General features: G+C 58.1%; 57 protein-coding genes (2 of these 57 only partly in view). 27 read left to right on the top strand and 30 right to left on the bottom strand.

Annotated features, from left to right (window positions below):
- From AC2FLO_RS16145 to coxB, 4 genes are all read right to left on the bottom strand, one after another.
- Positions 1-128, bottom strand: partial view of a cytochrome c oxidase assembly protein gene (locus tag AC2FLO_RS16145; protein ID WP_267363056.1) — the beginning only. 448 nt of this gene lie to the left of the window's left edge; 128 of the gene's 576 nt are visible here — the first part of the coding sequence; the start codon lies at positions 126-128; the stop codon falls past the left edge of the window.
- Positions 128-289, bottom strand: a complete 162-nt coding sequence (locus AC2FLO_RS16140) for a cytochrome c oxidase system small membrane protein (RefSeq protein WP_267363054.1) — start codon at positions 287-289, stop codon at positions 128-130. Before AC2FLO_RS16140 ends, AC2FLO_RS16145 begins: the two co-directional genes overlap by 1 nt.
- Positions 286-1236, bottom strand: coding sequence for a heme o synthase (gene cyoE / locus AC2FLO_RS16135; RefSeq protein ID WP_496753038.1), 951 nt, complete (start codon positions 1234-1236; stop codon positions 286-288). The genes AC2FLO_RS16140 and cyoE overlap by 4 nt, the downstream gene beginning before the upstream one ends.
- 88 nt (positions 1237-1324) lie before the next feature.
- The gene (gene coxB / locus AC2FLO_RS16130; protein WP_267363050.1) at positions 1325-2236 is read right to left on the bottom strand and encodes a cytochrome c oxidase subunit II; all 912 of its coding nucleotides are present in this window, start codon (positions 2234-2236) and stop codon (positions 1325-1327) included.
- A 176-nt stretch (positions 2237-2412) separates the two neighbouring features.
- On the opposite strand from coxB, the gene tldD reads away from it, so the two are divergent.
- From tldD to AC2FLO_RS16100, 6 genes are all read left to right on the top strand, one after another.
- Positions 2413-3834, top strand: coding sequence for a metalloprotease TldD (gene tldD / locus AC2FLO_RS16125; RefSeq protein WP_496753039.1), 1422 nt, complete (start codon positions 2413-2415; stop codon positions 3832-3834).
- Between the two features lie 239 nt (positions 3835-4073).
- Entirely contained in the window at positions 4074-5201 is a 1128-nt protein-coding gene (gene dprA, locus AC2FLO_RS16120) for a DNA-processing protein DprA (protein WP_496753040.1), read from the top strand.
- A gap of 180 nt (positions 5202-5381) precedes the next feature.
- Entirely contained in the window at positions 5382-8009 is a 2628-nt protein-coding gene (topA, locus tag AC2FLO_RS16115) for a type I DNA topoisomerase (protein WP_496753041.1), read from the top strand.
- A gap of 123 nt (positions 8010-8132) precedes the next feature.
- Positions 8133-8660 carry a superoxide dismutase family protein gene (locus AC2FLO_RS16110; protein ID WP_267363042.1) on the top strand — a complete coding sequence of 176 codons (528 nt, stop codon included), beginning with the start codon at positions 8133-8135 and terminating at the stop codon, positions 8658-8660.
- 112 nt (positions 8661-8772) lie between these two features.
- Positions 8773-9477: a CoA transferase subunit A gene (locus AC2FLO_RS16105; RefSeq protein ID WP_267363040.1), complete on the top strand. Its 705-nt coding sequence runs from the start codon at positions 8773-8775 to the stop codon at positions 9475-9477.
- Positions 9477-10103, top strand: a complete 627-nt coding sequence (locus AC2FLO_RS16100) for a CoA transferase subunit B (RefSeq protein ID WP_267363038.1) — start codon at positions 9477-9479, stop codon at positions 10101-10103. The genes AC2FLO_RS16105 and AC2FLO_RS16100 overlap by 1 nt, the downstream gene beginning before the upstream one ends.
- A 38-nt stretch (positions 10104-10141) precedes the next feature.
- Here the strand turns inward: AC2FLO_RS16100 and AC2FLO_RS16095 are convergent, their stop codons facing one another.
- Positions 10142-11008 carry a lytic transglycosylase domain-containing protein gene (locus AC2FLO_RS16095; protein ID WP_480488501.1) on the bottom strand — a complete coding sequence of 289 codons (867 nt, stop codon included), beginning with the start codon at positions 11006-11008 and terminating at the stop codon, positions 10142-10144.
- 353 nt (positions 11009-11361) lie between these two features.
- Between AC2FLO_RS16095 and AC2FLO_RS16090 the strand changes: the two genes are divergently transcribed.
- The 15 genes from AC2FLO_RS16090 to pdeM all read left to right on the top strand — a co-directional run bounded on the left by AC2FLO_RS16090 (position 11362) and on the right by pdeM (position 27021).
- The gene (locus AC2FLO_RS16090) at positions 11362-11589 is read left to right on the top strand and encodes a Flp family type IVb pilin (RefSeq protein WP_496753042.1); all 228 of its coding nucleotides are present in this window, start codon (positions 11362-11364) and stop codon (positions 11587-11589) included.
- Positions 11590-11893: 304 nt separating this feature from the next.
- On the top strand, positions 11894-12121 hold the full coding sequence (locus AC2FLO_RS16085) for a hypothetical protein (protein WP_496716141.1): 228 nt from the start codon (positions 11894-11896) through the stop codon (positions 12119-12121).
- A gap of 292 nt (positions 12122-12413) precedes the next feature.
- Positions 12414-13292, top strand: a complete 879-nt coding sequence (gene cpaB, locus AC2FLO_RS16080; RefSeq protein WP_496753043.1) for a Flp pilus assembly protein CpaB — start codon at positions 12414-12416, stop codon at positions 13290-13292.
- Positions 13293-13485: 193 nt separating this feature from the next.
- Complete coding sequence (locus tag AC2FLO_RS16075) at positions 13486-14892, top strand: type II and III secretion system protein family protein (protein ID WP_496716139.1); 1407 nt, start codon at positions 13486-13488, stop codon at positions 14890-14892.
- Positions 14893-14909: 17 nt separating this feature from the next.
- A complete protein-coding gene (locus AC2FLO_RS16070) occupies positions 14910-15542 on the top strand; it encodes an OmpA family protein (protein WP_480518846.1) in 633 nt (210 codons plus the stop codon).
- A 199-nt stretch (positions 15543-15741) separates the two neighbouring features.
- Positions 15742-16977, top strand: a complete 1236-nt coding sequence (locus AC2FLO_RS16065) for a CpaE/TadZ family protein (RefSeq protein WP_480586144.1) — start codon at positions 15742-15744, stop codon at positions 16975-16977.
- A gap of 23 nt (positions 16978-17000) precedes the next feature.
- On the top strand, positions 17001-18446 hold the full coding sequence (locus AC2FLO_RS16060; protein ID WP_480586141.1) for a TadA family conjugal transfer-associated ATPase: 1446 nt from the start codon (positions 17001-17003) through the stop codon (positions 18444-18446).
- Between the two features lie 11 nt (positions 18447-18457).
- Entirely contained in the window at positions 18458-19426 is a 969-nt protein-coding gene (locus AC2FLO_RS16055) for a type II secretion system F family protein (protein ID WP_267363023.1), read from the top strand.
- Positions 19427-19436: 10 nt separating this feature from the next.
- The gene (locus AC2FLO_RS16050) at positions 19437-20417 is read left to right on the top strand and encodes a type II secretion system F family protein (RefSeq protein ID WP_496753044.1); all 981 of its coding nucleotides are present in this window, start codon (positions 19437-19439) and stop codon (positions 20415-20417) included.
- 9 nt (positions 20418-20426) lie between these two features.
- Entirely contained in the window at positions 20427-21011 is a 585-nt protein-coding gene (locus tag AC2FLO_RS16045; protein ID WP_480586136.1) for a tetratricopeptide repeat protein, read from the top strand.
- A 29-nt stretch (positions 21012-21040) separates the two neighbouring features.
- Entirely contained in the window at positions 21041-21892 is an 852-nt protein-coding gene (locus AC2FLO_RS16040) for a tetratricopeptide repeat protein (RefSeq protein ID WP_496753045.1), read from the top strand.
- Between the two features lie 3 nt (positions 21893-21895).
- On the top strand, positions 21896-22441 hold the full coding sequence (locus AC2FLO_RS16035) for a prepilin peptidase (RefSeq protein ID WP_480586133.1): 546 nt from the start codon (positions 21896-21898) through the stop codon (positions 22439-22441).
- 117 nt (positions 22442-22558) lie between these two features.
- Positions 22559-23866, top strand: coding sequence for a DUF8689 domain-containing protein (locus AC2FLO_RS16030; protein WP_209505546.1), 1308 nt, complete (start codon positions 22559-22561; stop codon positions 23864-23866).
- A gap of 40 nt (positions 23867-23906) precedes the next feature.
- Positions 23907-26318 carry a ligase-associated DNA damage response DEXH box helicase gene (locus tag AC2FLO_RS16025; RefSeq protein ID WP_496753046.1) on the top strand — a complete coding sequence of 804 codons (2412 nt, stop codon included), beginning with the start codon at positions 23907-23909 and terminating at the stop codon, positions 26316-26318.
- Positions 26319-26358: 40 nt separating this feature from the next.
- Positions 26359-27021 carry a ligase-associated DNA damage response endonuclease PdeM gene (pdeM, locus tag AC2FLO_RS16020; RefSeq protein WP_496753047.1) on the top strand — a complete coding sequence of 221 codons (663 nt, stop codon included), beginning with the start codon at positions 26359-26361 and terminating at the stop codon, positions 27019-27021.
- Positions 27022-27023: 2 nt separating this feature from the next.
- Here pdeM and AC2FLO_RS16015 read toward each other — a convergent pair whose 3' ends face one another.
- From AC2FLO_RS16015 to ruvC, 18 genes are all read right to left on the bottom strand, one after another.
- Positions 27024-27617, bottom strand: a complete 594-nt coding sequence (locus AC2FLO_RS16015; RefSeq protein ID WP_496753048.1) for a LytTR family DNA-binding domain-containing protein — start codon at positions 27615-27617, stop codon at positions 27024-27026.
- 385 nt (positions 27618-28002) lie between these two features.
- Entirely contained in the window at positions 28003-28893 is an 891-nt protein-coding gene (gene folD, locus AC2FLO_RS16010) for a bifunctional methylenetetrahydrofolate dehydrogenase/methenyltetrahydrofolate cyclohydrolase FolD (RefSeq protein ID WP_496753049.1), read from the bottom strand.
- A gap of 51 nt (positions 28894-28944) precedes the next feature.
- Complete coding sequence (locus tag AC2FLO_RS16005; RefSeq protein WP_480473724.1) at positions 28945-29250, bottom strand: chorismate mutase; 306 nt, start codon at positions 29248-29250, stop codon at positions 28945-28947.
- Between the two features lie 55 nt (positions 29251-29305).
- Positions 29306-30982, bottom strand: coding sequence for a formate--tetrahydrofolate ligase (locus AC2FLO_RS16000; protein ID WP_480586122.1), 1677 nt, complete (start codon positions 30980-30982; stop codon positions 29306-29308).
- Positions 30983-31126: 144 nt separating this feature from the next.
- Positions 31127-31723, bottom strand: a complete 597-nt coding sequence (locus AC2FLO_RS15995) for an MOSC domain-containing protein (protein ID WP_496753050.1) — start codon at positions 31721-31723, stop codon at positions 31127-31129.
- 101 nt (positions 31724-31824) lie between these two features.
- Complete coding sequence (ftsH, locus tag AC2FLO_RS15990) at positions 31825-33741, bottom strand: ATP-dependent zinc metalloprotease FtsH (RefSeq protein WP_267367030.1); 1917 nt, start codon at positions 33739-33741, stop codon at positions 31825-31827.
- Between the two features lie 75 nt (positions 33742-33816).
- Positions 33817-35076: a tRNA lysidine(34) synthetase TilS gene (gene tilS, locus AC2FLO_RS15985; protein ID WP_496753051.1), complete on the bottom strand. Its 1260-nt coding sequence runs from the start codon at positions 35074-35076 to the stop codon at positions 33817-33819.
- Positions 35067-35891 carry a tol-pal system protein YbgF gene (gene ybgF, locus AC2FLO_RS15980; protein WP_496753137.1) on the bottom strand — a complete coding sequence of 275 codons (825 nt, stop codon included), beginning with the start codon at positions 35889-35891 and terminating at the stop codon, positions 35067-35069. Before ybgF ends, tilS begins: the two co-directional genes overlap by 10 nt.
- A gap of 4 nt (positions 35892-35895) precedes the next feature.
- Positions 35896-36405 carry a peptidoglycan-associated lipoprotein Pal gene (pal, locus tag AC2FLO_RS15975; RefSeq protein ID WP_267364104.1) on the bottom strand — a complete coding sequence of 170 codons (510 nt, stop codon included), beginning with the start codon at positions 36403-36405 and terminating at the stop codon, positions 35896-35898.
- A 72-nt stretch (positions 36406-36477) separates the two neighbouring features.
- The gene (gene tolB, locus AC2FLO_RS15970) at positions 36478-37797 is read right to left on the bottom strand and encodes a Tol-Pal system beta propeller repeat protein TolB (RefSeq protein ID WP_480911065.1); all 1320 of its coding nucleotides are present in this window, start codon (positions 37795-37797) and stop codon (positions 36478-36480) included.
- Positions 37794-38897, bottom strand: a complete 1104-nt coding sequence (gene tolA / locus AC2FLO_RS15965; RefSeq protein WP_496753052.1) for a cell envelope integrity protein TolA — start codon at positions 38895-38897, stop codon at positions 37794-37796. Before tolA ends, tolB begins: the two co-directional genes overlap by 4 nt.
- Before the next feature lie 9 nt (positions 38898-38906).
- Complete coding sequence (tolR, locus tag AC2FLO_RS15960; RefSeq protein ID WP_480483970.1) at positions 38907-39383, bottom strand: protein TolR; 477 nt, start codon at positions 39381-39383, stop codon at positions 38907-38909.
- A gap of 2 nt (positions 39384-39385) precedes the next feature.
- Positions 39386-40081, bottom strand: a complete 696-nt coding sequence (gene tolQ, locus AC2FLO_RS15955; protein WP_496753053.1) for a protein TolQ — start codon at positions 40079-40081, stop codon at positions 39386-39388.
- Between the two features lie 109 nt (positions 40082-40190).
- Positions 40191-40574 (bottom strand): tol-pal system-associated acyl-CoA thioesterase, encoded by a 384-nt coding sequence (ybgC, locus tag AC2FLO_RS15950; RefSeq protein ID WP_496753054.1) that lies wholly within the window; start codon positions 40572-40574, stop codon positions 40191-40193.
- Positions 40571-41194: a hypothetical protein gene (locus tag AC2FLO_RS15945; RefSeq protein ID WP_496753055.1), complete on the bottom strand. Its 624-nt coding sequence runs from the start codon at positions 41192-41194 to the stop codon at positions 40571-40573. Before AC2FLO_RS15945 ends, ybgC begins: the two co-directional genes overlap by 4 nt.
- 64 nt (positions 41195-41258) lie before the next feature.
- Positions 41259-42278 carry a Holliday junction branch migration DNA helicase RuvB gene (ruvB, locus tag AC2FLO_RS15940; RefSeq protein ID WP_496753056.1) on the bottom strand — a complete coding sequence of 340 codons (1020 nt, stop codon included), beginning with the start codon at positions 42276-42278 and terminating at the stop codon, positions 41259-41261.
- Between the two features lie 4 nt (positions 42279-42282).
- Positions 42283-42960, bottom strand: coding sequence for a Holliday junction branch migration protein RuvA (gene ruvA / locus AC2FLO_RS15935; RefSeq protein ID WP_496753057.1), 678 nt, complete (start codon positions 42958-42960; stop codon positions 42283-42285).
- Positions 42957-43454, bottom strand: coding sequence for a crossover junction endodeoxyribonuclease RuvC (gene ruvC, locus AC2FLO_RS15930; RefSeq protein ID WP_209598197.1), 498 nt, complete (start codon positions 43452-43454; stop codon positions 42957-42959). The genes ruvA and ruvC overlap by 4 nt, the downstream gene beginning before the upstream one ends.
- Before the next feature lie 333 nt (positions 43455-43787).
- Here ruvC and AC2FLO_RS15925 point away from each other — a divergent pair, with 333 nt between their 5' ends.
- Positions 43788-44003 (top strand): DUF1127 domain-containing protein, encoded by a 216-nt coding sequence (locus tag AC2FLO_RS15925; protein ID WP_209505505.1) that lies wholly within the window; start codon positions 43788-43790, stop codon positions 44001-44003.
- A gap of 106 nt (positions 44004-44109) precedes the next feature.
- On the opposite strand, the gene AC2FLO_RS15920 is transcribed toward AC2FLO_RS15925, so the two are convergent.
- The 4 genes from AC2FLO_RS15920 to AC2FLO_RS15905 form a co-directional block, all read right to left on the bottom strand.
- Entirely contained in the window at positions 44110-44454 is a 345-nt protein-coding gene (locus AC2FLO_RS15920) for a hypothetical protein (RefSeq protein WP_496753058.1), read from the bottom strand.
- 101 nt (positions 44455-44555) lie between these two features.
- Positions 44556-45434 carry a 50S ribosomal protein L11 methyltransferase gene (locus AC2FLO_RS15915; protein ID WP_496753059.1) on the bottom strand — a complete coding sequence of 293 codons (879 nt, stop codon included), beginning with the start codon at positions 45432-45434 and terminating at the stop codon, positions 44556-44558.
- A gap of 66 nt (positions 45435-45500) precedes the next feature.
- Positions 45501-46733 (bottom strand): MFS transporter, encoded by a 1233-nt coding sequence (locus tag AC2FLO_RS15910; protein WP_496753060.1) that lies wholly within the window; start codon positions 46731-46733, stop codon positions 45501-45503.
- A gap of 79 nt (positions 46734-46812) precedes the next feature.
- Positions 46813-49008 carry a primosomal protein N' gene (locus AC2FLO_RS15905; RefSeq protein ID WP_496753061.1) on the bottom strand — a complete coding sequence of 732 codons (2196 nt, stop codon included), beginning with the start codon at positions 49006-49008 and terminating at the stop codon, positions 46813-46815.
- Positions 49009-49096: 88 nt separating this feature from the next.
- On the opposite strand from AC2FLO_RS15905, the gene fsa reads away from it, so the two are divergent.
- The 4 genes from fsa (at position 49097) to AC2FLO_RS15885 (ending at position 52337) form a co-directional block, all read left to right on the top strand.
- The gene (fsa, locus tag AC2FLO_RS15900) at positions 49097-49750 is read left to right on the top strand and encodes a fructose-6-phosphate aldolase (RefSeq protein ID WP_209505487.1); all 654 of its coding nucleotides are present in this window, start codon (positions 49097-49099) and stop codon (positions 49748-49750) included.
- A 197-nt stretch (positions 49751-49947) separates the two neighbouring features.
- Positions 49948-50655: a DUF484 family protein gene (locus AC2FLO_RS15895; protein ID WP_496753062.1), complete on the top strand. Its 708-nt coding sequence runs from the start codon at positions 49948-49950 to the stop codon at positions 50653-50655.
- Positions 50652-51572, top strand: a complete 921-nt coding sequence (locus tag AC2FLO_RS15890) for a tyrosine recombinase XerC (protein WP_496753063.1) — start codon at positions 50652-50654, stop codon at positions 51570-51572. Before AC2FLO_RS15895 ends, AC2FLO_RS15890 begins: the two co-directional genes overlap by 4 nt.
- A gap of 69 nt (positions 51573-51641) precedes the next feature.
- Entirely contained in the window at positions 51642-52337 is a 696-nt protein-coding gene (locus AC2FLO_RS15885; RefSeq protein WP_480483981.1) for a CDP-alcohol phosphatidyltransferase family protein, read from the top strand.
- Positions 52338-52359: 22 nt separating this feature from the next.
- Here the strand turns inward: AC2FLO_RS15885 and AC2FLO_RS15880 are convergent, their stop codons facing one another.
- Both AC2FLO_RS15880 and AC2FLO_RS15875 read right to left on the bottom strand, forming a co-directional pair.
- Positions 52360-52827: a hypothetical protein gene (locus tag AC2FLO_RS15880; RefSeq protein WP_480507053.1), complete on the bottom strand. Its 468-nt coding sequence runs from the start codon at positions 52825-52827 to the stop codon at positions 52360-52362.
- A gap of 76 nt (positions 52828-52903) precedes the next feature.
- The gene (locus AC2FLO_RS15875; protein WP_480507054.1) at positions 52904-53359 is read right to left on the bottom strand and encodes a methylated-DNA--[protein]-cysteine S-methyltransferase; all 456 of its coding nucleotides are present in this window, start codon (positions 53357-53359) and stop codon (positions 52904-52906) included.
- 132 nt (positions 53360-53491) lie between these two features.
- Here AC2FLO_RS15875 and AC2FLO_RS15870 point away from each other — a divergent pair, with 132 nt between their 5' ends.
- Complete coding sequence (locus tag AC2FLO_RS15870; RefSeq protein ID WP_496753064.1) at positions 53492-55462, top strand: hypothetical protein; 1971 nt, start codon at positions 53492-53494, stop codon at positions 55460-55462.
- 42 nt (positions 55463-55504) lie between these two features.
- Here AC2FLO_RS15870 and ileS read toward each other — a convergent pair whose 3' ends face one another.
- Positions 55505-57671 carry the 3' portion of an isoleucine--tRNA ligase gene (ileS, locus tag AC2FLO_RS15865; protein ID WP_496753065.1) on the bottom strand. Its footprint extends 746 nt past the window's final position, so 2167 of the gene's 2913 nt are visible here — the last part of the coding sequence; its start codon lies off the right edge, out of view — the gene reads right to left on this strand; its stop codon occupies positions 55505-55507.

The following is a 57671-nucleotide window of genomic DNA, read 5'->3' as shown; positions in this document are numbered from 1 at the left end:
GTGCCGCCAAATCCGGTCACCCGGCAGAACCAGTTGTAGAACGGCACCGACGCCCAGGCCAGACTGCCCATCAGGACAACCACGCCAACGGTCTGGAAAACCGTTTTCTGAGGACCGGACAACGCCATCAGTTCTGAACCTCTTGCGTCGCCCTGTTGAAATCAGTGCCCGAGACCTTGACGATGGTCAGGCCAAAGATGATCACGATAAAGGCGGCCAGCGTCAGGCCGACACCCAGATTGCGGCTGAACCGGCGCTGATGCAGCTCGTGGTCCTTGCGAAGGCTCATGACCATCCCCCCAGACCATAGGGTTTCAGCAGGGCTTCGGCCAGAACGGCACCGAAATGCAGGAACAGATACAGCAGCGACAGCTTGAAGAAACCGCGCTCGACCTTGAAGTTATCTGCCTCGGAATCATCCTCGGTCCGGCGCGAGATTTTCCACGCGCCCCGCAGGAACAGGATGTTCAGAACCAGTGCAACAGTCAGATAGATCGGGCCGCCAATACCCGAAAACGCAGTTCCAACGGCCAGCAGAGCCAGCAGAGCTGTATAGACCAGGATATGGATACGTGTCGCGCGGCGACCGTGGGTGACGGTCAGCATCGGCACGCCCGCGTCGTCATAGTCCGAGCGCATGAACAGGGCCAGCGCCCAGAAATGCGGCGGCGTCCACATGAAAGTCAGGGCAAACATCAGCCAGGGCTCGACCGACATCGATCCCGTGGCCGCCACCCAGCCGATCACCGGAGGGAACGCGCCCGCTGCGCCACCGATCACGATGTTCTGCGGCGTCGAACGCTTCAGCCACATCGTGTAGACGACAACGTAGAAGAAGATGGTGAAGGCCAGAAACGCGCCTGCAAACCAGTTGGTCGCAAGGCCCAGCATGATCACCGACAGACCCGACAGAGCCAGACCAACGGCCAGCGCCTCGCCTTCCTCGACCTTGCCCGAAGGGATCGGGCGGGATTTGGTGCGTTTCATGACACGGTCGATATCCGCGTCCCACCACATGTTCAGCGCACCTGATGCTCCGCCGCCGATGGCGATGAACAGGATGGCGCAGAATCCGACGAAGGGATGGACAGGAACAGGGGCCGCCAACAGGCCGACCAATGCCGTGAACACGACCAGCGACATCACGCGCGGCTTCAGCAGGGCGAAGTAATCGCCAAAGCCGGCCTCGTCCGCCTGGGCGGTCGCAGTGCTGGCATTGATGCTTGCGTCGGTCATTTCCGGTCCTTCTGGGGCGAAAACTGCGCGGATCGCCCGCGCAGCCTGCATCTTGTGTCAGGCGGGGTTCCACCCGCCCCTATCGTACTCAGTTCGAGGCGACCTGATAGCTTTGCGGCAGGCCCGCGTATTCTTCGATCGCGCCCTGCAGCCATTCGTCATAGACTTCCTGGCTTACGACCTTGACGGTAATCGGCATATAGGCGTGGTCCTTGCCACACAGTTCCGAACACTGACCAAAATAGATGCCTTCCTTGTCGGCCTGGAACCACAGCTCGGCCAGACGTCCGGGCACACCGTCCTGCTTTACGCCAAAGGCCGGGATGGTCCACGAGTGAATCACGTCGGATGCAGTCACCTGCATCACGATGACCTTGCCGACCGGAACGACAACAGCGGTGTCGGTGGCCAGCAGCCATTCATCATCGCTGTAGCCTGCATCGATCAGCTTGGCGCGCATTGCGTCATCCAGAACAAACGGCGTTACATCCGCATCTGCGGGGCGTGCGCCCTCGTCCAGGGTCGCCGGGTGGCCCAGCAGATAGCTGTCGAATGCGAAATCGTGATCAACATACTCGTAGGTCCAGTACCACTGGTTGCCGACGACTTTGATGGTGATGTCACCTTCCGGGATTTCCTGCTGTTTGAAAAGAACCGGCAACGAGAACGCGCCAATAAACACCAGAATCAAGATCGGTCCCAGGGTCCAGGCGATTTCAACCGGAGTATAGTGTGAGAAACGCGCCGGAGTTGGGTTTACGCGCTGGTTGTAGCGCACAATGCAATAGATCAACAAAGCTGCAACCAACAGACAGACTGCGGTGATGATCACGAGAATCATGCTGTCCAGATCCCGGATACCCTGGGCAAGGCTGGTGGCCGCGGGCTGGAAGCCCATGCCGCCGTCTACCGGCTTGCCAATAATCTCAAGCTCCTGAGCCATGGCGGGTAGGCTGGAGAGGGCTGTCATAAACCCTGAAAGCATCAAAGCATTCTTCATGTTCTGTCCTGATCGTTTGATCTTTGCGTCCCTGACGGAAAGGTGTGAATCGGTCGCACCTCTCCCGTTGTCTTTGGCCGCGTTAAAAACCATATTCCAGCAGGTAGATAAAGCAAAATGCTTGCGTCAAACAGACGCTATTTTTGATCTGGATCAAACCCGAAAGGTCGCAACCCATGCCTGAAGCCCCGTTTCGCCCCTTTGAGCGCGCCCTGCCGCAAGATGAAGCACTGGCCATATTGCGCTCGGCAACAAACGGGGCCGAGGATGGAGAGCTGTTTGTCGAGCGCCGGAAATCCGAATCTCTGGTGTTTGACGACGGGCGTCTTCGCACCGCGTCTTATGACGCATCCGAGGGATTTGGCCTGCGCGCCGTTCAGGGCGAAGTGGCCGGGTACGCGCATTCGACTGATGTATCGATTGCCGCGCTGAAACGTGCTGCTGAAACCGCGCGACTGGCGGTTGGCGATGGAGGCGGAACGCTCGCCGAAGCGCCCCGGCCCACGAATACGCGCCTGTACACGGACGAAGACCCAATCGAATCCGCCGCCTTCCCGGTGAAAATCGAAACCCTGCGGGAGATTGACGCCTTTGCCCGCGATCTGGATCCGCGGGTGGTTCAGGTCAGCGCAATGATCGCAGCCGCCGTTCAGGAGGTGGAAATTCTGCGACCCGATGGTGTGATGGTGCGTGACGTGCGCCCGATGACGCGCGTGAATGTCTCGGTCATTGTTGAACAGGACGGGCGGCGCGAAAGCGGATCGGCCGGTGGCGGCGGGCGGGTTGGCCTGAGCGGGCTGATCGACCCTGCCGACTGGCAGGCCAAGGCGCGCGAAGCCCTGCGCATCGCATTGGTCAATCTGGACGCGGTTCCCGCCCCTGCCGGCGTGATGGAGGTTGCACTTGGCCCCGGCTGGCCCGGTATTTTGCTGCACGAAGCCATCGGTCACGGGCTAGAGGGCGATTTCAACCGCAAGGGAAGCTCGGCCTTTGCCGGACTGATGGGACAACAGATTGCATCCAAGGGCGTGACCGTTGTGGATGACGGCACGATTGCTGATCGTCGCGGTTCGATCACCGTGGATGATGAGGGCACGCCCAGCGCGCGCACGGTGCTGATCGAAGACGGCATATTGACCGGCTACATGCAGGATCGGCAAAACGCCCGGCTGATGGGCGTTGCGGCTACGGGCAATGGGCGGCGGCAAAGCTATGCGCACAAACCCATGCCGCGCATGACCAACACGATCATGCTGGGTGGCGAAGCCGACCCGCAGGCTCTGGTGGCTGATATCAAGGACGGCATCTGGGCCGTTGGATTCGGAGGCGGCCAGGTCGACATCACCAATGGCAAGTTCGTTTTCTCGTGTACCGAAGCTTATCGGGTCGAAAATGGCAAGATCGGCGCGCCTGTCAAAGGGGCCACGCTGATCGGTGACGGGCCTTCGGCGTTGAAACGCATTCGCGGCCTTGGCAATGACATGGCTTTGGATCCGGGTATGGGCACCTGCGGCAAGGACGGTCAATGGGTGCCCGTGGGTGTGGGTCAACCGACAGTGCTGATGGACGGGCTGACTGTCGGCGGGTCGGCAGCCTGAGGCGGAAGAGAAGCGCAAAGGCAGGCGCAGGGTTAACCATGCGCCACTTTGATTCGATAGCATTCCAACCGACGCCATTGATTTGAGCGCCGGTTAGAAAATATTCTTTTATTTATTTTCCGACACTTAAACGGTGTATTCTCCGAGAAATACAGATAAATCGCTTCTAATTATCTGCGATTCAGAGGCTGTTAACCCCCTGTCCCGTAAACCAGTTCTGCAATCAGGCGGAGCAACGGATGACCGAAGAGCAGCTTTCTTCCAATAACCCCCCACTCCCACCCACCACGGAAGAGGACCGGTTTTCGTGGCTTCGCCTGTTGCGCTCGCGCAAGGTCGGCCCGGCGACGTTTCGTCGGCTGCTGCGTGAACATGGCTCGGCGCAGAACGCGCTGGCCGCGCTGCCTGAAATGGCACGCGCCGCCGGAATAGAAGGGTATGAAACCTGTCCCCCCGGCGTGATCGAGGCGGAACTCAGGGCCGCAGAAGCCGCCAAAGCGCGGCTTTTGTGCCTTGGGTCCGCAGATTTCCCCAACGCGTTGAACGACCTATCCGATGCCCCGCCCTTGCTTTGGGCCATCGGGGATGTGTCGCTGTTGCAGAAACCGACGATTGCGATGGTGGGCGCGCGCAACTGTTCCTCGCTGGGCGCACGGATGGCGCGTGGTCTGGCGCGCGCCTTGGGTGAAAAGGGACATGTGATAGTCTCGGGTCTGGCGCGCGGCATTGATACGTCGGCGCATATGGCGTCGCTGGACACCGGCACTGTTGCCGTCATGGCGGGCGGTGTCGATGTCATTTACCCGGCCGAGAACACGGAACTGGCGCATAATATCGCGACCAAAGGCCTGCGGCTGTCGGAACAGCCAATGGGCGTGACACCTCAGGCAAGGCATTTTCCACGCCGCAACCGGATCATCTCGGGCCTGGCCCAAGCGGTTGTGGTGGTCGAGGCCGCAGCAAAATCCGGCAGCCTGATCACAGCGCGTGACGCCCTGGATCAGGGGCGCGAGGTTCTGGCCGTGCCCGGCCATCCGTTCGACGCCCGCGCTGCCGGGTGCAACCTTTTGATTCGGGACGGTGCGACGCTGGTCCGTTCGGCAGACGACGTTGTCGAAGCCCTGCCGCAGCAAGGCGATCTGATCTTTGCAAAACCCGAGCTGCCGCCCGCCATGCAGCCACGGCCTGCCGTACTGGACTTGCAGGCGCAAATCCTTGAGCGGTTGGGACCTTCCCCTATCGCCGAAGACCAGTTGCTGCGCGATATTGCGGCCTCGGCCGGGGATCTGGGGCCAGCGCTGCTCGACCTTGAACTGGACGGACGAATCCAGCGACAGCCGGGCGGGCTGTTGTCTCTGGCAGGCTGATTTGGACGGAAAACAAGATTGCCCAATCGAACGCTCTGCCTGCGATCAGGTGCGGGTATCCCGCTGAAATCACGTCGCTTTTCCGCCTGCCAAAGGAACGCATTGACAATCCCCGCTTGCCCCACACATTTTGCACCACCATAGAAGGCGCCAAATTCGTCGAGCGAGGTTTCCCCTTAAATGCCCGTAGTTGTTGTAGAATCTCCGGCCAAAGCAAAAACAATCAATAAATATCTCGGCCCTGACTACACCGTTCTGGCCTCTTACGGCCATGTGCGGGACTTGCCGCCAAAGGACGGATCGGTGGATCCGGACCATGGATTTTCCATGACATGGGAAGTGGGCAATGACAGCCGCAAACATGTAAAGGCCATCGCCGACGCGCTGAAAGAAGACAACGCGCTGATCCTCGCCACCGACCCTGATCGTGAGGGTGAGGCCATCAGCTGGCATTTGCAGGAAGCGCTGACCAAGCGCCGCTCGATCAAGAAAGACACACCAGTTAGCCGGGTGACCTTCAACGCCATCACCAAAGAAGCGGTGACCGAGGCGATGAAGAACCCGCGCGACGTCGATATGCCCCTGGTCGAAGCGTATCTGGCACGCCGCGCCTTGGACTACCTTGTTGGCTTCAACCTGTCACCGGTTCTGTGGCGCAAACTGCCCGGCGCAAAATCCGCAGGTCGGGTGCAGTCGGTCTGTCTGCGCCTGATCGTCGAGCGTGAGATGGAGATCGAAGCGTTCAAGCCGGTCGAGTACTGGTCGGTTCGGGCCCTGTTCGAGACACCGCGTGGTCAGACCTATGAGGCGCGGCTGGTCACGTTGGCGGGCAAGAAACTGGACAAGCACGATCTGGCCAACGCAACACAAGCCGAACTGGCGGTTCAGGCCGTCACCAGCCGCGCGCTGCGTGTGACTTCGGTCGAAGCCAAGCCCGCCGCGCGCAATCCAAGCGCGCCGTTCATGACTTCGACCCTGCAACAGGAGGCGAGCCGCAAATTCGGCATGGGCGCGCGCCATGCGATGCAGGTTGCGCAGCGCCTCTATGAGGCCGGATACATTACCTATATGCGAACCGACGGGATCGACATGGCACCCGAGGCCGTGACGGCAACGCGCGACACCATCGCGGACCGGTACGGTGCAGAATATGTGCCGGACAGCCCGCGTATGTACAAGAACAAGGCCAAGAACGCGCAGGAAGCACACGAATGTATCCGCCCCACGGATTTGACGCGCGATGCCAAGGCGCTGAAGGTCACGGATGAAGATCAGCGCAAGCTTTATGATCTGATCTGGAAACGGACCATTGCCTGCCAGATGGCAGCAGCACGATTGGAGCGCACAACGGTCGAGATTGGCAGTGACGACGGTCAGGTCGGCCTGCGTGCCACCGGTCAGGTAGTATTGTTCGACGGGTTCATGCGCGTCTATGAGGAAGGCCGCGATGATGTCGCTGATGATGACGAAAAGCGCCTGCCACAGATCATGCAGGGCGACCCCGCGCGCTTTTCCAAAACTACGTTGCGTGATCAGTTTGCCAAGGCCACCAGCGAATCGGACAAAGCCGCAATCATGGCCGATAACGAAGCCGTTCTGGCGTTGCAGCATCACACGCAACCGCCCCCGCGCTATACCGAGGCCACTTTGGTCAAGCGGATGGAGGAGTTGGGGATCGGACGTCCTTCGACCTATGCCTCGATCGTGACCACGATTCAGGACCGTGAATATGTGCGCAAAGACAAGAACCGGCTGATCCCCGAGGAAAAGGGCCGGATCGTCACCATCTTTCTGCTGAACTTCTTCCGTCAATACGTTGGATACGAATTCACCGCGAATCTGGAAGAGCAACTGGATGACGTCAGCGCCGGTGATCGTGACTACAAGGATCTGCTGGGCAAGTTCTGGCGCGATTTCTCGGCAGCGATTGGCGAAACATCCGAACTGCGCATCTCGGAAGTGCTGGACAAGCTGGACGAGGCTTTGGCGCCACAGCTTTACCCCCCGCGTGAGGACGGGTCCGACCCGCGCATCTGCCCGAAATGCGGGTTGGGGCAATTGCACCTGAAAACCTCGCGTACTGGCGGCTTCGTGGGCTGCGGCAACTATCCGGAGTGCAACTATACACGGCCCATCGCCGGTGAAGGCGCGGAAGGGGACGAACAATTGCTTGGCGAAGACGCCGGGGATGAGATCTGGCTGAAGTCCGGCCGCTTTGGGCCGTATGTCCAGCGAGGCGAACCCACGCCCGAGAACAAGAAGCCGCCGCGCGCCTCGCTTCCACGCGGCTGGAGCAAGGATGACATGGATCTGGACAAGGCGCTGACGCTTCTGTCCCTGCCGCGTCAGATCGGTGAGCACCCCGAAGGCGGCATGATCACCTCGAACTTCGGGCGTTTTGGCCCCTATCTGATGCATCAGCTGGCCGATGAAGCCAAGCCGGTCTATGCCAATCTCAAAGACCCTAATGATGTGTTCGAAATCGGTATGAACCGCGCCGTTGAGCTTTTGGCCGAGAAACGAGCCAATCCCGGCGGACGCGGGCGCGCGGCGGCAAAACCCTTGAAAGACCTGGGCGAGCATCCAGACGGCGGCGCGATGCAGGTTCTGGACGGACGGTACGGGCCATATGTAAAATGGGAAAAGGTCAACGCGACCATCCCGAAAGACATCAAGCCCGAAGACGTGACGCAGGAAATGGCCATCGAACTGGTCAATGAGCGCGCATCCAAGAAGGGCACCAAGAAAAAGGCTGCGCCCAAAAAGAAGGCTGCCGCCAAGAAGACAGCAAAGAAAGCGGCTGAATAAACCGGACTTTTGACCGGGACATGTCACCAAACGCGCGGGCCGGTTTCTGAATAAAGGAACCGGCCCGCGTGTTTACAGTCTGACGCGATACAGGATTGCGTTGTTCAGTAAAGGAGTTGAGACATGTTCAGAACCGCCATTCTTGTTGCGGCGATAAGCGTTGCGGCTGCCACGCAGGGCCAGGCCGCGCATCACGTCAAATCCGCCACAGCCGAAATCATCAACGCGCAAGGCGACGTCATTGGTCAGGCGAAGGCGACGCAAGGGCCCAATGGTGTTCTGCTGCACGTGCGCGTCACAGACCTGCCGCCGGGAAAACACGGGTTGCACCTGCACAGCCATGGTGTCTGCGAGGCCGGTGAAGGGTTCAAGACGGCCCAAGGCCATGTTGGCAAAGTTGAAGGCGCACATGGGCTGCTGAACTCAGAAGGCCCCGAGCCCGGCGATCTGCCCAATCTATATGTGGGACAGGATGGTGTGGGCGAGATGGAGGCCTTTACAAACCTGGTTTCGCTTGAGGGTGACGGGAATGCATTGCTGGATGCGGACGGGTCAACTTTCATCATCCACGAAGCTGGCGACGATCACATTAGCCAGCCCATTGGCGGTGCTGGCGGGCGCATCGCCTGTGGGATCCTGATCGCCGACTGACACTATTGTCAGCTGAACTACCGTAGAAATACCTGAACCTTCTGGTTTTATTGACTTCCCCATGACGTGGCGGCACAACCTGCCCATCACCATGTCATTGGGGGAGTTTTCCATGAAGAAAGTCTATGCCAATGCCGCCGAGGCACTCGATGGGGTGCTGACGGATGGCATGCTGATTGCCGCAGGCGGGTTTGGCCTGTGCGGCATTCCCGAACTGTTGCTTGCTGCCATCAGGGATTCGGGCGTCAAGGACCTGAGCTTTGCGTCGAACAATGCCGGTGTGGACGATTTCGGCATCGGCATCCTGTTGCAGACCAGGCAGGTCAGAAAGATGATCAGCTCGTATGTCGGCGAAAACGCCGAGTTCATGCGCCAGTACCTGAGCGGTGAGCTGGAACTGGAATTCAACCCGCAAGGAACACTGGCCGAACGGATGCGCGCCGGTGGTGCCGGTATTCCCGGGTTCTACACCAAGACGGGCGTCGGCACCGTGATTGCCGAAGGCAAGGAGCACAAGGATTTCAACGGCGAGACCTATATCCTTGAGGAAGGCATTTTTGCCGATCTGGCCATCGTCAAGGCTTGGAAAGCTGACGACACCGGCAATCTGGTGTTCCGCAAGACCGCCCGCAACTTTAATGTGCCCGCTGCAACCTGCGGCAAGATCTGCGTGGCCGAAGTGGAAGAGATTGTTCCGCGCGGCTCACTGGACCCGGACAAGATCCACCTGCCCGGTATCTATGTGCATCGCATCATTCAGGGCGATCATGAAAAGCGCATCGAACAGCGCACCACCCGCAAGAAGGAGGACGCATAATGCCCTGGGACCGCAATCAGATGGCCGCACGCGCGGCAGAGGAACTGGAAGACGGCATGTATGTGAACCTCGGCATCGGTATTCCGACGCTGGTGGCGAACTATGTCGGCGACAAGGACATCACACTGCAATCGGAAAACGGTATGCTGGGCATGGGCCCTTTCCCGTATGAAGGTGAAGAAGACCCGGACCTGATCAACGCCGGTAAACAGACGATCACCGAACTGTCCCGCACTGCCTATTTCGACAGCGCCACGTCCTTTGCGATGATCCGGGGCGGCAAGATCGCTGCTGCGATTCTGGGTGCCATGGAAGTGGATGAGAAAGGTGACCTGGCAAACTGGATGATCCCCGGCAAGCTGGTGAAAGGCATGGGCGGCGCCATGGACCTGGTTGCAGGCGTTGGTCGCGTGATCGTGGTTATGGACCACACCAACAAGCACGGTGAAAGCAAGGTCCTGAAGGAATGCACTCTGCCACTGACCGGCAAGGGCGTCGTGGATCGCATCATCACCAATCTGGGCGTTCTGGACGTGGTCGAGGGCGGATTGAGAATCGTCGAACTAGCAGATGGTGTCAGTGAAGACGAAATGCGCGCTGCGACCGAAGCGACAATCGTCGGCTGAACAAAAGAAAAGGCCCGCCGGATCGAGGCGGGCCTTTTTCAATTTGAGGTCTGGAACACGCACCCATCTGAAATCAGATCCGGCGGTGTCGCGCACAAAGCCCGCGCGATCTGGAAAGCGGCCAGAACCTTGGGGACATAATCCCGGGTTTCGGCATAAGGCGGCACGCCGCTGTGTTTACGTACAGCCCCCTCACCCGCGTTGTAACCGGCCAGAACCAGAATCGGGTCGTTGCCGAACTCTTCCATCAGCCAGTTGAGGTATTTCACGCCCCCGGCGATGTTCTGCGAGGGTTGCAGACTGTCCTTAACACCGAAGCGGGCAGCTGTGGCGGGCATCAACTGCATAAGCCCCTGCGCGCCGGCCGAACTGACGGCATCTGCGCGACCGGCCGATTCAACCGAAATGACGGCCAGCACCAGCGCTGGCGACACATTGGTTCCCACGGTTGACCGCAAAATCTCGATCCCGCGTTCTTTTGCTATGTTTTGCAGCGATTGCAGCCGGGGCGATCTTACATTCGTCGCCGCCAGCGCGTTAATCGCAGCATCAAGCCGCCCGGCCCCACCTTCATCGATATGCGGTGAAATGCGGTCCCAGAATGCCTTGTACGACCCTTTCGGGTCAGGCGCGGCACCGATTCCCGGCACTGTGGGCTGAACCACTTTGGTTCTTGCTATGATCTCTGGAACCACCAGCTCCACCCCTGTGCTGGGGGCTGAGGGCTTGGCCGCGTGTTCCTCGGGTGTGATCTGAATCGTCACACGTGGACGCTCACCCGGCTTGGGGGCCTTGATCCGCTTGTAAACTCCGCGCGGCTCAACCTCGGTCGCAGACCCGGGTGCGACACCAGATAGTAGAAACGCCAGTACACCGGCGCATTGAAGTGCGTTCCGGAGAGTCATGTGCCTGCCTCATGTATTCTTTTTACGCGATTTGAACCGCGAATCTTCGCCCAAGGCCAGAAAAACAAAGCGAATTGGGGCAATTTCGCCTCATTTGGCGTAAATTTGCACCGCTGCGGAGCTCTTGGTGTGGATTGAAGAAATTTTTTTCCGTTTTTTTACAATGATTTACGCATTTGGTGACTAAAAAGTTAAGCCGCACGAAAAAAAATCTGTGTTTGGCCCAATTCCTGCCACGCACAACAGGCAAACATTAATCCATACCGAGACGGACATGAGCGGCCTGAGAGAGAAAGCTCTGAAGAACGCCGAGGTTTGTTAAACTCTTTTTGATCCTTTAGGAGGGACGTAACATGATCAAGTTCATCAAGAACTTCCGCAAAGACGAAGACGGCGCAGTAACAGTTGACTGGGTTGTTCTGACCGCTGCAGTCATCGGCCTGGCAGCCGTTGCATACCAGCAGATCTCGGCTGGCGCGACCGGCCTGGCAACAGACGTGAACACCGCTCTGAACGGCGCAACGCTGAGCACCGGCAGCAACACCACAACCGGCGGTATCACAGGTGCAGGCAGCAACTAAGCCTCTGGTTTAGCAAGATTTCGAGACCGCGCCTTCAGGTGCGGTCTTTTTTTGTTTCAGAAGTACCGGTACTTCTGAGGCAAAAATACAGGCTAATAGACATGACGCCGCCCGACACATCACGAGTGCCACCGAATTAGTCACGCCCTTTTCAGGTCTCACCGCAATAAGGAACACGTGAAAAAGTGCTGAATCTTAGATATCTTCACCAAAATCAACTTTTGGCCTGATTTCCGCCATCCGAACGAACCACTGTTGGGCGACGTTACGGGAAACACTGAATTGTCGTATTGGAGATATGTAGATGCTAAAGTTCCTTAATCGGTTCAAATCGAACGAAGCAGGAGCGGTGACCGTTGACTGGGTGGTTTTGACCGCAGTATTGATCGGTCTGTCAGGCGCGACCTACCTCGTCATCAGCTCAAGTGTTGATGGTATCGGCGGTAACATCAACCAAGCCATGAGTTCCTCTGTTGTCAGCACCGGCTCGAACACCGGGCCTGGCGGTCTCGTCACAGCGGGAACCAACTGAACCACAGCGAGTTTTCACATTCACCCACTTTCCTGAGCTTGTTGGTGAACGTGTCGGGCAAATAAACGCGGCGACTTTTTTGGGCGCGGCGTTTGTTTCGTTGTTCTTCGTCTGGCCTGCCGCAGGGAGATGACAGCAGTTGTTTTGCGGAATTGTGCGAAAGCTGACGCAGAATCTAACAAGCAGACATTTTTGTCCCACATTTCGACACAATTTACATTTAACACTTGGGCTGTTTCAAAGTGGCCCTTTGGCCGCTTAGTATTCGACTAAATAAGAAAGAGGTGCATGTATGCGAGCGGTATTCGGACTTGTCCTGATTGTCGGCGTTGCTCTGGCTGGGGGCGCCGTTTACATGGCGCGCAACTATATTGCGGCTTATCAAAGCGAACTGGCACGGCAGAAACAAGCGGCAGAAGAAGCGCTGGCCAATGCCAAAGTCGACGTCATTCCGACGGTAACTGTTTACGTTTCAAATCGTCCTCTGAAATACGGTGAACGCCTGACGCAAGAAGACATTCGCGCTGTAGACTGGCCGGAAAACGCGATTCCCGAAGGTACGTTCTCTGATCTCACTGCCTTGTTTCCCGAAAGTGGCGCCAATGAGCGTTATATTCTGAGGACCATGGAAAAAGACGAGGCGATTATGGAGGTCAAGATCACACGGCCAGGCGAATCGGCCGGGCTGACCTCGCGACTTGAAAAAGGTATGCGCGCCTTTGCGATTAGCGTCGACGTGGCCTCCGGTGTTTCAGGGTTCCTGCGCCCCGGCGACAATGTTGACATCTACTGGACCGGATCGAGCGGCACCGTCGAGGGCAATACCGGCGGCATCACCAAACTGATCGAAGCCAACGTTCAGCTCATCGCCGTCGACCAGACCGCTGGTTCGGACGTCGCAAGCGCAACGATTGCGCGCACAGTCACGGTCGCAGCCACGCCGGAACAGGTTGCTGCGTTGGCGCAGGCCCAAAACACCGGTCGCCTGTCACTGGCTCTTGTAGGGGTGCAGGATGACTCAGTTGCGTCGACAATCGAGGTGGATCAGCGCAAACTGCTTGGAATTACGGCAGCCGCACCGGAACCCGAAAAAGAAGTTGAACAGGTCTGCACGACGCGCATCCGACGCGGTGGCGAGATTGTCAACGTGCCTATCCCCTGTACAAATTGACGCCAATTCAGAGTGTTACAAGATCGGAGCCGCATCTCAGATGCGGCTCTTTTCTTGTTGTTGTTGCCAATTCTCCACATAAGGAAAATTCCAGAAACCATTGATTATTGCAATAAATTCGGATTTCGCGCAGTCTCTCTGCACATAGGGCATAAGACCCAAAAAACGAGGCGTGATCGGAGAGGCAGGTCACATGACAATACGTTCCTGGATCAGCGCAACCCTGCTGGGGTTGTCGCTTGTTATGGGCCCGGTCGGCGATGCCGCCTGGGCTGAATCCCTTCGCGTGGTAAAAAAGGGCACAGTGGAAACGCTGGAAGTTCCGATGAACCGCGCGATTGTTGTGGAAAGCGAACAACCGTTTGCAGAGCTCAGCATTGCCAACGCAGGCATTGCGGATATCTCTTCGCTTTCGGATCGCACAATCTATGTTTTGGGTAAGGCCCCTGGCCTGACCACGCTGACACTGTTTGATGGCGCAGGAAATCTGCTTGCCAACGTACGTGTCCGGGTCTCGCCCGATGTAACCGAATTTAAAGAGCGTCTGCGTCAGATCCTGCCAAGCGAGCAGATTGAAGTGCGCACCGCCAATGATGGCATCGTACTGTCCGGCACGGTTTCAAGCGCCGCCAAACTGGCCCGCGCACTTGAATTGGCTGAACGCTACGCGCCCGAACGTGTATCGAACCTGATGTCTGTAGGTGGCGTGCAGCAAGTGATGTTGAAAGTACGCTTTGCCGAGATGAATCGTACTGTTGCCAAAAACCTGACAGCGTCGCTTGGTTTCGGCGGCAGTGACGTTACCGGCGGTTTCAACACACTCAACAACCAGCTTTCGCTGAACAACGCTATCGCGAACAACATCCCAAACGTTCAAACAAATACAGGCGCGATTCTGTTTGGGTTTGGCGCGGGCTCGACGCAGGTTCGCTTGTTGCTGGAAGCGCTTGAAAGCAAGGGTTTGGCCCGCAGCCTAGCCGAACCAAATTTGTCTGCCCTGTCTGGGCAAGAAGCAACATTCCTGGCCGGCGGCGAAGTTCCGATTCCTGTACCACAGGATGATGGCGTCGTAGCTATTGAATATAAGGCTTTCGGGGTCGAGATGGACTTCATCCCACGTGTTGTGGATGGTAACCTGATCAACCTTGAAATGGGAACTGCCGTTTCCAGCATCGATCAAAGCTCGGACTTTACGATCAACGGCGATTCTGTTCCCAGCTTCATTACCCGTCGTGCGACGACCACGATTGAACTGCGCGATGGGGAAAGCTTTGCCATTGCGGGTCTGATTCAGGATGATTTTTCTGATCTCAGCAATCAGGTTCCGTGGCTGGGAGATGTACCGGTGCTGGGCGCATTGTTTCGCAGCGCGAACTATCAACGCGCTCAAAGCGAACTTGTGATAATCATCACGGCGCATCTTGTAACGCCGACACGCGGCGAGGCGCTAGCCCTTCCTACCGATCGTGTCAAACCGCCCAGCGAATTTGACCTGTTCGTGAATGGTCGGGTTGCTCGTACACAGCGTCCCGGAGCCGGCGGAGCATCCGAAGTTGCCAAACAGGACTTCGGCAGCTCGTACGGCTACGTCCTAGATTGATCAGGAGGATAGGACCAATGCAGAAGTGGATCATCACACTGGGTCTTACGGTCGCCGTTGCCGCATGTACGCGCGAGGCCGGATACGAGATCGATGCCGGAACCTTCGGAAACGCGACATTGAACAATATACAGGTTCAAAACGGCGAGTTGACATATGCTCAGATTCTCGGTCGCAGATTTGCCGCAGATGTGCCCAGTCAAGTGAACTTTGCCTTCAACAGTTCGCAACTGGACGCATCAGCTCAACGCATTCTGCTGCAGCAAGCTGACTGGATCAAACAGTTCCCCGAAGCTAGGTTCCGGGTTTACGGACATACGGATGCCGTAGGCTCAACAAGCTACAACAAGAGTCTTGGGATGCGCCGCGCACAAGCGGTAGTCGCATTCCTTGAACGGCAAGGAATCTCGCGTTCACGTCTTGAAGCCGTTGTATCCTTTGGAAAAACGCAGCCGTTGATCGCGACACCGAATCGGGACCGCCGCAACCGCCGGACTGTAACGGAAGTTTCTGGCTTTGTTGACCGTCACCCGCAACTGCTGGACGGCAAATACGCCAACGTCATTTATCGCGAATACGTTGAAAGCGCGACGTGGAAGAGCACGATTGAACAGGTGACCGCGACAGACGCATCTGATGCGGGTGAATAATATACGCGAAATGGGCGACATCGTCGCCCATTTCCCTACAATTGGTTCTTTTGCGCCCAATTCTTGCCCAACTTCAGAGCAACTTTGTGAACAATAGGGTGACCTGCGGCCAAATTTGACCGTATTGGGGCGACAGCACATCAATCTGGCGGAATTCGTTCATATGACATGCTGAGCCCTCACGACGAGGATAGTGTTTATGACCAGCGCAACGCCGCAAGACGAAACTTCTGCAATCCTGGCCTGCACCATAAGCCGGGATGTCCAGAATTTTGATCTCTTGATCGAAGACATGGAAACCATTCTGGGCGAGCGCTGGGGCGACTTGGGCTTTGCCGAAGCGCTGGCCTTTTTTAGCCAACCAGAAGCCGAAGCGCTTGAATTCGTTGCATTGGCAATCGACGGGGAAGATGAAGACAACCTGTCATTGATGGGTGAAATCATCACAAGGGCCAAGGAAAAGAAGATCAAGGTCGTCTTGATCGCCGAGGACGTCACACCTGCTTCGCTCCACCAATTGCTGCGCAAGGGCGCGGACGAATTTGTCCCCTACCCGCTTCCGGAAGGTGAATTGCAGGAAGCGGTAGAACGCATGAAGCAGCCCGATCCGGTTGTCATGGCGCAAGCCGCGGCTGTTCCATTGGCAAATGGCGAATCAAAGGAAGGCGCGCTGTTCGTCGTTCAGGGACTGGCCGGTGGCGTGGGATCCACGACTTTGGCGGTAAACCTGGCCTGGGAACTGGCCTGTGCATCGGACAAGGATGCCCCGTCCGTCTGTCTGATCGATCTGGACCTGCAATACGGCACGGTTTCAACCTATCTGGACCTGGCACGCCGCGAGACGGTGTTTGAAATGCTGTCCGATACGGATTCGATGGACAGCGAGGTTTTCTCACAAGCTCTTCAAACTTATGAAGAAAAACTTCAGGTCCTGACTGCACCATCCGATATGGTGCCATTGGATCTGATTACCCCCGAAGACATCCAGCGCGTGATTGACATGGCGCGCACGCATTTCGACTATGTGATTGTGGATATGCCCAAGACGCTGGTCTTGTGGTCGGAAACGGTCTTGCAGGCGGCGCATGTTTATTTTGCGATGATCGAGCTTGATATGCGATCGGCTCAGAACGCCCTGCGCCTCAAACGCGCGTTGCAGGCCGAAGAACTGCCCTTCAACAAGCTGCGCTTTGCGCTGAACCGGGCCCCAAAATTCACCGATTTGAATGGAAAAAGCCGCGTGAAACGCATGGGGGAAAGCCTTGGCATCTCAATTGATCTGCTGCTGCCTGATGGGGGCAAACCTGTCATGCAAAGTGGCGACCATGGTTTGCCGCTGGCCAATTCAGCCGCCAAGAACCCGCTTCGCCGGGAAATCGCGAAGCTGGCCAAATCACTTCACAGCCTTGGCAGCAGCAGCGCTGAAGCTGCGTAACATCATCCCAAGGGGGGATCGCCGTGTTCTCAAGATATAAAAAACAGCCGGCAGCGCAGCCCGTCAAAGCGGCAGCACAGCCGGTCGAAACAGCGGCACCCGCCGCGCAAGCTGCCCCCACCCCTGCAGCAACGGCCGTCGCACGCAGACCTCAGAAGAAAGCCGCCGAGGTTGCCGGGGCCGATCGTGATCGAAAACGCAAAGAGCGGCTGAGTGAGATCAAAATCGAACTGCATCGCGAGTTGCTGGAGAACCTGAACCTGGCGGCTTTGGAAACCGCAGCCGAAGCGGAGCTACGGGCCGAAATTAGCGCAATCGCCAGCGAAGTTCTGGAAACCAGAAACATCGTTCTGAATCGCGACGACCGATCGCAGCTGAACAAAGAACTTTATGACGAAGTAACAGGCCTTGGCCCGCTTGAGACGCTGCTGCAGGACGATAGTGTCAACGATATTCTGGTCAACGGACCGCATCAGATTTTCGTGGAACGTGCCGGTAAGCTGGAAATCAGCGACATCACGTTCAAGGATGAAAAGCACCTGATGCGGATCATCGATAAGATCGTGTCCGCGGTAGGCCGTCGAGTCGATGAATCCAACCCCTATGTTGACGCCCGACTGGCCGATGGATCGCGATTCAACGCCATGGTGCCCCCTATCGCGGTTGATGGGTCTCTGGTTTCGATTCGTAAATTCAAAAAAGACAAGCTTGGTATCGATGATCTGGTCAATTTTGGTGCGTTCACCGAGGAAATGGCTGCCTATTTGCAAGCTGCCGTGTCGACCCGACTGAACGTTATCGTGTCGGGCGGTACCGGTTCCGGTAAAACGACTACGCTCAACGCTCTGTCCAGCTTTATCGACGATGCCGAACGCATCCTGACCATCGAGGATACAGCGGAACTTCAGCTGCAACAGACGCATGTGGGCCGGATGGAAAGCCGACCGCCCAACGTGGAAGGCAAAGGTGAGGTCAGTCCGCGCGACTGTCTGAAGAACGCCTTGCGTATGCGACCTGACCGCATCATCGTCGGCGAGACACGCGGCGCCGAGGTGATCGATATGTTGCAGGCCATGAACACTGGCCACGACGGTTCGATGACCACGATCCACGCGAACTCCGCTCGGGATGGGATTTCACGCCTGGAAAACATGATCGCGATGGCCGGCATCGAAATGCCCATTAAGGCCGTCCGCAGCCAGATCGCAAGCGCTGTGAACCTGATCGTTCAGGCCAGCCGATTGCAGGACGGTTCGCGCCGGATGACCTCGATCACCGAAATTACCGGTATGGAAGGTGACGTGATTTCAATGCAGGAAATCTTTCGTTTTCAACGTGTTGGCCTGACACCTGACAACAAGATCATCGGTCACTTTACGGCAACTGGTGTGCGCAGCCACTATTCGGAACGCTTCCGTCTGTGGGGGTTTGATCTGCCCGCATCCATCTACGACCCAACCACAATGTAGGAGAACCGGGTATGCAATTGCCTATGGAGGCGATCATCTATGTCGCCATCTTTGTGGGGGTTCTTGCCCTGGTCGAGGGCATCTATCTGGTTGCGTTCGGCAAATCCATCAGCCTGAACAGCCGGGTCAACCGGCGTCTGGACATGCTGGAAAAGGGTGCCGGGCGCGAACAGGTTCTGGAGCAGCTGCGCAAGGAAATGCAGCAGCACATGAAATCACAGAGCATTCCTCTGTATTCGCTGCTTGCTGACAAGGCTCAAAAAGCCGCCATTGCGTTTTCACCCCGTCAGCTGATCATGATCATGGCTCTGGTCTCGGCCATGGCATTTGTCGGTCTGAGCATCGGTACCGCGACGGATACGGCGCTGCGCATCGCGATTTCAATCGCCATCGGTATTGGCGGTGTTTACGCTTGGGTGAACCACAAGGCCAAGAAACGTATGGGCATGATCGAAGAGCAACTGCCTGACGCAGTTGAGCTGATGGTGCGTTCGCTTCGTGTGGGTAATCCTTTCGTTTCGACAATTCAGGTTGTTTCCAACGAAGTTCAGGATCCGCTGGGAACCGAGTTTGGTATTATCGCGGATGAATGCGCCTATGGGCGCGATGTGGGCGAGGCGCTCAAAGATATGGCCGAACGTCTGGACATGCAGGATCTTCGGTTCCTCGCGGTTGCTGTGGGTATTCAGCAGCAGTCCGGTGGTAACCTGGCTGAAATTCTGGCTGGATTGGCACAGGTGATCCGCGCGCGGTTCCGCCTGTTCCGGCGCGTCAAGGCGATCACGGCCGAAGCCCAATGGTCAGGTAAGTTCCTGTCTGGCTTCCCAATTGCGTGTCTGATTTTCATCCTGGTCAAGGATCCGGGGTATTATGACGAAGTGTTGGATCATCCCTGGTTCATCCCTGCGTGTTTCGTTGTCGGCATTTTGCTGACACTGAACCTGATCGTCATGAAGATCATCACCAACATCAAGGTCTGAGGGCAGCACAATGGAATTTCTGACCAACATCAATGACCTGCTGACCCAACACCTGGGTGAGTTCGGCCCCCTGATCATGGTGGGTGTACTTGGCCTGATCATGGTTCTTGTCGCTGTCTCACTGATCATGAGCCAGCCGGAAGATCCTCTGAAAAAGCTTCAGCGGTCGAATGCGGCGCCCCGGGCGACGAAAAAAAGCAAGAAAGAGCAACTGCGTAACTCCAGCCGCAATGAGCAGCTTGAGAAATTCGCGACTTTCCTGGAGCCGAAAAACGAAGAAGAGTATTCGGCGGTTGAACTGAAGCTGCGTCAGGCGGGATACCGGTCAAAAGATGCGGTCCGGTTCTTTCACTTTGCGCAGTTTTCGCTGGGTATCATTGGTATCGTTGTCGGTGTTCTGCTGATTACGGTCCTGTCAAACGGTCAGGAATTCACCGGCCAACAGATGATAATTCGGGTATTCGTGCCAGCCGCAATCGGTTATTTCGCGCCGAAATACTGGATCACGCGCCGGGTCGAAGCACGCAAAGAGGCGATTACCGCAGGCTTTCCAGATACGCTTGACCTGATGCTGGTCTGTGTTGAGGCCGGACAATCACTGGACCAGGCCATCGTGCGCGTGTCCGGTGAAATGAAATCCTCCTACCCAGATATTGCTCAGGAATTCGAAACCGTCGCACACGAGATGAAAGCCGGTAAGGACAAAGACACTGTTTTGCGCGATTTCGGAGTGCGCTGCGGCGTACAGGACGTGAACTCATTCGTCACCGTGATGATCCAGTCGGCGACTTTCGGTACATCCATTGCCGAGGCATTGCGGGTTTACGCCTCAGAGATGCGTGACAAACGCGTGATGCGCGCCGAAGAGGCTGCGAACAAGTTGCCTACCAAGATGACTCTTGTCACAATGATGCTGACAGTTCCGCCACTGCTGATCATTCTGGTCGGCCCGTCGGCGAATGTCATTTCGACTTTCGGGCGCGCAGGATGATAAACCCCTATGAAAGCTGAATTCTGGTGCTTCCCTTCCGGGTTTCGCCGAATACTTAAGGCCACCGTGGTTTGCACCATGGTGGCTTCTTGCACAGAAGGCCTGTCGCCGAACGGCCTGGATGCGCCGGGAGTTGATCCCAGGGGACAAGCAGAAGACAATATCGAGGTCGGAAACCGGCTGATGGCTGCCGGTGAATACGAACTGGCGCTTGATACCTTTACGCGCGCCGCGCTGGACCAAGGTATGACGACACAGGTCCTGACCTCTCTGGGTACGGCCAATCTTGGGTTGCGGCGTTTAGGGCAGGCTGAGAAATTGCTGCGCCGCGCCGTGGAAGGCGATCCGGATTGGCCTGTTGCATGGAATAATCTGGGCGTTCTGCTGATGGAGAAACAGGAGTACCCCGAAGCGGCGCAGGTCTTTCAACGGGCTTACGCGCTGGACAATGGCGAAAGTGACGCAATCCGCGACAATCTGCGCTTAGCACTCGCAAAAATGGAAAATCCTGTTAATAATATCCCGCAAGAACAACAAGAATTTACACTGGAGCAGCTTGGCGACGGGCAATTCGCGCTACGCAAAATCCAGTAATCGAGGCAAGAGCAGTAAAGGACGCAAAAATGCGCCAGCAATTCTTGATTCCGGCAGTTATTGTCAGCGGTCTGATCCTTTCGGCCTGTGCAAAGGAAACCGAAGAGGAAAAGGTGGAACGGACGTTTCAGGAAGTGAACGTCATTGACGAAACCAACCTGAACGATGTGTTGTTGAGTGCCGCCGACCCGAATGAGGCGGTGACGTATTTCCACGGTGCCACACTCAAGAACCCTGATCGCATCGACCTTCAGCGCGGATTGGCAATATCCTTGGGACGCGCAAAACGCACCACCGAAGCGGCAGCAGCGTGGAAGCGCGTGACGACAATGAAGGGTACGAACGCCGCAGACAAGGTCGAGTATGCCGATGCGCTGGTGCGAAATGGCGACTGGTCTCAGGCCAAAACCGTTCTGGATTCGGTTCCCCCAACATTCGAAAACTTCAAACGCTACCGTCTTGAGGCGGTGGTCGCGGATTCCCGGAAAGAGTGGAAGCGGGCTGATCATTTCTATGAAACGGCCGTTGGGCTGACCACCCGCCCGGGCAGCGTGATGAACAATTGGGGGTATTCGAAACTAACCCGTGGCCAGTATGCCGAGGCCGAACGCCTGTTTACCGACGCAGTCCGTCAGGACAGCTCTTTGTTCACTGCCAAGAACAATCTGGTGCTGGCCCGGTCAGCGCAGGGCAACTATAGCCTTCCTGTGGTGCCGATGACCCAGGTTGAACGAGCGCTACTGCTGAATACGATGGGTATTTCCGCAGTCAAACAAGGCGACGTAGAAACCGCGAAAAACCTGTTCCGCGAGGCTATTGCCACTCATCCGCAGCATTTCGATGAAGCGGTTCGCTCGCTTCGCGCGCTTGAAGAGGCCTGACACATGCAAATCCCCGCTGCGGCGGCGGCATGGTTCCTGCCCTTCTTACTGCCGATCTGCTTTTACGTGGCCTTCACGGATATGCGTGAGATGCGGATCAAGAACCATGCGGTTGTTGCCCTGGCGCTGATTTATGTCGTGGTCGGGCTGATTGCCATCCCGCCCTGGTCCACCGGTGCGGTCAGCGGTCATCTGTTGCTGATCAATGTGTCGATGCCAATCTACTTCTGGCACCTTCTGCATATCCCTGTTGTATTGATTTTCGGCATTCTTCTGAACGCGTCAGGAGCAATGGGCGCAGGTGACGCGAAGTTTCTTGCCGCGTCCGCGCCATTTGTCTGGCTTGGCGATCTAAAGCTGGTGCTTCTTATTCTGACCGCCTGTATTCTGGCTGCCGTGGTCACGCACCGTTTGGCGAAAATCACAAAGTTGCGCACCATTGCGCCACATTGGGAAAGCTGGGATCGGGGCAAACAGTTCCCCATGGGTTTCGCACTGGGTGGCTCGCTGGCCATGTATCTGATTCTGGGTACTGTTCTCGGTTCGTAAACTATCATCAGCGCGCCTTGCCGCTGCCTTTGTCCCGCCACAAAGCTGGGTCACTTTTCCTTCAAGTCGCCCTTATTCGGGCAGTTGGCGTTACAATTTGACGAACGAGCACCGCGCATGAATATGCAGACTTCCTCTGTTATGGCCCCCCCTGCCCCGAAGGGGTTAGGCGAAATGAAGCTTCCGCTGGTGATGATGCGGGATATTTTGCTGAAGACCATATTCCGCAAGAATGCGAGCACAGTGTCAGAAGTTTCTGCGGCCATATGTCTGCCCGGCGCTGTCACGCAGGAACTGATCGATATCGCGCGCGAACAAAAATTGCTTGAGGCTACGGGGACGCTGAACGCCAACAGTGGCAACGAGATGGGATATCAGCTGACTGATGCCGGCAAGGCCCGCGCACTGGATGCCCTCAGCCAGTCCGAGTATTTCGGTGCGATGCCCGTGCCACTGGATGTCTATCGCGAGCAGGTCAAGCGCCAGTCGATCCGCAACATTCAGGTCACGCGCGACCAGTTGACCAATGCCATGGGCCATCTGGTTCTGCCCGACAGCTTGCTGGATCATCTGGGCCCGGCGGTCAGCGCAGGCCGGTCGATCCTGATGTATGGCCCGCCGGGCAACGGTAAATCGTCCATCTCGAACGGCATTCGCGATGCGTTGGGGGACAATGTCTATGTACCCTATGCCATCGAATATGCGGGGCAGGTGATCACAGTCTACGACCCGATCGTGCATACCGCGATCGAGCAGGAGGCCGACGACCCGAACAGCCTGCGCCGCCGCAAACGGTTCGACTCACGCTACGTACAGTGTGAACGCCCGACCGTGGTCACCGGCGGTGAACTGTCGCTTAGTATGCTGGACCTGGTCTACAACCCCACGGCAAGAACCTATCAGGCACCGCTTCAGCTGAAATCCACCGGCGGCATCTTTATCGTGGACGACCTTGGCCGTCAGGCCGAACCGCCGCAGGCGCTGGTCAACCGCTGGATTGTTCCACTGGAAGAGAACAAGGATATCCTTGGCCTGCAATCGGGTGAGAAATTCGAAGTTCCGTTTGATACGTTGGTCATTTTCTCGACCAACTTCCACCCGAACGAGATCTTTGACCAGGCGGCCCTGCGCCGGATCTTCTTCAAGATCAAGATCGACGGCCCGAATCAGGAAAATTTCCTGAAGATTTTCGCCATGGTTGCGCGCAAACGCGGGATGCCGCTGGATGAGGCGGCGCTGGTGCATTTGCTGAAGGTCAAGTACCCGACCATCAACAATATCTACGCCAACTATCAACCGATCTTCCTGATCGACCAGATGATCTCGATCTGCGAGTTCGAAGGCATCCCCTATCAGATGAGCCCGGAACTGATCGACCGGGCTTGGGCCAACATGTTCGTCAAAGACGAGAAAATCGTCAAATAACGCCGTGCCATTACCACTCCGGGGCGGGTAGTCTGCGTTCATGACGCAGATTCCCGCACGGATTGCCACTTGGTTTTCCACCAAAAGCTGGTCCATCCACCCGCATCAGCAAGAGATGTTCGACCGCGCATGCAGCCCGGCGACACTGCTGATTGCGCCCACCGGTGGCGGCAAGACCATGGCCGGGTTTCTGCCGTCGCTGGCTGAACTTGCGGATGCTGATCACAATGGATTGCACACAATCTATGTCTCGCCGCTCAAGGCGCTGGCAGCGGATATCAAACGTAACCTGCGCACCCCGGTGGATGAGATCGGTCTGCCTATTCGGATCGAGGATCGCACCGGTGACACCTCGGCCACGCAAAAGAAACGCCAACGGGCCGATCCGCCCCACATCCTGCTGACCACACCGGAAAGTCTGGCGTTGCTGACCTCGTACGAGGATGCGCCGCGTATGTTTGAAGGGGTACAGCGGATCATCGTCGATGAAATCCACGCACTGGCTGAAAGCAAGCGCGGGGATCAGCTGATGCTGGCGCTGGCACGTCTGCAACGCCTCAATCCCGATCTGCGCCGCGTCGGGCTATCGGCGACGGTGGAAGATCCTGTTGCGATTGCCCGCTTTCTGGCCCGCCATCCTGATCCCTGCCAGATTGTACAGGCCGACCCCGGCCCGGACCCGGATATCCGAATGCTGGAAACGCCACAGATGCCACCCTGGTCTGGTGGTGGCGCGGCTTATGCCATCCCAGCTGTGCTGGAGCAGATCAAGCATCACAAGACCACGTTGATCTTTCACAATACGCGCGCCCAGGCCGAGATATTCTTTCACAATCTTTGGCTGGCCAATGATGACGGTCTGCCCATCGGTATCCATCACGGCAGTCTGGACCGACAACAGCGCGAGCGGGTCGAGGCGGCGATGGTTCGGGGGGACTTACGCGCCATCGTCTGCACCGGTTCGCTGGATCTGGGCATCGATTGGGGGGATGTCGATCTGGTGATCCAGATCGGCGCGCCAAAGAATGTCAAACGGCTGGTGCAAAGGATCGGACGGGCCAACCACCGCTATAACGCACCTTCCAAGGCGCTTTTGGTGCCTGCCAATCGCTTCGAAGTGGTCGAATGCGTCGCCGCGCTAGAGGCCGCCAAAGCCCATGAATTGGATGGGGAACCCCGCGGTCGCGGCCCGCGCGATGTTTTGTGCCAGCATATCCTGATTGCCGCCTGCGCCGGGGCGTTTAACGCAGATGATCTGTATGCCGAGATGACATCCGCCGGGCCTTACGCTCTACTGACGCGGGCCGAGTTTGACGCCTGCCTGAATTTCTGCGCCACCGGCGGCTATGCTCTGCAAGCCTATGATCGTTGGCAAAGGCTGCAACACCGCGCCGACGGGCAATGGCAGCTGCGCGACCCGCGCGCCGCATCGCGAATTCGTATGAACCTGGGCACTATTCAGGACACGGATACGCTCAAGGTTCGTCTGAAACGCAACCGGGGCGGCAAACCCTTGGGTGAGGTGGAAGAAGCGTTCGCTGCCTCGCTGACACCCGGCGACACTTTCCTGATCGGCGGGCAAATCGTGCGGTATGAGGGGCTGCGCGAGATGGTGGTCGAAGTCACGCGGCGCGCTGACCGAAAGCCAAAGATTGCGACCTTTTCGGGCACGAAATTCGCAACCTCAACGCAACTCAGCGACCGCATCCTGAACATGTTCGCCCAACAGGGCTGGCCACAGCTTCCCCCTCATACGTCTGAATGGCTGGATTTGCAGCGCCAGATGTCCCGCCTGCCCCAGCGTGATCGGCTGCTGATCGAGAGCTTTCCCAGCGACGGGCGTGAACATCTGTGCGTCTACGGATTCGCTGGGCGCAACGCGCAACAAACACTGGGCCTGCTGCTGACCAAACGGATGGAGGAAACCGGTTTGGCCCCGCTGGGGTTTGTCGCCACGGACTATGCCACGTTGATCTGGGGTCTGGACGCGGTTACCGATCCCCGCCCATTGCTTCAACCCGATGCCCTGCGCGACGGGCTTGACACCTGGCTGGCAGGCAACGCCGTTATGAAGCGCACGTTTCGTGCATCGGCCACCATTGCCGGTCTGATCGAACGCAACATGGCAGGGCAGCGCAAAAGCGGGCGGCAGGCTACGTTTTCGTCGGACATCCTGTATGACACCTTGCTGAAATACGATCCCGATCACCTATTGATGCAGATCACCCGCGAAGAAGCCATGCGCGGGCTTGTCGATTTCGGTCGGATCGAAACAATGCTGGCCCGAATTGGCGACAGAATTGATCTGGTGCGGCTCGAGCGTGTCTCGCCCCTGTCAGCGCCTCTGTTTCTGGAGGTTGGCAAAGTGCCGGTGAAAGGCAGTGCCGAAGAAAGGCTTCTGGCGGAGGAAAGCGCGCGTCTGCTGCAAGCGGCGGGGTTGGATCAGCTTTGATCTGCTTGCGCCGGGCTCTGAAACAGGCCAAGAACGTATCATGAACGAATTTGGGTTTCCCTTTGCAGGTCAGCGCCTGTGTGCTTTGCCTTCCGGTGCGCTTTGGTGGCCAGACGAGAACCTGCTGTGCGTGTCGGACCTGCATCTGGGCAAATCCGAGCGCGTGGCGCGGAGTGGTGGGCCTTCGCTTCCGCCTTATGACAGCCGCGAAACGCTGGACCGCCTGAAGGACGACCTGGGGCATACGAACGCCAAAACCGTTGTATGTCTGGGCGACAGCTTCGATGATCTTGAGGCTGCCCGGGCGCTGCCAAAATCAGAAATGCTAAGGATCGCGACCTTACAGTCCGGACGTCAGTGGATCTGGATTGAGGGGAACCACGATCCCGGTCCTATTGAGCTGGGGGGAACCCATTTATTCGAATGGCACCGTGACCCGCTTGTTTTCCGTCATATCGCGCAGGATCCCGCGCGAGGAGAAGTTTCCGGCCATTACCATCCAAAAGTCCGGATCAGGGTCAAGGGACGTCATATTTCACGCCCCGCCTTTCTGCTGAACGATCATCGCCTGATACTTCCGGCATATGGCACCTTTACCGGGGGACTGCGCAGTTCGGATCATGTGCTGTCGGCACTCATGGGATCGCAGGCGATGGCGATTCTCACAGGTCCGCATCCGCATATGATGCCAATGCCACAATAGGTTCAGATCAGGCCGTCCTGTTCCAGCATCGGCTTGTATTTCCGGCTGACCGGAACCAGATCGCCATTGACCAGTTTCAGAAAGGTTTTGCTGCCTTCTCTTTCGACACTTGCAATGGATGCGTCGATGACCCAATGCGAACGGTGCGAACAATGACCCGGGACAGGCTCCATCTCGGCGATTGCATCTGTGAAACGCGACCGAAGCGTGAAGGTGCCTTCTGAGGTGACAACATCTACGTTGTGATCCCGAACAGTCAGGCGATAGATCTGCCCGTTGAACCTGGGCGGCAAGCGTTTGACAAGGCGTGGTTTTTCAGGATCGGATTCAGTATTGGCCGAGGCATTCAGGTCGTTACGCTGAACAAGCATCAAGCCTGTCGCGAACAAAGCGCCGTACACGACAACCCGTTCGGTATCTGGCACCATACTTCCACCAAGGATGTAAAGTGCCCAGGCTAGCATCCACAAAGAAGGCGTGAACAACGCCACGGTCAAGACAACATATGTCAGGTCCCGTGCCAGAAGGTTCAGAAGTGCAAAATTCTTCTGCATCAGCTTTCGGACCAGCCCGGTCACCGTCAGAGCAAGGAGCATTACACCGGCCCAGAATACAAGCCGCAGTCCAAATGAAAGGTCAGAGTCAAGAAAGGGTGGAAACGCATATGCAAGTAAAGGAAGAAAGGCCAAACCCGCTGCCACACGCTGCGGTGAAAATGCCTTCTGGATTATACTTATTTTAGACGTCATACCGCTTTTGTGCATGAATTAGCATAGCTCAACCCGAATGCCTCAGACACAATAGTGTCTTCACCTGTAACCAACTGGGAATACAGGGATATCATGAATTGTTCGGCTGTCAAACCCATTCAGGCTGCTTTGCCCATGCTCCCATGGGGCGGTCTGGGGGCGGTTTGGCTGGAACCTTGCCTGCCAAAAAAAGGGGACCGGTCCGACGGATACGCTCCGGCCCCCGTGTTTATCAGGCGGTCAGGCCTTCTGGTTCTGGGAGTTTGTTTGCGCGGCAGCAGGCGGTGAGGGTGTTGGCCAGCAGGCAGGCGATGGTCATGGGGCCGACGCCGCCGGGGACCGGGGTGATGGCGCCGGCGCGTTCGGCAGCGCTGGCATAGTCGACGTCGCCGACCAGCTTGGTCATGCCATCCCGCTCGATGCGGTTGATGCCCACGTCGATCACGGTGGCGCCTTCCTTGATCCAGTCGCCAGGCACCATCTCGGGGCGGCCGACAGCGGCCACGACGATATCGGCGCGGCGGACCACATCCGGCAGATCTTTGGTGCGCGAATGCGCGATGGTCACGGTGCAGCTGTCCCCCAGCAGCAGCTGCGCCATCGGCTTGCCCACGATGTTCGAGCGACCGATGACAACCGCATCCATGCCCGACAGCGACCCGTGGTGATCGCGCAGCATCATCAGGCAGCCCAGCGGGGTGCAGGGCACCATCGATTTCTGACCGGTGCCCAAAAGGCCCACGTTCGAGATATGGAAACCGTCCACATCCTTGGCCGGATCGATCGAATTGATCACCAGATCCTCGTTCAGGTGCTTGGGCAGCGGCAACTGGACCAGAATGCCATGCACCGCCGGGTCGGTGTTCAGTTTGTCGATCAGCGCCAGCAGCTCTGCCTCCGAGGTCTCCGCATCCAGCTTGTGCTCATACGAGTTCATGCCGACTTCGACGGTCATCTTGCCCTTCGAGCGGACATAGACCTGGCTGGCCGGATCCTCGCCCACCAGAACCACGGCCAGGCCGGGGGTGATGCCGTTTTCCTCTTTCAGCTTTGCAACCTGATCGGCCACCTGCGCGCGCACTTTGGCGGCAAAGGCCTTCCCGTCGATAACCTGCGCTACCATCCTTTGGTCCCTTCTTTCAAAACCCAAACGGGCGCAGAACGCGCCCGGTCTTTACTCGGGGCCGAGCACACGTTCCTCACGTGCAATCGACCAGTCAATCAGAATGCGCCAGAGCGTTTCGGACAAATCGGGGTCCATCCCCGCCGCCTGCGAACTGGCGCGCACCTTTTGCACCACATCCTCGACCCGGTCCGGGATGCGGGCGGGCAGGCCCTCGCCCGGCTTCAGCTCAGACGCGCGGTCGATATAGCTTGCGCGCCTCACCAGCATCCCGATCAGCTGGCGGTCCAGCCTGTCGATCTGAACCCGCAGATCCCGCATCGAATGGCAGTCCTGCGGCGGTGTCAGAGTGGGCATCATCGTCTCCTCATGGCCCGGGGGTCCCGGACCACGAGATGTCTTATTCAGCGGCTTAGAACAAGCCCTCGATCTCACCTGCGTCATTGAGGCAGATGGTTTCCGCGGCCGGTTTGCGGGGCAGGCCCGGCATGGTCATGATCTCACCGCAGACAACCACGATAAAGCCCGCGCCCGCGCTCAGGCGGACTTCACGCACCGGCACCGAATGGCCGGTGGGCGCGCCCCGCAAGCTCGGGTCGGTCGAGAAGCTGTACTGGGTTTTCGCCATGCAGACCGGCAGGTTGCCATACCCCGCAGCTTCCCATTCTTTCAGCTGCGTGCGGATCTTGTTGTCGGCCAGAACCTCGTCGGCGCGGTAGATGCGCTTGGCGATGGTCTCGATCTTCTCAAATAGCGGCATCTCGTCGGGGTAGATCGGCGCGAAGTTCGCAGAACCCCCTTCGACGATTTCCACAACCTTGCGGGCCAGATCGGCAGACCCTTCCGAGCCCAGTTCCCAGTGGCGCGACAGAACCGCCTCGACCCCGTGAGAGGAACAATAATCCTTCACCGCCTGAACCTCGGCATCGGTGTCGGTGACAAAGTGGTTGATGGCGACAACAACCGGCACACCGAACGACTTCACGTTCTCGATATGGCGGCCCAGGTTGGCGCAGCCCGCCTTGACCGCATCGACATTCTCGGCGCCCAGATCGGCCTTGGCGACACCGCCATTCATCTTCATCGCCCGCACGGTGGCAACCAGAACCACGGCAGAGGGCGCAATGCCCGCCTTGCGACACTTGATGTTCATGAACTTCTCGGCACCCAGATCGGCGCCAAAGCCCGCCTCGGTCACCACATAGTCAGCCACTTTCAGCGCGGTCTTGGTGGCAATGACCGAGTTGCAGCCATGCGCGATGTTGGCGAACGGGCCGCCATGGACAAAGGCCGGGTTGTTTTCCAGCGTCTGCACCAGGTTCGGCTGCATCGCGTCTTTCAGCAGAACGGTCATCGCGCCTTCGGCCTTGATGTCGCGGCAGTAGACCGGGGTCTTGTCGCGGCGATAGGCCACTATGATGTCACCCAGACGCTTTTCCAGATCCTTCAGGTCGTTGGCCAGACACAGGATCGCCATGACCTCGGACGCCACGGTGATGTCAAAACCTGTTTCGCGCGGGAACCCGTTCGACACGCCGCCCAGGCTGGCAGTAATCTGGCGCAGGGCGCGGTCGTTCATGTCAACCACACGACGCCATGCGACCCGGCGGGTGTCGATCTCGCATTCATTGCCCCAGTAGATGTGGTTGTCGATCATCGCCGACAGCAGCGAATGGGCCGAGGTGATCGCGTGGAAATCGCCGGTGAAGTGCAGGTTCATCTCTTCCATCGGAACAACCTGCGCATAGCCGCCCCCCGCAGCGCCGCCCTTCATGCCGAAGTTCGGACCCAGCGAGGCCTCGCGGATACAGATCATCGCATTCTTGCCGATCCGGTTCAGACCGTCACCCAGACCAACCGTTGTGGTCGTCTTGCCTTCACCCGCAGGCGTCGGGTTGATCGCAGTCACCAGCACCAGCTTGCCGTCCTCACGACCCTGCACCGAGTTGATGAACTCCTGGCTCACCTTCGCCTTGTCATGCCCATACGGCAAAAGATCATCACTGGATATTCCAAGCTTCGCGCCGATCTCCTGGATCGGCTTCTTATTCGCTTCACGCGCAATTTCGATGTCGGATTTATAGCTCATTGGCCGGGGTCCTTGATTGAATACCGTGCAAAACCGACGTCTAACGTCGGCGCTACGCATTCCATACCCTTGTGTACAATCTGATTAGCCATGGATTCCGACATTCTGGCGTCGCGAAGCGTCGTCAGGTCACTTCATCGGTAACTAATCGGAAACCTGCATATTTTCAGGGCTCCAGGCAGGCTGGTCCGGAACAAAGAGCTTGAGGTGATCGCCCAGTTGAATGCGCCCGGGACGTTCGACCCAGCCCGTGACACCCCGGCGTCCGACGGCAGCAGGTTTAAACCCTGCACCATACCCCTGATGATCCGCTTCGATTTCGCGACCGGGCAATACGCAGGGTGCGTTTTCCATATCCACAGTGATCGTCAGCCCGTTGACCGCCTGAAGACGCGAGGACGGCGGAATGTGCGAGAAATCCGGAATACCTTTCAACACTATGGATGCGCCCAGATAAGACGGGTCAAGCTGGTCCAGCCCCATGTTCTGCGCGATCTGCTGCAACTCTTCCAAGGACAGCACCGACAGTTGACGAACATTGCGGATTTCAGTGCCCTTGGGATAGAGATTCGAGACCCGAACACAGGACGCACGGTTCAGACCTTCGTGCCGTTCGCCTTTCACGCCCTCAAACCCAAGATCCAGCAACTCAACGGGCTTGGCACGAAGCGATTCGCCGGCAGGAACAAGGCCCAGCCAAAGAACTTCGGCTGCAAATTCGGTTTCCCGCAAAAACGGCATACGTGCTTCCCTTCCCATTGGTGCCTGCCAGCGCATAATGCCCAGTAACGCTCTGATGGAAAGATAAAAAAAACCCGGGGCAGAGCCCGGGTTCTTGCTGATTATGCTGTCGGTTCAGGTTCCATCCCACCCTCAGGCGGTGATTTCTTCGCCTTGGTCTTGGGGATGGCTGTCACGCTGGGCGCACTGCCCTCGTCTGACTTGTCGTTCCGGTCATCACTGTCGCCGGGCGACTCCCCGTTCATGACGCGTTTGATTTCGTCACCTGTCAGTGTTTCGTATTCCAGCAAACCTTGGGCCAGACGCTCCCATTCCTCGTTCTGATCAGTCAGAATCTTGTGCGCCTGTTCATAGCCTTGCTGGATCAAGCGCTTTACCTCTTCTTCAATCAGTTCCTTGGTATGAGCCGATACCGAGAACCCGGCAGTATTGCCCTGGTATCCCTCATGCGCCTCGGCATAGTCGATATTGCCGACCTTGTCCGACATACCCCAGCGCATCACCATGGCGCGTGCCAGTTGGCTGGCCTGCATGATGTCCCCGGCAGGACCGTTCGACACGTGATCTTCGCCATACTTGATGACTTCGGCAGCTTTACCCGCCATGGTCATCGCCAGCTTTTGTTCGCACTCATCCCGGTGATAGTTCAGGCGATCCATTTCCGGCAGCGAAACCACCATACCCAGCGCACCCCCGCGAGGTATGATTGTCGCCTTGTAGACCGGATCGCACATCGGCAGTGACAGACCAACAACAGCATGACCTGCTTCGTGATAGGCTGTTTTTTCCTTCTGATCCTGCGTCAGCACCATCGAGCGGCGCTCGGCCCCCATCATCACCTTGTCCTTGGCGTTTTCAAAATCTTCCATGGTGACAAAGCGACGACCCACGCGTGCGGCCATCAACGCGGCCTCGTTCACGAGGTTGGCCAGATCCGCACCCGAGAAGCCGGGCGTACCGCGCGCGATGATGCGCAGATCGACATCGGGGCCCAGCGGCGTCTTGCGTGCGTGAACGCCCAGAATTTTCTCGCGGCCCTTGATGTCCGGGTTGCCGACTGTGACCTGACGGTCGAACCGGCCCGGTCGCAGCAGCGCAGGGTCCAGAACATCCTTGCGGTTTGTCGCCGCCAGAATGATTACACCTTCGTTGGCCTCAAACCCGTCCATTTCGACCAGCAACTGGTTGAGCGTTTGTTCCCGCTCGTCATTGCCGCCACCATACCCGGCGCCGCGATGACGACCCACAGCGTCAATCTCATCGATAAACACGATACAGGGCGCGTTCTTTTTCGCCTGCTCGAACATGTCACGCACGCGGGACGCACCCACACCAACGAACATTTCGACAAAATCCGAACCCGAGATGGTAAAGAACGGCACGCCCGCCTCACCCGCAATGGCACGGGCCAGAAGCGTCTTACCGGTACCCGGAGGGCCAACCAGCAGCGCGCCCTTGGGAATCTTGCCACCAAGGCGGCTGAACTTCTGCGGGTTGCGCAGGAATTCGACAATCTCTTCCAGCTCTTCCTTGGCCTCGTCGATACCGGCAACATCGTCAAAGGTCACGCGACCATGCTTTTCGGTCAGCATCTTGGCCTTGGACTTGCCAAAGCCCATCGCGCCACCTTTGCCGCCGCCTTGCATCCGATTCATGAAATAGACCCAGACACCGATCAGCAGCAGGAAAGGCAGCAGCGTGATCAGGAACGACTGAAAGCCTGATTGCTGTTGTTTTACGGCCTGAACGGGAATGTTTTCCTCGATCAGAAGCTTGGTCACTTCGGCGTCGCCGGGTTTGATCGTGACATAGCTGGCACCGCTTTGCAGGGTATAGCGAATCTGTTCACCATCCAGGGTCACGTTCTTGACTTCACCGCTTTGGACGGCACCGACAAAGTCGGAATAGGTTTTCTCGTTGCTCTGAAGCGTTCCGCCCGGTCCACTGAACAGATTGAACAGTGCAAGGATGAGCAGGAACAAAACGACCCAAAACGCGATATTGCGAGCGTTGCCCAAGGAAATTCTCCTAAAAGTTCCGGCAGGTGAGACGCTGCCAAGTTACCTCTTAAAATAGAGAGGATTGTCGTATGTTCAATGCGATAAAAAAGATGCGTGGAACTCGGGCCAATCTGACGCAAGCCTGGCATGCCAGCCATTCGCGAGACCCGCAAGCGGGGCGGCCAGCACGCTGTCCGCAATCCAAACCGCAGGCGTCGCCGTCAACGCTATTCTGGGACGCCCGGTTGCACGCCACTCGGGCACCTGTTGCAACCCCTCACCGCCCAAAGCGCGGATTTCTGCGCCCATCATTGCCGGTCCGCTGAGCCGCCATTTGCCATCCCACACAGCACCGAGCGCCGCGATCTGAGATTTCACGGCATTAAATTCCCTGCAAATCCAAACACTCCCGCCTTGTGGAACAATCAGACAACCGCCCACTGACCCCGATTGCCCATTCGCAACGGCATCCATCGCCTGATCCACTGCCGCCTGACGCGGGGGATAACCCGACCCGGCAATCCACGAGAGGATTCCCAGCAGCACACGACGCCGAATCTCAAGGGGCAACGCGGCAAATCCGGCCCGGTTCACCCTCACGTCACTTTGATCCACCTGCGCCACGGACCCTGCGGATTCTTGCGTACAGAGGCCAAGTGCCGTGTGTGCCTGCGCCAGATTATCCGCCACGCGGGACAATGAAAGCGCATCAATTCCCAAAGGTTCCAGCCCACCCAAAGCTTCGCGCGCCTTGATCCGATCGAAACGGGCATCCTGATTCGAAGGATCGTCCACCCATGCTACGCCAGCCTCAGTCAGATAGGAGCGCAGCTGTTCACGGGTGATCCCCAGCATCGGACGCAGCAACGTCAGACCCCGCTGTTTCCGAATAGCCGACATGCCGGACAGGCCCGTGACCCCGGATGATCGGCCCAACCTCATCAGCAGTGTTTCCGCCTGATCATCTGCGGTGTGGCCCAGCGCAATGGCATCGATTCTGCGGCCCTTCGCCCATTCGGATAACAAATCATATCGCGCCTGACGTGCCCGGTCCTGCAAGTTGCCGGTACCGTCCCATCCCGACCAACGCAGCGCATCATGAGACATCCCCAACGCAGCCGCCTGCCGGGATACCGTTTCGGCCTCGCACGCGGACTCGGGGCGCAATCCGTGGTCGACCGTGGCAACGAAAAGGGTGATGGCCTCATCCTGCGCCACCTGATGCAAAAGATGCATCAAGGCGACGGAATCCCCGCCTCCCGAAACGGCAATCCCCAACTTGCGCGGAAGTGTTTCCGGTAGCCGGGCGCGCAGGTCTGAAAGTAGTTTGCCGGAGTGATGGTTCAAGTACATCCCAACGCGGTCATCTCCTGCGTAGCGCTCGAAAACTCTGGCGCAGAAGGAAAGCGTACTCCGACCTCATTAAGCGTGATGCAGGCCTGATCGATCTGTCCCAAACGGCCGAGCGCCGCGCCCAGTTCGTACAGCGCCTCGGGTGCAAACGCGCCCTCGGAATCACCCGTGAAGCTGGCCAGAAATGCCCGGGCCGCTTCGCGTGTGTCGCCAATCCCTTCTAGGGCATGACCGCGTTTCAGGTTGGCTTCGGGCGCCAGCGGACTGCCGGGATAGCTTGTTTCAAACTGCGCAAACAACGTGGCAGCAGTCTGGAAATCGCCATCGGCCAACGCTTGCGAGGCAGCATCAAAATCAGCACGCTCACCTATGGCAAGTTCACCATTATCGGTCGCCGTTGGCGTTTCGATACTTGTTGGTCCGGTTATCACAGTGGCCGTGTCACCACCCAATGTCGAGGTCTCACCCAACGTCGACAAATCGCCGCCTTCCAGTTCAACCAGCCGGAACTCAAGGTCACCGATACGGTTGGTGCCGTCGGTGACAATGTTCTGCACCCGCTGGTTCAATTGCTCGGTCTGGCGGGTCAGGCGCTGCAATTCGGCCTCGATGGCATCCACCCGTTCAAGGACCGAACTGCCGGACAGGTTTGGTGCGGGTGAACCCGTAGTGGAAAACTCGCGTTTCAAACGCTGAATTTCCACATGTAGCACCGTCAGTTCCTGACGGATGTCCGCAAGGGTCTGTTGATCCTGTGCCTGTGCTACACCAGCCGTCGCCACAACCGCCGCCAAAACCCATCCTGCAATGCGCATCATCTTACCCCAGAGTTGACCCGGTCAGAACCGTGACTGCACGGCGGTTCTTGGAATAACATTCCTCGGTGCTGCAAATCTCGATCGGGCGTTCCTTGCCATAGCTCACGGTGTTCAGGCGGCTGCCCGCAACGCCGCGCGAAATCAGGTACTCACGCGCAGCGTTCGCCCGGCGTGCGCCCAGCGCAAGGTTGTATTCCCGCGTGCCCTGCTCATCCGCGTGGCCTTCGATCGTTGCGACAAAATCCGGATTGGCCAGCAGCCAGTCCGCCTGCCCTTGCAGCACTGTTTGCGCCTCGGGCGACAGGGTTGACTGGTCAACGGCAAACAGGACACGGTCCCCAACTGTTTGCTGGAAATACGCGGGCGAGCGCGGATCACTCGGTGATCCGGGGACAATGGATCCAATGCCTCCGCTACCACCACCGCCACCCAAGGCTGAGGGGTCATTGTTTGTGCAGGCGGCGATCACACTCAGCGCGCCCAGCGCCAGAACTTTGCTCAATACGTTCATTTCAGGTGCCTCGTGTTATGTTTATTGCCGCCTGTCTACCACAGGGACGATTTGTTGTGAACTTTGCTGCGATCAATTCTGCAATGGGCCCCAGGACGGATCGCTGCCGCCGTCCGGTGTACGTACCGGGCGCAGGTTCCTGCCCGAGATATCCACCGAGTAAAGCGATGCCCTACCACTGGCCCCCTGCGTTTCGCGGGTGAACATGATGACCCGGCCATTGGGCGACCAGGTGGGGCCTTCATCCAGGAAAGAGGCTGTCAGCAAACGTTCTTCTGACCCGTCGATGCGCATCACGCCGATATGGAACCGGCCCTGGTTCTGCTTTGTAAAGGCGATCAGGTCGCCGCGCGGTGACCAGACCGGGGTGCCATAGCGGCCTGCGCCAAAGCTAATCCGCGTGGCCTCGCCCCCGTTTGCTGCCATCACGTACAATTGCGGCGTGCCGGAGCGGTCGCTTTCAAAGACGATCCGGCTGCCATCGGGTGAATAGCTGGGGGCAGTTTCAATTGCAGGCGTGTTGGTCAGGCGCGTGCTTTGACCCGAAACGATATCCATCTTCCACAGATCGGTATTGCCGCCCTGAATCAGCGAATAGACAATCGACCGGCCATCCGGCGAGAACCGAGGCGAAAAGCTCATCGTCCCGTCCTGCGTCTTCAGTTCCCGCGGTTTGGGGCGCCCGACTTCAGTCACGTAAATGCGCGGGCTGCCGCTTTCATAACTGGTATAGAGCAGCCGGTCACCGGTGGGTGAGAACCGGGGCGCCAGAACGATTGCGGCGCTGTCGGTCATGTACTGCACATTCGCGCCATCGTAATCCATGATCGCCAAACGCTTCAGGCGCTGGTCCTTCGGCCCGCTTTCCGAAACAAAGGCAACGCGGCTGTCAAAATAACCGCCTTCACCTGTGATCCGGCTATAGACCTGATCGGCCACCTTATGCGCCATGCGCCGCCACCCGTCTGTGGTACCTGCCAGTTGAAGGCCATTGCCCAGTTCCTGGCCCGAAAACACATCCCACACCCGGAACCGGACCGTCAGTTTCTGACCGGACACATTGACAGCGCCGGTGACCAGCGCGTCAGCGTTGATCGCCTTCCAATCCGCAAACTGAACCGGAGCTTCGAAGCTGCTGACCCGGCTGATGAACGCATCCGAGGAGATTTCGCGGAACAACCCGGTCCCGGTCAGGTCAGCCGCCACCACGCGCGAGATATCCTGCGCGAACTGAGCTGCGGCCGGACTGTCCGGCACAAAATTCGGAACGGCAAAGGGCAAGGGTTCGATAATCCCCTCATCCAGTTCCAGGCGCAAAGGCCCGTTCTGTGCATAAACCGGCGCAGACATCAGTGTCAGGCCGACAAAGAGGCTGGTCAGAAGCTTCATCATTTGATCCGCATCCTCTCGGGGTTAAATGTAATCTCAACATCCTGCCAATGTTCGTATTTGTCAGCAGGCAAATCATATCCTTTGGCCCCGCAGCGCAAAATAGCGCGTCGCGCAGCCTCGTAGGCCTGTTTAACGGCTCCCGCCGAGCCACCAGAGCTGTCCAGCATCCGAACACTGCCACCGACGACCGTACCATCACGGTTCAGTGAAAACGCAACAACAACCACAGTGTTCAGCGCATCCGTGGACAAGGAACCCACATTCCAACATCCAGAGACAGCCAGTCGCATCGCGTCTTTCTCTCCGCTGGTCAGCGGTGGGCCAGAAGGTTCGGACCCGCTGCCCAAGGCTTCGGCCAGGGCGTCGTTGATTGCCGTTTCATCGGTTTGTTTCTCAGGTTCCGGGGTCGCCTCAGGCGTTTTGACCACAGCGGGTTCCGGCGGCGGGCTTGGCCGGTTTGGGCGCACGCGCGGCCGCGGAGATGTCAGGGGCGACTGTTCTTTGGCTTCCTCGGCCTCGGTCACAATCTCCGGGGCTGCCTCTTGTGGCGCGGTCTGATCCTGCTGTTCCTGTTGAACCTCTGCGCCTTCATCCAGGGATACCGGAGGCGTTTCAAAATCATCAGGCTTTGCCTCGGGCGGTGGCGGAGCTATTGCCTCGGGCGCGACGCGGTCTGATGGGCGCGGCTGTGCCTCCGGACCGGGCGGCGCAGGCTGTGCAACAGGTTCAACCTGAGGTTCCGTCAGAACCGGAGGCTCGTCAGGCACCTCGGGTTCTGGCGGCGCTTCCACGATGATGGGCTCTGGCTCTGGTTCCGGTTCAGCCGGTGCAACAGGTTCAGGGCGGGGCTGTTCGTCACTCTCGGGTTCCGGGGGCTTGGTCACAGCCTCCGGCTCGGGCGGTTGCTGCAACGCGGTCGGCACTTCGGGGAGTTCCGGCGCATCCCGCTGGGCCGTCATGGCCGCGAATTGTTCAGCCGTGATCACAGAGACATCCTGCACAGCCATCGGCAACGGTTCGGACCGGAAGGTGCCGCCGAACATCGCCCATCCGATCAGGCTGACATGCGCAATCGCTGAAATCTTGGTGCCGGTATCCACCGTGCGACCTCACTCTCCACCTTCATCCAGCGTCGGCCCGCCGGTATCGGTCACAAGGCCAACGTTGGAAAACCCGCCCGCGTTCAGCGCACCCATGACCTGCATCACCTGTGCGTAAGGGATTGCACCATCGGCCCGCAGGAAAACCCGGTCACTGCTCCGCTCTGCCGCAATGGCACGCAGCTTGCCAATCAATTCTTCGCGCAACACGTCGGTGGTCTGGATCTGCACGCGGCCGTCAGCGGTCAGGGTCACGGTCAAAGGCTCTTCATTGTCGCCGGGCAGCGCACTGGCTGCGGTCTTGGGCAGATCGACCGGAACACCAACCGTCAGCAATGGCGCGGCCACCATGAAGATGATCAGCAACACCAGCATGACATCCACGAAAGGTGTCACATTGATCTCGGCCATCGGCTGCGCGCGACCGCGACGCCGACCACGCCTGCGCCCATTGCCGTTCGAAGATTGCTGGATCGCAGCGCCCATCGTCAGCTGTCCAACTGGCGCGACAGAATGGTTGCGAATTCATCCGCAAAGGCTTCATAGCCGCCAACGATCCGGTCACTATCGGCGCTGAGTTTGTTATAGAAAATCACCGCCGGGATCGCCGCCAAAAGGCCCAACCCTGTCGCCATCAACGCCTCGGCAATACCGGGGGCCACAACGGCAAGGTTGGTGTTTTGCTGTTCGGCGATCTCGATGAATGCATTCATGATACCCCAAACGGTGCCAAACAGCCCGATAAACGGAGCCGTGGAGCCGACAGTTGCCAGAATGGGAAGACCTTTTTGCAGGGTTTCCGCCTCTTTCGCGATGGCGACATCCATCGACCGGTCGATCCGCGCGGTTGCCCCGGCAATCAGCCCGCCATCATTGCGATGCGACCTGCGCCATTCGATCATACCTGATGCAAAGATTTTTTCCGAGCTGCCATCCGGCTGGGTTCCGATCTGCTCGAACAACTCATCCAACGGGTTGCCCGACCAGAAGCTTTCATCAAAAACCTGCGCCTCGCGTCGGGCCGCGCGATAGTTGATCAGCTTCTGAATGATGATCCCCCAAGACCAGATGGATGCGCCGGTAAGTGCCAGCATCACCAGTTTGACGATAAAGGTCGCGCGGGCAAACAGCCCCCACATGGAGAAGTCGATCTCCTGCGCCAGCGCCAGCGTTTCAGCTTCCATGAACCTGCTCTTTGTTTTGCCTGATGGCCGTTCGTTTGGCCTTATTTTGCCAAACGCTATCTCAGTTGGTCATGAAAAGCCAACAGAACCACCCATGGTCCGCAAATTGTTACATCAATGCGCGAATCTCTGCCGGCAATCGGATCGGTTTGCCCGCTTTATTGATGCAAACGGCCGTGACAGATGCACGAAATATTTCGGTCTCACCGCGGCGGACAAGCTGCGCCATGGTCAGACGCACGCCCGAGATTTCGGTCACCTCGGTTTCGACGGTCAATTCATCATCGAACCTTGCAGGCGCCAGATACTCGGCCTCGACCCGCCGCACGACCCAAACAATGCCCTCGTCCCGCATGGCGTTTTGGTCATTGCCCAGATTACGCACCCAGTCCGAGCGCGCACGCTCGATATAGCGCAGGTAGTTCGCGTGATAGACAACCCCACCCATATCGGTGTCTTCATAATACACGCGGATGGGGTAGGTATGTTTCATTGCAACGCCTCCAGACGGGCAAACAGCCTTAACGCGTGCGAAGCATCCTGTGCCGCCCGTGGCAAAACCGGATCATAGGCCGCCCGGATCAATGTCGCGATGTCGGGACGCAGGATCGTGGCCTCACCTGCGATTGCCAGCGGAGATTGATTGCGAAATGCAGCGTCCGACCAGAGCAAGATGGTTTGCACGACCTGATTGAGCGCAAGGGTTTCCGCCGGAACCTTGGACAATTCCTTATCCATGCGCAGAAACACAAACGCCGCGCGGATGGCGCCATCTTCTTCGAACCGGAAAACGCGGTACTGGTTTGCATCTGCCGCGACCAGCCGCGCAACCAAAGGTTCCAGATCCGGGATCAAGCGATCAAGGTCCGGTACTTCCAGCAGCTCCTGCCAGTCCCGGAAAAAGAAAACCATGCAATTCGCGCCAAGCTCAGGGTCTGTCTCGGCCATTTGGTGACCGGCCAGCGTGACAACGGCTTCGAAAGCCCCCTTTACGGTGGCCAGCGTCTCATCTTCGACGCCGAAAACGATCGGAACAATAGGCCGCCCCCAGCGCGCAAACAGAAACTCGCCGCTTTCGCGCGTGAACAGCGCCTCAATTTCTTCCGATGTCACCGCCAGCCCTTCATCTTTTCAAAAATACTCTCGCCGAAAGGCATAAAATCTAAGCGCGCGGGCTTCAACCGAACAGATCGCTTTGCCGCTTAGGCGCAGCAATCCCAAGATGCGTCCACGCCTTCTGTGCCAACATCCGCCCGCGCGGAGTACGCTGGATCAGCCCCTGTTGCAGCAAATAGGGCTCTATCACTTCCTCAAGCGAGTCGCGGCTTTCGGACAGCGCGGCAGACAGGGTTTCAATCCCCACCGGGCCGCCTGCATAGTTTTCGGCAATCAGCTTCAGATACCGCCGGTCGGCACCATCAAGGCCCAGATTATCGACGCCCAGACGGGTCAACGCACCATCGGCCAGGTCCCGTGTGATCCGCCCGTCCCCTTCGACAATCGCGAAATCCACAACACGCCTCAGCAATCGCCCGGCGATACGCGGCGTTCCGCGCGACCGGCGCGCGATTTCGCGCGCGCCATCGTTATCCGCAGGCGCGCCCAGTTTCCGCGCGTTCCGAGTGACGATTTCGTGCAATTCATCAACCGTGTAGAACTGAAGCCGGGTCGGGATACCAAATCGGTCACGCAAGGGCGTTGTCAGCAGGCCCATCCGCGTGGTGGCCCCCACCAGTGTGAATGGCTGCAACTCGATCCGTACGGTACGCGCAGCAGGGCCTTCGCCGATAACAAGATCCAGCTCGAAATCTTCCATCGCCGGGTACAGCACTTCTTCCACCGCCGGGTTGAGCCTGTGAATCTCGTCGATAAATAGCACATCACGCGATTCAAGATTGGTCAGGATCGCAGCCAGATCCCCCGCCTTGGCCAGAACCGGCCCCGAGGTCATGCGGAAATTCACCCCCAACTCACGGGCCATGATCTGCGCGAGGGTCGTCTTGCCCAACCCCGGAGGTCCGTGAAACAAGGTGTGGTCCATCGCCTCGCCGCGTTGCCGGGCGGACTGGATAAAGATGCGCAAGTTGGCGCGCGCCTCAGCCTGACCAATGAATTCATCCAGCCCCTGAGGACGCAAAGCGCGGTCATTGTCTTCCGGCAGAGGCTCCGGGCGCAGGGTGGGATCAGCGTCAACCATTCACTTACCCTTTCGGAGCCAGCAGCCTGAGGGCCGCGCGGATCAATTCAGCCTCGTCCGCATCCGGCTGGCTTGCGGCTGCTTCAGCCACTGCACCTGCCGCCTCGGATGGCCCATATCCAAGATTGGCCAGCGCCGACAACGCCCCGGCAGACGCGGCCGCAGCACCCGATGGCGGTTTCGATACACGTCTCAGTGCGGGCGTAGAGTCATTCGGTTCAACAACCTCTAGTTCCGGCCCTTCCAGCGCCTGAGCAATCGTGCCACCCATGGCCATCACTCCGGGTGCCTTGTCCTTGAGGTCCAACACGATCCGCTGGGCGGTTTTTGGCCCGACGCCCTTGGCCGCCTTGACCGCGCCCCAGTCCCCCAGGGCAATTGCGCGGCTGACACCGTCGGGCCCCAGTGCACTCAGGATCGCCAGCGACACCTTCGCGCCGACCCCCTGGACCGAGCACAGCAAGCGGTGCCACTCTTTCTCGACAAGCGAGAGAAACCCGTAAAGCTGCATCAGGTCTTCGCGGACAACCATGTCAGTGTAGATCGAGACCGCCTCGCCCGCCCCCGGCAATGCCGCCAAGGTCCGGTCGGAACAATAGACAAGATAGCCGACGCCCCGAACATCGATCAGCACATGATCCGCCGCACGATAATCCAGCCGCCCCGTCAGTTTGCCTATCATGCCCGCACCTCTTTCACACGCGCCTGTTGCGTCTTTCCGTAATAGGCGTGGCAGATTGCAATCGCCAGTGCATCCGCCGCATCGGCCCCTTTCGGCAAACAGCCCGGCAATTGCAGCTTGACCATGTGCAAAACCTGCTCTTTCTCGGCGTGGCCCACGCCCACCACGGTTTTTTTGACCCGGTTGGGGGCATATTCGCCCACCGGCAGACCGGCCTGTGCCAGCGTCAGCAACGCCACGCCACGCGCCTGCCCAAGCTTGAGGGTTCCGGCCCCATCCTTGTTCACGAAAGTCTGTTCGATAGCAGCCTGATCGGGCCTGTGATCCGCAATCACTTCGACAATCTGATTGTGCAGCGACAGCAACCGTTCGCCAAGATCGTCCCCATCCGATTTGCACAACCCGTTGGCCACATGGCTCAGGCGGCTGCCATTTGATTCGATGACGCCCCATCCCAGGGTTCTAAGCCCCGGATCGATGCCCAGAATTCGCATATTTTGCCTCGGCCTGCTCGGGTTGTGTGATCTTTTTTCAACGCCTAGCACGAAGCGTGAACATTTTCCAAGCGAATTGACCTCAGGGCTGAAAACGACACGCGTGTCTCAGGCGCGACTTCGGGCGCGTTTTGCGACCCAGTGAAGTCTGAATTCGACACTTTCCTACAAGCTTTTTCACCAATTGTTAAAGGGGATTACAGCTTCGTGAAGCCTTGCAGAAAACGCATAGGACACATGCAAAAACTGAACTTGTGCGAACGAAATGACAGCACTAGATGCCCCGCAGATCGCAGAAATGCAATGTGAACACTAACCAGAAGGAAACAGGATATGGCTGCACTGGACACAACCCGCGTCGCTACCACTGGCTCGTTCGGCCTTGTTGGCCGTATCGGCGCATTTTTCGTATCGGCCGTTAACGCCGCAGTTGAATGGAATGACGCCCGCGTAACCCGCAACGCGCTGACCGGTCTGACCGACCGCGAACTGGACGATATCGGCCTGTGCCGTGGTGACATCGACACCATTGCCGAAGGTCGCCGCTAAGAACCGACCCCAAAACTTACATGCCCCTTCCTCCTCCCTTGAGGGGCACACAAAAACACCGCGCACCATAAGGGTACGCGGTGTTTTTTTAATCCGAGGGAGCGGATTAGTAGAAAACTTTGTTCAGCTGAGCGGCGAGGGCTTGCGACAGAGGGTCGACTTGCATCACCCAGGCACCGGCTTTTTCGACTGGTGTGCCTTCGTTCAGGCTGTCGATCCGATATTGATAACCGGTCGGGCCAAGGTGGGATAACAAAAATGCTTTGAATGCGAAGAAACCCACAAGTGTAAGCAGCAGCACCTTTGCCGGCACCGCCGAGCTCACCCGCTGCGGCCTCATCACCACCAGGCCATCCTTGCGCATCGTCGCGCGATAGCCACGGCTCATCTTTTGGTGTTTCTTGTTCAGGCGATTTACGCGCTGATTGAACTCCAGTTGTTTACCCGTCATGGCAGCCTCCAAAAACCGCCCCCCTCGACTTCATTCAGAAAACGGTAAAAAGAGATTACGACAAAAACGTGGCAAAAACCTATAAAACTCCTGCAAATGGCCTAATTCACGCCCTGTTTGGTTAAAATTAGGGTCGTCCACTCACCAATCTCGGCCCTATAGGTCTGATTGAACCCGTTTTGTGAATAAACGGAAACCACGTCATCGGCCTGTTCGTTAAGGATTCCCGACAGGATCGCGTGCCCACCTGGGCGGAGATTCGCTGCCATTTCGGGTGATAAAGCTACCAAAGGTCCTTTGAGGATATTGGCAAAAATCAGATCGTACGGCGCGTGCGCCTTTAGGTCGGGATGATCGAAACCTGCGGCTTCAACACACTGAACCACGCCGGACATACCGTTTGCCTTTAGGTTGGCTTCGGCCACTTCAACGGCCACCTCGTCGATATCGCTGGCAATGAAATCGCCATCCCATACCCGGGCTGCCGCCATGGCCAGAACGGCCGTGCCGCAACCGATATCCGCTACTTTCGAGGCACTGAACCCTTCATCCAACAACCGGTCCAGAGCTTTCAAACATCCCAGCGTGGTACCGTGATGTCCGGTACCAAAGGCCATTGCCGCCTCGATCAGCAGTGGAATGCGACCGTCGGGCAGCTTGTCGGCATCGTGGCTGCCATAGACAAAAAAGCGGCCCGCCTCAACCGGGGCAAGCTCTCGCCGCACATGGGCCACCCAATCGGTTTCAGGCACTTCCGACACAACAAAAGGTTTGGCTTCAAAAGCAACTGCCAGAACGGCCAATGCGGTCTCGTCAGGGGCTTCGGTAAAGTACCCGCCCACTTCCCACAGGCCCGAACCGTCTTCGACCTCGAACACACCGACGCCGGTTGGTTCGGGCTCCAGCCGCTCCATCGCTTCGCCCAGACCTTCGGCGGCTTTCTTACCTGTCAGCGTGGTCAGCGCAGTGAATGTGGGCATCCGGAACTCCTGTGTCAGTTGGCACTGCGCGTAGGACGGTGCGCCGCCAACGTCAAGCTTTGCGGCCTATTCCGCCGGGGCTGGCGCGTATTTGCTCAGGACGGTCTCATTGCCCGGTTCGGGGTGGCGCGGAACCAGCAGGGACAACAGCAGAGAAACGACCGCCATCGCCGCCGCAAGGCCAAACACGGCACCTGGCGACACGACCCAGAGCAAACCCAGCAACGCGGGCAAGAAAACCGCGGCGATATGGTTGATCGTGAACGCGACTGCGGCAGTTGGCGCAATATCCGCCGGATCGGCGATTTTCTGAAAATAGGTTTTCAGTGCAAGCGCCAGCGCGAACAGCACATGGTCGATGACATAGAGTGTCGCCGCCAACAGCACGCCCCAGCTAAACCAGTAGATGCCACCATAGGCTGCGAACACGATCCCCAGACCGGTATATTCAAAGATCAACGTACGCCGTTCCCCGAACTTGGCCACCGCTTTACCCAGCAACGGAGCAACCATCATGTTGATCATCAGGTTGATCAGATACAGGCTGGTCAGCTCATGCACTTCAAAGCCGAACTTCTCAACCATCATGAACCCGGCAAAGACGACAAAAATCTGTCGCCGCGCACCCGCCATGAATTGCAGAGCGTAATACAGCCAGTATCGACGGCGCAGGATCAGTTTCTTGGTTTGCGGCGTGGGGGCATCGAATTGCGGGAAGGCGAACAGGCAAAACAGGGCCAGCAAAGCTGTTGCACCGCCAGCGGCCATGAAGACAAAGTTGTAGGACAGGTCGAACCGCTCCCAGGTCAGAACGATCAGCCCGTACACCACCATCGTTGCTGCCGAGCCCATAGCGACCAGCCACCCCAATAACTGCGGTGCGCGATCCTTGGGAAGCCATTGCAGCTGAAGCGACTGGTTCACAGTCTCATAGTAGTGAAACCCGATTGAACTAAACAAGGTCACGAACAACAATCCGCCAAGGCTTGGGAACCACGCCGTCAAAGCCGTTGCGACCCCAAGCATCATCAGCGAGATCATGGCCAGCACCTGTTCGCGAATGAAAATAATGACGGTAATCACGCCGACCGCCAGAAAGCCTGGAACCTCGCGCACCGTGTGCAGCAGGCCGATATCGGCCCCATCGAAATTCGCTGCCTCAATGACGAAGTTGTTCAACAGCGCGCTCCACGCGTTGAACGCGATGGGCATGGTCACGGCCATCACGAACAGAAGCGTGACAGGACGACGCCAGAACGGAAGGCTCTGCGCCTCGGCAAGGGGCATGGGTTTCAGCATGAGAATCCTCTACGCCCATTTCCCGACTTTGGCGAGGGGGAAGCGACCGGCGCACAACGGCCCTGCGTTAATGCAATAGTCAGTAAAAGCTTTGTGGATCGATATCGACGGTCAGGCGGATATCGCCTTTCAGGCGCAGCGGGGCGATCCAACGAGCGATGGCGTCCTGGATTGGTGCGCCTTTAGGTGCCTTGACCAGCAGGCGGACACGGTGACGTCCGCGAATACGGGCAATCGGCGCTGGGGCGGGGCCAAACACCTGCGCGCCAATCTGGCGCAATGGGCTGTCGTTGCGCGCCATGGCGTTGCCTATGTCAAAGACCGGTCCGACCTCGGGGCCCGACAACACGATCCCCGCCATACGTCCATAAGGCGGCACACCGGCCGCTTGCCGACCGGCGGCCTCGGCCTTCCAAAAGCCCTCTTCGTCACCCGACAGAATCGCCCGGATCACCGGGTGTTCCGGCTGGAAAGTCTGTAACAGCGCCTGCCCCGGTTTTTCAGCCCGACCAGCACGCCCCGCAACCTGTCGCATCAGCTGAAATGTTCGTTCAGCGGCCCTCAGGTCTGCGCCATGCAGACTGAGATCCGCGTCGATCACCCCCACCAATGTCAGCTTGGGAAAGTTGTGCCCCTTGGCCACCAATTGCGTTCCGATGACGATATCTGCGTCCCCTGCCGCAATTTCTTCGATCTTGGCCTTCAGTGCGCGGGCTGAGCCGAACAGATCGGAACTCAACATGGCAATCCTGGCCTCGGGGAAGGTTGCTTCGGCCTCTTCGGCTAAACGCTCAATGCCCGGCCCCACCGGGGCCAGCTTGCCCTCGACCCCGCAGGAAGGGCATATCTCGGGCATCGGCTTGGTCTCACCGCATTGGTGGCACATCAACCGCTTTAGAAACCTGTGTTCCACCATGCGCGCGTCGCAATGGTCACAGGCGATCTGTTCCCCGCAGGCGCGGCACAGGGTTACCGGAGCATAGCCACGGCGGTTGATGAACAAAAGCGACTGCTCGCCTTTCTCGATCCGCTGCTGCACCGCCTGCCGCAAAGTCGGAGATATCCACGTTCCGGCCTGCATCTGTTCGGCCCGCATGTCGATGGGCTTCATCTCGGGCAACACCGCCGCGCCGAAACGCGAAGTCAGGTCGACCCGATCATATTTACCTGCCTCAGCATTCGCCCAACTTTCCAGCGATGGGGTTGCGCTGGCCAGAATCACCCGCGCACCGCAGATGGCCGCCCGTAGGACCGCCATGTCACGCGCGCTGTAATGCACCCCGTCTTCCTGTTTGTACGAGGTGTCGTGTTCCTCATCCACCACGACCAGCCCCAGATCGCGAAATGGCAGAAACAGGGCTGACCGCGCGCCAACAACCAGTTGAGCTTCCCCCTGCCCGACCATCCGCCAGACCCGCCTGCGTTCAGTCATGGTCGCGCCCGAATGCCACTCGGCAGGGCGCGCGCCAAACCGCGCCTCAACCCGTGTCAGGAATTCTGCGGTTAGCGCAATTTCCGGCAAAAGGAAAAGTGCCTGCCGCCCCATGCGCAGCGCTTCGGCCACGGCCTCCAGATAGACTTCGGTCTTGCCGGAACCCGTCACGCCTTTCAGCAGCGTCGTGCCGTAACTCCCCGTCCGTTGCCCGGCCCGAAGCTGCGCAACCGCACTTGCCTGATCTTCGGTCAGGTCCTTTCCCGGCATATCGGGATCAAGATGCGGATACGGCAGGTCGCGCGGGCTGTCTTCTTCACGAACCGCGCCTTGCTTGACCAAGCCTTTGACAACGGACGAAGTTACCCCGGCCTGTTCTGCCAGTTCCTTTAACGTAAATGCCAACCCGCCATAGTCGCGCAACACGTCAAGTACACGGGTTCTCGCGTCGGTCATCCGGTCTGGCAAGGTGGTTCCCAAACGATAGATCTTGCGCATGGACGGTGGGTCACCCAGCCCCGGCGCGCGGGTCGCCAGTCGCAACATCGCGGGCATCGGCGTCAGGGTGTAGTCGGCAACCTTGCCGAGGAATGCCCGCATTTCCTCGCGCATGGGCGCAACGTCCAGCACACGGATCACCGACCGCGCCTTGCTCAGATCGAATCCGCCCTGCCCCGGCCCCCAGACAACCCCCAACACCTTGCGCGGACCAAGTGGCACCTCGACAAACGCACCCAGAAAGCATCCTCCTTCCGGCGCTTTGTAATCCAATGTCCGGTCCAGCGGTTGCGTTGTCAGCACCGCAATCAGCTCTCCCTCGTCGAAAAATCCGTTAGCGCTCACAGCATATCCTTTGCAGGGGGTTCCAGCATGGCTCTCTTTGAGGTAAAGCCATCCGCGACCAAGGCCAACCCATCAAAGGACTGCCCTCATGAAATTCTTCGTAGACACTGCCGAGATCGACGCCATTGCTGAACTGAACGACCTGGGCATGGTGGACGGCGTGACCACCAACCCCTCGCTGATCCTGAAATCGGGCCGCGACATTCTGGAAGTGACAAAGGAGATCTGCGATCTGGTCGACGGTCCCGTTTCCGCCGAAGTTGTCGCCACCGAAGCTGACGACATGATCGCCGAGGGCCGCAAGCTGGCCAAGATTGCCCCTAATATCGCAGTGAAGGTTCCGCTGACATGGGCCGGTCTGAAAACCTGCAAGACGCTCAGCGACGAAGGACAGATGGTCAACGTCACCCTGTGCTTTTCGACCAATCAGGCGATTCTGGCTGCAAAAGCGGGTGCGACCTTCATTTCGCCCTTCATCGGCCGTCTGGACGATATCAACCTGGATGGCATGGATCTGATCGCCGACATCCGTCAGGTCTATGACAATTACGGGTTCGAAACCGAAATTCTGGCCGCTTCGATCCGTACCGTGAACCACGTCACCGAAAGTGCCCGCATTGGTGCCGATGTCATCACCGCGCCGCCAGCCGTGATCAAGAAACTGGCCGATCACCCGCTGACCGACAAAGGTCTGGAAACCTTTCTGGCCGACTGGGCCAAAACCGGTCAGAAAATCCTCTGATCTGGTTTGCGACCGCGCGGCGCCGTCCGGCGCCGCGCCCGGCCCAACAGCCCAAAGCCTGATCTGCGATCAGGCGTGGCAGGCGGGAGCCTATCCGCCACAGCATCCGGGGAAATCCACTCTTGCGTGCATTTTTCCCAAGGCAAATCCGGTTCGGCATGTTATAAGCCGCCCAACAAAAAAAGACCGGACAGGACATGAGCAGCAATCCCAAACTCGAGGATAATCTCCGCGCGGCAATTCTTGCCGAGCCCGACGTCGTTCTGGACGACAAGGACCTGATGCAAGCCCTTGTGGCCGCGAACGAACGCGCCCGGGGTGATAATGTGATCGATCTGCGCGGCATTGCCATGCAGCGGCTTGAGGCGCGGCTGGACCGGCTGGAAGATACCCACCGCTCGGTCATCGCTGCGGCCTATGAAAACCTTGCAGGCACCAATCAGGTTCACCGCGCGATTTTGCGCCTGCTGGAACCGGTCGAATTCGAGGATTTCCTGCGCGCCCTTGGAACCGATGTCGCAAATATCCTGCGGGTTGACCACATCACGCTGGTTCTGGAAACCACCGTGGTTCAGAACGATCCTGCCGTCGACAGGCTGGGAGGCGTTCTGACGATCGCAGAGCCCGGCTTTATCAACCAATACCTGACGAACGGTCGCGGCGGCCCTGCCCGCGACGTGACCTTGCGCGAAACTCATCAGCCGAACCGACGTGTTTTCGGCGCGCTGGCGGATCAGTTGCGCTCAGAAGCCTGCCTGAAGCTGGACCTCGGTCCGGGTCGCCTGCCGGGCATGATAGTCATGGGGGCCCGTGATCCGCGGCATTTCACACCGCAACTCGGCACCGATCTTCTCACCTTCTTTTCCGGCGTATTCGAACGCTCAATGCGCCACTGGCTGTCGTGAACCTTATCTCTCCCGCTTGCCGCGACGCGCTCCAGCACTGGCTGGACACTCTGGGCGCGCTGGCGGGGCGGTCGCAAAACACGCAAACCGCCTATCGCGGCGATGTCACCGAGTTTCTGTCTTTCATGAGCCTTCATCACGCGGAGCGGCAGGGGCTGAAGGCGCTGGAACGGATCACCGTCTCGGACATGCGCGCCTGGATGGCAGATCAGCGCAGCGGGGATATCAGCGCGCGATCCCTTGCGCGCAAACTGTCCGCTGTCAAAAGCTTCTATCGTTGGCTGGCCGAGCGAGAGGGGTTTGAACCCACCGCCGTTCTGTCGACCCGCGCGCCCAAATTCACCAAGAAACTGCCCCGCCCTCTGGCCGAAGACGCCGCCCGCGCCATGATTGACACGGTCGAGCTGCAATCTGAGTCCGACTGGGTTGCGGCCCGCGATGTTGCGGTTGTCACGCTGCTTTATGGATGTGGTCTGCGGATATCCGAGGCCTTATCCCTGACCGGTGCAGACGCGCCCCTGCCCGAGACGTTGCGCATTGTCGGGAAGGGCGACAAGGAACGGATCGTTCCGGTTCTTCCAGCCGCCCGAGACGCGGTCGGCCGGTATCTGCAACTTTGCCCCCACCCGCAAGCGAAGAACGCCGCCCTGTTCCGGGGTGCCCGTGGCGGTCCGCTGAACCCGCGCGCGATTCAGGGCGTCATGGCCAAGGCACGAATGCAACTGGGGCTGCCTTCAACTGCCACGCCTCATGCCATGCGACACAGCTTCGCCACCCATCTGCTGTCCGCCGGAGGAGATCTGCGGGCCATTCAGGAACTGTTGGGGCACGCCTCATTGTCAACCACACAGACCTATACCGCCGTGGATACCGCACGGCTGATGGAGGTCTACAACCGTGCGCATCCAAAGGCGTGACCGACACATCGAACAGAAACCTCGGGCTTTTGGTTTGCATCTCTGGCGTGCATCGGTCATGACCCTAGCATGACACTCAGATTCAAAGCTCTTGCCGTACATCTCTTCACTGCCACTGGTGCTGTTTTCGCAATGCTGGCCATGCTGGCCGCCGTGGAAGAGAAATGGAGCCTCATGTACCTTTGGCTGGTTGTATCCTTCATTGTCGATGGCATCGACGGCCCGTTGGCGCGGCACTATCACGTCAAGAAAAACGCACCCGAGTTTGACGGCGTCTTGCTGGATCTGATCATCGATTATCTGACCTATGTGTTCATCCCAGCCTTTGCGCTGTTCAAATCCGGATTGATGGATGGATGGACCGGCTGGTTCGCAATCATCGTCATCACCTTTGCCAGCGCGATGTATTTCGCGGACACCCGGATGAAAACAAAGGACAATTCCTTTTCCGGCTTTCCCGGATGCTGGAACATGTTCGTTGTCGTGATCTTCGCACTGGAGCCCAATTTCTGGATCATCCTGCTGCTGGTCACGCTGCTGTCGCTTGCGATGTTTCTACCTTTGAAATTCGTTCACCCCGTGCGCACCGAGCGTTGGCGCAGTCTGACCTTGCCGGTCGCCCTTGCCTGGACGTTCTTTGCGGGCTGGGCCGCATGGGTCGATTTTCATCCCGAAAGCTGGGCCCACTGGGGTCTGGTCATCGCCAGCCTGTACCTGACATTTGCGGGTATCGCACAACAGGTTGTTCCGCAGCGCCGTACCTGACACGAGCGCTGCCGGACCGGATTTAAAGAACGTCCTGAACCTCAAATTCAGTACCGTTATGGGTAAAGACGTCGCCCGCTTTCAGACCGGCCATGGCTAGGTAGATCGGGCTTTGTGTCGAGATCCCCATATATGTATCTCCACCCACCTCGAACCGGGTCGTCGAAACGCAGACGACAAAGCTGCGGTTGTTGAACTTGATCACCGATCCCGGCCTGACTGTATCTGTCAGACCAAAATCGGTATTCTCGATCACATCGATTTTGGCATGATGCGCATGAACAGGCGCGTCAAATGCAGCTGCCAGATCGGCATTTTCGCGCGATGCGGCTATGTCATCCTTGTCGTGGCCTTCCCGGTCATCCAGTTGGGCATCCTTCAGAAATGCATCGTAATGGGCCTGCGCCGTTGCAAGCTCCTCTGCCTCAAGCGACATCAACCGGTCGATAATGGCCTTCTTCTGGGCTGCGCGATCTTTTTCGGTGCTCATTCAATGCGATCCTTCAAATTCAGCAACTGATATAAGTTGTGCTTCCCAGAACCGGATTGCAACCGAATTTCGAGGCTCAGATCAAAAGACCCGCCGCCCGTTCATGCCGTAGCAGTGCAACCTTTGTCTCGATCCCGCCGCACCCGGAAAACCCGCCCAGCCCATTGGCAGCCAGCACCCGGTGGCAGGGAATAATAACGGGAATCGGGTTTGCCCCACAGGCCTGACCGACCGGTTGCGCCGGTTGTCCCAGCGCCTTGGCGATATCCCCGTAGGTGCGCGTTTCCCCAAGAGGAATGGCATACATAAGATCACAGACCCGCCTTTGAAACTGCGATCCATGGATGCGGTAGGGCAGATCGAAGCGGTCAAGTCGTCCAGCGTCATAGGCCATCAGCTGCGCCGCCGCCTCGCGCAGCAGAGCTGTTGGTTCGCCGTCGTCCTGACCGTCCCAGACCAGCCGCGTGAGGGCACCATCCGTTTCCTCGATCCCAAGTCTTCCGAACTGAGTATCAACTGCAATCATCGCCATGGGCTGACGGTTTCAGATCAATCCTCCAAGTTCAAGTGGCGAAGCCATGGGGCTGCGCGACGCGCGGATTTTGCGAGTTGCGGCAATCATGTTAGCCTAGCCGCATTGTCAAAAAGAGATTTGGAGCATGAGATGGGTCGTCATTTGATCCTGACGGTTCACGGAATTGGCGAACAAATACCCGGTGAGACCGTCGATCAGGTCGTCGGGGCCGCGACAACCTGGCTGGATGGCAATCCCGAACCCCCGATTGAGGTTCAGCGTGGGATGATCGAGCTGGCCGAAACAACCTTCGACGGCACCCCCCGAAGCGCGAAACTGTTCCCGGTCAACCTGCGCAAGGTGACGAAACCGTCAGTACCGCAGGACGAGGCCATGTTTGCCGAGGTTTTCTGGGCCGACCGCTCACCCGCCCCGAAAGGAGCCATTAAGACAGCATTGGACCTGATCTGGGTTGTTCTTGCGCTGGGTTATCTGGCCATGGACAATGCCGAACAAACGCATAGCCGCGCGGATGTGGCCTCGGACCAAGCCAACGGCAGGAACACTTTTCCCGCGCGGCTGGTTCACCTTTTTACTTGGGTTTTCTTCGGCGCAGTTGCGACCCTGAATGCCTATCTTCTGATCGGTGCCATAGCCGTTATGGTTGATCGCGTTCCCGGGATCTTCTTTCAAAGCACGATCCTGCTGTTCTGGCTCTTGTTCACGCTTTACGCCGGAGGGGCCGCATACGGACTTAGGCGCAGCTTTGCAGCCCCGACTTATCTAAGACGCGTATTCTGGCGCGGCATTTTCGGGATGGGGTTTTTGCTGCTGATCTGCCTGATCATTGGTCCGCTTGGTCTGGAAATCCGAGCCTGCACACCCTTGCCGGACAGCCCGGTTTGCCCTTCGGCGCTAGAGCAGTTTGTGGCCTTTCAGGTCTACCTGCTCGCGTTTTTCTGGGCTTCGCTGATCTTCATGACAATCATTTTGTACGTGCTTTCTGCAACCAGACTTGATGAAAAGGTTCAGGCAGACAATCTGAAAGAGCACAGGCGGCTGTACCCCAGCATATGTGCAGGCATGTTGGTGTTCTGGATGTTCTTTATATCCGGGTTGTGGCTAATGCTGCGGGAAATGCTCGACACGGTTCCGGGGCTGTCGGATGGAAAACTGACCGGTCTTTTTGACAATTTCCTCAGTGACTCCATCGAAACACTCAGTGTTGCCTTCGCGGCAATTGTCCTGCTTGCGTTTGTCGGTGTTGGCCTGTTTGCCGGTCGCAGAAGGCTGAAGGCAAACCTGCATATCCGCGACGGGCTGATCAGTCGCGCCATCCTCAATCGTTTTGCACAATGGGTCTTTTTGTTCGGTGCAATCGTACTGGCGATGGTCACTATCCGAGAAATCGCGTTGAGCCAGCACGTCGATCCCCTGTGTCAGATCGGAACGGACAATTGCAACCTGGTTGGACGGGTTCTGAACAAACTGGCAAGCAAACAGGGCGAGATTGGCCTGATCGTCCTGGGTGCAACAGCATTGATGTACCGCTTTTCCGATTTCGTCGCAGCAGGGCTGGGTGTGGCACGGGACATTGTCACCTATGCCATTCGCGACAAGTGTTTACTGAAAGCGGACCTGAAAACGAGGCTGCGCAATTATCCGGATCGCAAGGCGATTGATGAACGATTTTATCGTGCGCTGCATTATGTGGTGGATATCTTTGCCGCGGACCACATCATGGTGATCTCACATTCACAAGGCACCGTGATTGCCACGCAAATGCTGGCTGATCCACGCGTGCAAAAGCTTATCAACGGGCGCAACGTGACGCTGATTACGATGGGCTGTCCTGTGACCCATATTTATCAGCGCTATTTTCCCGAGATGTTCACAGTCGTTCCCAAAAACCTGAACGCCGCATGGTTCAACATCTTCAGGCAGGATGACTTTGTAGGGACCGAGATTGAAGGCGGGCTGATTTCCGCAAACCGCAACATTCCGGTCGAGCCCGGTGGTCACACCGGATATTTCACGGATTATCAGGTTTGGAAGGCCCTGAAGGATTCAGCTATAGGCTTTGACCTGTTTAATCCGACACCGCAGTCCGCGCAGACGTGAAACGAAAAACGCCCCCTCGAAGGATCGAGAGGGCGGTTTCAATCAGCTTAGCGCCTCATCGCAGCGTCGGCAAACTCCGACATGGGCGTGGCGGCCCACGTCAGGAAGGATTTTCCAACAGCGCTGACATTTCTCGCCTTCGGCCTTCTCGAACACGACGGCAATGCCTTCGATTTCAGGTACGCGGAATGCTTCGGCCGGGGCCGGGTCGCCGGTCACGGTCAGACCTGACGTGATGCACAGATCGTCCACGTCAAAAGTGGCCAGCAGATCAAGGGTTTCACTGTCCTCAACATGCACAATCGGTGCCGCTTCGAGGCTGGAGCCGATCACCTTGTCCTGCCGCTGGATCTCAAGCGCAGCTGTCACTGCACGGCGTACACGGCGCACTTTGGCAACGGCCTCTTCCAGTTCGGCGAAACGCCAATCCGCAGGCGTTTCCGGGAAGTCGACCAAGTGGACCGAGCTATCGTCGCCCGGAAAGCGCTCCAGCCAGACCTCTTCCATAGTGAAAACCAGAACCGGCGCCAGCCACGTGGTCAGGCGATGGAACAGGATATCCAACACCGTCCGCGCAGCACGACGGCGCGGCGTGTCGCCGTCACAATAAAGAGCATCCTTGCGGACGTCGAAGTAGAAGGACGACAGGTCAACCGTGGCAAAGGTGAAGACCGCGCTGAATACGCCCTGGAAATCGAAAGACGCGTAGCCCTCGCGAACCTGCTCATCCAGATCGGCCAGCCGGCTGAGCACCCAGCGTTCCAGGCGCGGCATATCTTCGGGCGCAACACGATCGGCCTCGGTGAAATCCGTCAGCGAGCCCAGCATAAACCGCATGGTGTTGCGCAGACGGCGATAGCTGTCAGCAGTGCCTTTCAGGATCTCCGGCCCGATACGCTGATCGGCCGTGTAGTCGGTCTGAGCCACCCAAAGGCGCAAGATATCGGCACCGTATTGCTTGACGACCTCTTCCGGCACAATCGTGTTGCCCAGCGATTTGGACATCTTGTTGCCCTTGGCGTCCAGCGTGAATCCATGGGTCACAACGTTGCGATAAGGCGCGCGGCCTTTGGTGCCGCAGGCCTGCAACATGGATGAATGGAACCACCCGCGATGCTGGTCGGTGCCTTCCATATAGACATCGGCGATACCGTCCTTGGTCCCGTCCTCGCGGTCGCGCAGAACAAAGGCGTGGGTCGAACCCGAGTCAAACCACACATCCAGAACGTCAAAGACCTGTTCGTAATCGTCCGGGTTGGCGATGCCGTCTAGGATCTTCTCTTTGAACCCGTCGGTGTACCAGATATCCGCGCCGTCTTTCTCAAACGCCGCCTTGATGCGCGCGTTGAGCTCGGCGTTGCGCAGAAGGTAATCCGCGTCGGTGGGCAAGGCACCTTTCTTGGTGAAGCAGGTCAGCGGCACGCCCCAGGCACGCTGGCGCGAGAGAACCCAGTCCGGGCGCGCTTCAATCATCGAATAGAGGCGGTTGCGCCCCGTCTGCGGCGTCCACTTCACCAACTCGTCGATCGAGCGCAGCGCACGTTCGCGGATGGTATCACCCATTTCGCCCATGCCATCGTCCAGCTTACGGTCCACGGATGCGAACCACTGCGGCGTGTTGCGGTAGATGATCGGAGCCTTGGAGCGCCACGAATGCGGATAGCTGTGCTTGATCTTGCCGCGCGCCAGCAGCCCGCCGACCTCGGCCAGCTTGTCGATGACGGCCTTGTTTGCATCGCCCTCACCACCCTTGCGGGACAGGATGTATTTGCCACCAAAGAACGGCAGATCAGCGCGGAACGAACCATCATCCATCACGTTGTAAGTGATGACCTGCTCCAACATGCCCAAATCGCGGTAGAGTTCGAATTCCTCCATACCATGTGACGGTGCACAGTGGACGAAACCGGTGCCTTCGGTATCGGTCACGAAGTCAGCCGCGCGGAAGTCGCGGATATCGTCCCATTCGCCATTGCCACCTTCGGCACCGGCCAGCGGGTGGGTCAGTTGAACACCTTCAAGCTCGTCGGTGGCGACATCACGTACGCGGGTCCATTGATCGTCGTTCAGACGCGCACGACCCAACACATCTGCGGCCAGATTGTCAGCCAGCAGGAACTTGTCGCCTACATTGGCCCAGCATTCCTCAGGCGCGCCGGTGACTTCGTAGAGACCATAAGAGATGTCTTTGCCATACACGACCGCCTTG

This window comes from Ruegeria sp. TASC047 (genome assembly GCF_059612445.1).
Note: the sequence above shows the minus strand (reverse complement) of the source record. Positions and strands in the feature narration are given on the sequence as shown.

Excerpts from the sequence above, each read along its gene's own strand:
- AC2FLO_RS15895 (WP_496753062.1), top strand. The coding sequence starts at position 49,948 with ATGAGCAGCAATCCCAAACTCGAGGATAATCTCCGCGCGGCAATTCTT.
- AC2FLO_RS15925 (WP_209505505.1), top strand. The coding sequence starts at position 43,788 with ATGGCTGCACTGGACACAACCCGCGTCGCTACCACTGGCTCGTTCGGC.
- AC2FLO_RS16085 (WP_496716141.1), top strand. The coding sequence starts at position 11,894 with ATGCTAAAGTTCCTTAATCGGTTCAAATCGAACGAAGCAGGAGCGGTG.
- AC2FLO_RS15920 (WP_496753058.1), bottom strand. The coding sequence starts at position 44,454 with ATGACGGGTAAACAACTGGAGTTCAATCAGCGCGTAAATCGCCTGAAC.
- AC2FLO_RS16100 (WP_267363038.1), top strand. The coding sequence starts at position 9,477 with ATGCCCTGGGACCGCAATCAGATGGCCGCACGCGCGGCAGAGGAACTG.
- AC2FLO_RS16000 (WP_480586122.1), bottom strand. The coding sequence starts at position 30,982 with ATGAGCTATAAATCCGACATCGAAATTGCGCGTGAAGCGAATAAGAAG.
- dprA (WP_496753040.1), top strand. The coding sequence starts at position 4,074 with ATGACCGAAGAGCAGCTTTCTTCCAATAACCCCCCACTCCCACCCACC.
- AC2FLO_RS16050 (WP_496753044.1), top strand. The coding sequence starts at position 19,437 with ATGGAATTTCTGACCAACATCAATGACCTGCTGACCCAACACCTGGGT.
- AC2FLO_RS16095 (WP_480488501.1), bottom strand. The coding sequence starts at position 11,008 with ATGACTCTCCGGAACGCACTTCAATGCGCCGGTGTACTGGCGTTTCTA.
- AC2FLO_RS16055 (WP_267363023.1), top strand. The coding sequence starts at position 18,458 with ATGCAATTGCCTATGGAGGCGATCATCTATGTCGCCATCTTTGTGGGG.
- AC2FLO_RS15885 (WP_480483981.1), top strand. The coding sequence starts at position 51,642 with ATGACACTCAGATTCAAAGCTCTTGCCGTACATCTCTTCACTGCCACT.
- ruvC (WP_209598197.1), bottom strand. The coding sequence starts at position 43,454 with ATGCGAATTCTGGGCATCGATCCGGGGCTTAGAACCCTGGGATGGGGC.
- tolQ (WP_496753053.1), bottom strand. The coding sequence starts at position 40,081 with ATGGAAGCTGAAACGCTGGCGCTGGCGCAGGAGATCGACTTCTCCATG.
- AC2FLO_RS15870 (WP_496753064.1), top strand. The coding sequence starts at position 53,492 with ATGGGTCGTCATTTGATCCTGACGGTTCACGGAATTGGCGAACAAATA.
- AC2FLO_RS16075 (WP_496716139.1), top strand. The coding sequence starts at position 13,486 with ATGACAATACGTTCCTGGATCAGCGCAACCCTGCTGGGGTTGTCGCTT.
- AC2FLO_RS15915 (WP_496753059.1), bottom strand. The coding sequence starts at position 45,434 with ATGCCCACATTCACTGCGCTGACCACGCTGACAGGTAAGAAAGCCGCC.
- AC2FLO_RS16070 (WP_480518846.1), top strand. The coding sequence starts at position 14,910 with ATGCAGAAGTGGATCATCACACTGGGTCTTACGGTCGCCGTTGCCGCA.
- AC2FLO_RS16090 (WP_496753042.1), top strand. The coding sequence starts at position 11,362 with ATGATCAAGTTCATCAAGAACTTCCGCAAAGACGAAGACGGCGCAGTA.
- pdeM (WP_496753047.1), top strand. The coding sequence starts at position 26,359 with ATGAACGAATTTGGGTTTCCCTTTGCAGGTCAGCGCCTGTGTGCTTTG.
- folD (WP_496753049.1), bottom strand. The coding sequence starts at position 28,893 with ATGGTAGCGCAGGTTATCGACGGGAAGGCCTTTGCCGCCAAAGTGCGC.
- AC2FLO_RS16065 (WP_480586144.1), top strand. The coding sequence starts at position 15,742 with ATGACCAGCGCAACGCCGCAAGACGAAACTTCTGCAATCCTGGCCTGC.
- topA (WP_496753041.1), top strand. The coding sequence starts at position 5,382 with ATGCCCGTAGTTGTTGTAGAATCTCCGGCCAAAGCAAAAACAATCAAT.
- tolB (WP_480911065.1), bottom strand. The coding sequence starts at position 37,797 with ATGATGAAGCTTCTGACCAGCCTCTTTGTCGGCCTGACACTGATGTCT.
- AC2FLO_RS15880 (WP_480507053.1), bottom strand. The coding sequence starts at position 52,827 with ATGAGCACCGAAAAAGATCGCGCAGCCCAGAAGAAGGCCATTATCGAC.
- ruvA (WP_496753057.1), bottom strand. The coding sequence starts at position 42,960 with ATGATAGGCAAACTGACGGGGCGGCTGGATTATCGTGCGGCGGATCAT.
- AC2FLO_RS16105 (WP_267363040.1), top strand. The coding sequence starts at position 8,773 with ATGAAGAAAGTCTATGCCAATGCCGCCGAGGCACTCGATGGGGTGCTG.
- AC2FLO_RS16005 (WP_480473724.1), bottom strand. The coding sequence starts at position 29,250 with ATGCCCACTCTGACACCGCCGCAGGACTGCCATTCGATGCGGGATCTG.
- AC2FLO_RS16025 (WP_496753046.1), top strand. The coding sequence starts at position 23,907 with ATGACGCAGATTCCCGCACGGATTGCCACTTGGTTTTCCACCAAAAGC.
- ybgC (WP_496753054.1), bottom strand. The coding sequence starts at position 40,574 with ATGAAACATACCTACCCCATCCGCGTGTATTATGAAGACACCGATATG.
- AC2FLO_RS16040 (WP_496753045.1), top strand. The coding sequence starts at position 21,041 with ATGCGCCAGCAATTCTTGATTCCGGCAGTTATTGTCAGCGGTCTGATC.
- fsa (WP_209505487.1), top strand. The coding sequence starts at position 49,097 with ATGAAATTCTTCGTAGACACTGCCGAGATCGACGCCATTGCTGAACTG.
- cyoE (WP_496753038.1), bottom strand. The coding sequence starts at position 1,236 with ATGACCGACGCAAGCATCAATGCCAGCACTGCGACCGCCCAGGCGGAC.
- tilS (WP_496753051.1), bottom strand. The coding sequence starts at position 35,076 with ATGTACTTGAACCATCACTCCGGCAAACTACTTTCAGACCTGCGCGCC.
- coxB (WP_267363050.1), bottom strand. The coding sequence starts at position 2,236 with ATGAAGAATGCTTTGATGCTTTCAGGGTTTATGACAGCCCTCTCCAGC.
- AC2FLO_RS16030 (WP_209505546.1), top strand. The coding sequence starts at position 22,559 with ATGAATATGCAGACTTCCTCTGTTATGGCCCCCCCTGCCCCGAAGGGG.
- pal (WP_267364104.1), bottom strand. The coding sequence starts at position 36,405 with ATGAACGTATTGAGCAAAGTTCTGGCGCTGGGCGCGCTGAGTGTGATC.
- tolR (WP_480483970.1), bottom strand. The coding sequence starts at position 39,383 with ATGGGCGCTGCGATCCAGCAATCTTCGAACGGCAATGGGCGCAGGCGT.
- AC2FLO_RS16140 (WP_267363054.1), bottom strand. The coding sequence starts at position 289 with ATGAGCCTTCGCAAGGACCACGAGCTGCATCAGCGCCGGTTCAGCCGC.
- tldD (WP_496753039.1), top strand. The coding sequence starts at position 2,413 with ATGCCTGAAGCCCCGTTTCGCCCCTTTGAGCGCGCCCTGCCGCAAGAT.
- AC2FLO_RS15875 (WP_480507054.1), bottom strand. The coding sequence starts at position 53,359 with ATGGCGATGATTGCAGTTGATACTCAGTTCGGAAGACTTGGGATCGAG.
- ybgF (WP_496753137.1), bottom strand. The coding sequence starts at position 35,891 with ATGCGCATTGCAGGATGGGTTTTGGCGGCGGTTGTGGCGACGGCTGGT.
- AC2FLO_RS16045 (WP_480586136.1), top strand. The coding sequence starts at position 20,427 with ATGAAAGCTGAATTCTGGTGCTTCCCTTCCGGGTTTCGCCGAATACTT.
- AC2FLO_RS16015 (WP_496753048.1), bottom strand. The coding sequence starts at position 27,617 with ATGCTCCTTGCTCTGACGGTGACCGGGCTGGTCCGAAAGCTGATGCAG.
- ruvB (WP_496753056.1), bottom strand. The coding sequence starts at position 42,278 with ATGGTTGACGCTGATCCCACCCTGCGCCCGGAGCCTCTGCCGGAAGAC.
- AC2FLO_RS16110 (WP_267363042.1), top strand. The coding sequence starts at position 8,133 with ATGTTCAGAACCGCCATTCTTGTTGCGGCGATAAGCGTTGCGGCTGCC.
- cpaB (WP_496753043.1), top strand. The coding sequence starts at position 12,414 with ATGCGAGCGGTATTCGGACTTGTCCTGATTGTCGGCGTTGCTCTGGCT.
- AC2FLO_RS15995 (WP_496753050.1), bottom strand. The coding sequence starts at position 31,723 with ATGCCGTTTTTGCGGGAAACCGAATTTGCAGCCGAAGTTCTTTGGCTG.
- AC2FLO_RS15910 (WP_496753060.1), bottom strand. The coding sequence starts at position 46,733 with ATGCTGAAACCCATGCCCCTTGCCGAGGCGCAGAGCCTTCCGTTCTGG.
- AC2FLO_RS16035 (WP_480586133.1), top strand. The coding sequence starts at position 21,896 with ATGCAAATCCCCGCTGCGGCGGCGGCATGGTTCCTGCCCTTCTTACTG.